Source organism: Nonomuraea sp. SYSU D8015 (assembly GCF_008065375.1).
Taxonomy (GTDB): domain Bacteria; phylum Actinomycetota; class Actinomycetes; order Streptosporangiales; family Streptosporangiaceae; genus Nonomuraea.
In genome coordinates, this window is the sequence record NZ_VJYI01000038.1 from 1 (window position 1) to 51,138 (window position 51,138).

Annotated in this window: 75 protein-coding genes (1 of these 75 only partly in view); 15 read left to right on the forward strand and 60 right to left on the reverse strand. The window is 67.8% G+C overall.

Annotation, left to right across the window (positions count from 1 at the left end; translation table 11 throughout):
- Positions 1–719 precede the first annotated feature (719 nt).
- The 5 genes from ID574_RS55625 to ID574_RS55645 all read right to left on the reverse strand — a co-directional run bounded on the left by ID574_RS55625 (position 720) and on the right by ID574_RS55645 (position 4,277).
- Positions 720–2,162 carry a chymotrypsin family serine protease gene (locus ID574_RS55625; protein WP_188197201.1) on the reverse strand — a complete coding sequence of 481 codons (1,443 nt, stop codon included), beginning with the start codon at positions 2,160–2,162 and terminating at the stop codon, positions 720–722.
- Positions 2,163–2,496: 334 nt separating this feature from the next.
- Positions 2,497–2,883: a hypothetical protein gene (locus ID574_RS55630; protein WP_188197202.1), complete on the reverse strand. Its 387-nt coding sequence runs from the start codon at positions 2,881–2,883 to the stop codon at positions 2,497–2,499.
- A gap of 80 nt (positions 2,884–2,963) precedes the next feature.
- On the reverse strand, positions 2,964–3,710 hold the full coding sequence (locus ID574_RS55635; RefSeq protein ID WP_188197203.1) for a CHAP domain-containing protein: 747 nt from the start codon (positions 3,708–3,710) through the stop codon (positions 2,964–2,966).
- Positions 3,711–3,724: 14 nt separating this feature from the next.
- Complete coding sequence (locus ID574_RS55640) at positions 3,725–3,997, reverse strand: hypothetical protein (protein WP_188197204.1); 273 nt, start codon at positions 3,995–3,997, stop codon at positions 3,725–3,727.
- Positions 3,981–4,277 (reverse strand): hypothetical protein, encoded by a 297-nt coding sequence (locus ID574_RS55645; protein WP_188197205.1) that lies wholly within the window; start codon positions 4,275–4,277, stop codon positions 3,981–3,983. Before ID574_RS55645 ends, ID574_RS55640 begins: the two co-directional genes overlap by 17 nt.
- A 47-nt stretch (positions 4,278–4,324) precedes the next feature.
- Here ID574_RS55645 and ID574_RS55650 point away from each other — a divergent pair, with 47 nt between their 5' ends.
- A complete protein-coding gene (locus ID574_RS55650; protein ID WP_188197206.1) occupies positions 4,325–4,525 on the forward strand; it encodes a hypothetical protein in 201 nt (66 codons plus the stop codon).
- Position 4,526: 1 nt separating this feature from the next.
- On the opposite strand, the gene ID574_RS55655 is transcribed toward ID574_RS55650, so the two are convergent.
- The 29 genes from ID574_RS55655 to ID574_RS55795 all read right to left on the reverse strand — a co-directional run bounded on the left by ID574_RS55655 (position 4,527) and on the right by ID574_RS55795 (position 28,004).
- A complete protein-coding gene (locus ID574_RS55655; RefSeq protein WP_188197207.1) occupies positions 4,527–4,835 on the reverse strand; it encodes a hypothetical protein in 309 nt (102 codons plus the stop codon).
- Positions 4,832–5,509, reverse strand: coding sequence for a hypothetical protein (locus tag ID574_RS55660; protein ID WP_188197208.1), 678 nt, complete (start codon positions 5,507–5,509; stop codon positions 4,832–4,834). The genes ID574_RS55655 and ID574_RS55660 overlap by 4 nt, the downstream gene beginning before the upstream one ends.
- A 21-nt stretch (positions 5,510–5,530) precedes the next feature.
- Positions 5,531–8,260 (reverse strand): fibronectin type III domain-containing protein, encoded by a 2,730-nt coding sequence (locus ID574_RS55665; protein ID WP_188197209.1) that lies wholly within the window; start codon positions 8,258–8,260, stop codon positions 5,531–5,533.
- Between the two features lie 110 nt (positions 8,261–8,370).
- Positions 8,371–9,048, reverse strand: a complete 678-nt coding sequence (locus ID574_RS55670) for a hypothetical protein (RefSeq protein WP_188197210.1) — start codon at positions 9,046–9,048, stop codon at positions 8,371–8,373.
- Between the two features lie 49 nt (positions 9,049–9,097).
- Positions 9,098–10,255 carry a hypothetical protein gene (locus ID574_RS55675; protein WP_188197211.1) on the reverse strand — a complete coding sequence of 386 codons (1,158 nt, stop codon included), beginning with the start codon at positions 10,253–10,255 and terminating at the stop codon, positions 9,098–9,100.
- A 35-nt stretch (positions 10,256–10,290) separates the two neighbouring features.
- The gene (locus ID574_RS55680) at positions 10,291–10,845 is read right to left on the reverse strand and encodes a hypothetical protein (protein ID WP_188197212.1); all 555 of its coding nucleotides are present in this window, start codon (positions 10,843–10,845) and stop codon (positions 10,291–10,293) included.
- Positions 10,846–10,983: 138 nt separating this feature from the next.
- On the reverse strand, positions 10,984–11,865 hold the full coding sequence (locus ID574_RS55685; RefSeq protein ID WP_188197213.1) for a hypothetical protein: 882 nt from the start codon (positions 11,863–11,865) through the stop codon (positions 10,984–10,986).
- 2 nt (positions 11,866–11,867) lie between these two features.
- A complete protein-coding gene (locus ID574_RS55690; protein WP_188197214.1) occupies positions 11,868–13,961 on the reverse strand; it encodes a phage tail protein in 2,094 nt (697 codons plus the stop codon).
- A gap of 206 nt (positions 13,962–14,167) precedes the next feature.
- Entirely contained in the window at positions 14,168–14,374 is a 207-nt protein-coding gene (locus tag ID574_RS55695) for a hypothetical protein (protein WP_188197215.1), read from the reverse strand.
- A gap of 14 nt (positions 14,375–14,388) precedes the next feature.
- Positions 14,389–14,871 (reverse strand): DUF7426 family protein, encoded by a 483-nt coding sequence (locus tag ID574_RS55700; protein WP_188197216.1) that lies wholly within the window; start codon positions 14,869–14,871, stop codon positions 14,389–14,391.
- Positions 14,868–15,347, reverse strand: coding sequence for a phage tail tube protein (locus ID574_RS55705; protein ID WP_188197217.1), 480 nt, complete (start codon positions 15,345–15,347; stop codon positions 14,868–14,870). Before ID574_RS55705 ends, ID574_RS55700 begins: the two co-directional genes overlap by 4 nt.
- 71 nt (positions 15,348–15,418) lie before the next feature.
- Positions 15,419–15,880, reverse strand: coding sequence for a minor capsid protein (locus ID574_RS55710; protein ID WP_188197218.1), 462 nt, complete (start codon positions 15,878–15,880; stop codon positions 15,419–15,421).
- On the reverse strand, positions 15,877–16,251 hold the full coding sequence (locus ID574_RS55715) for a hypothetical protein (protein WP_188197219.1): 375 nt from the start codon (positions 16,249–16,251) through the stop codon (positions 15,877–15,879). Before ID574_RS55715 ends, ID574_RS55710 begins: the two co-directional genes overlap by 4 nt.
- Positions 16,248–16,571 (reverse strand): hypothetical protein, encoded by a 324-nt coding sequence (locus ID574_RS55720; RefSeq protein ID WP_188197220.1) that lies wholly within the window; start codon positions 16,569–16,571, stop codon positions 16,248–16,250. The genes ID574_RS55715 and ID574_RS55720 overlap by 4 nt, the downstream gene beginning before the upstream one ends.
- 7 nt (positions 16,572–16,578) lie before the next feature.
- Complete coding sequence (locus ID574_RS55725) at positions 16,579–16,974, reverse strand: hypothetical protein (RefSeq protein WP_188197221.1); 396 nt, start codon at positions 16,972–16,974, stop codon at positions 16,579–16,581.
- A gap of 9 nt (positions 16,975–16,983) precedes the next feature.
- Complete coding sequence (locus ID574_RS55730) at positions 16,984–17,325, reverse strand: hypothetical protein (protein ID WP_188197222.1); 342 nt, start codon at positions 17,323–17,325, stop codon at positions 16,984–16,986.
- A complete protein-coding gene (locus ID574_RS55735; RefSeq protein WP_188197223.1) occupies positions 17,312–17,662 on the reverse strand; it encodes a hypothetical protein in 351 nt (116 codons plus the stop codon). The genes ID574_RS55730 and ID574_RS55735 overlap by 14 nt, the downstream gene beginning before the upstream one ends.
- Entirely contained in the window at positions 17,662–18,615 is a 954-nt protein-coding gene (locus tag ID574_RS55740) for a major capsid protein (protein WP_188197224.1), read from the reverse strand. Before ID574_RS55740 ends, ID574_RS55735 begins: the two co-directional genes overlap by 1 nt.
- 48 nt (positions 18,616–18,663) lie before the next feature.
- Positions 18,664–19,536 carry a hypothetical protein gene (locus tag ID574_RS55745; RefSeq protein ID WP_188197225.1) on the reverse strand — a complete coding sequence of 291 codons (873 nt, stop codon included), beginning with the start codon at positions 19,534–19,536 and terminating at the stop codon, positions 18,664–18,666.
- Between the two features lie 83 nt (positions 19,537–19,619).
- The gene (locus ID574_RS55750) at positions 19,620–19,787 is read right to left on the reverse strand and encodes a hypothetical protein (RefSeq protein ID WP_188197226.1); all 168 of its coding nucleotides are present in this window, start codon (positions 19,785–19,787) and stop codon (positions 19,620–19,622) included.
- A complete protein-coding gene (locus ID574_RS55755) occupies positions 19,784–21,670 on the reverse strand; it encodes a phage minor capsid protein (RefSeq protein WP_188197227.1) in 1,887 nt (628 codons plus the stop codon). The genes ID574_RS55750 and ID574_RS55755 overlap by 4 nt, the downstream gene beginning before the upstream one ends.
- Before the next feature lie 9 nt (positions 21,671–21,679).
- Positions 21,680–23,254, reverse strand: coding sequence for a phage portal protein (locus ID574_RS55760; protein ID WP_188197228.1), 1,575 nt, complete (start codon positions 23,252–23,254; stop codon positions 21,680–21,682).
- Positions 23,255–23,308: 54 nt separating this feature from the next.
- Positions 23,309–23,608: a hypothetical protein gene (locus ID574_RS55765; RefSeq protein WP_188197229.1), complete on the reverse strand. Its 300-nt coding sequence runs from the start codon at positions 23,606–23,608 to the stop codon at positions 23,309–23,311.
- A gap of 7 nt (positions 23,609–23,615) precedes the next feature.
- A complete protein-coding gene (locus ID574_RS55770) occupies positions 23,616–24,899 on the reverse strand; it encodes a hypothetical protein (protein WP_188197230.1) in 1,284 nt (427 codons plus the stop codon).
- Positions 24,900–24,906: 7 nt separating this feature from the next.
- Positions 24,907–25,389, reverse strand: coding sequence for a hypothetical protein (locus tag ID574_RS55775; RefSeq protein ID WP_188197231.1), 483 nt, complete (start codon positions 25,387–25,389; stop codon positions 24,907–24,909).
- Between the two features lie 183 nt (positions 25,390–25,572).
- Entirely contained in the window at positions 25,573–26,868 is a 1,296-nt protein-coding gene (locus tag ID574_RS55780; protein ID WP_188197232.1) for a PBSX family phage terminase large subunit, read from the reverse strand.
- Positions 26,865–27,359 (reverse strand): hypothetical protein, encoded by a 495-nt coding sequence (locus ID574_RS55785; RefSeq protein ID WP_188197233.1) that lies wholly within the window; start codon positions 27,357–27,359, stop codon positions 26,865–26,867. The genes ID574_RS55780 and ID574_RS55785 overlap by 4 nt, the downstream gene beginning before the upstream one ends.
- A gap of 45 nt (positions 27,360–27,404) precedes the next feature.
- Entirely contained in the window at positions 27,405–27,680 is a 276-nt protein-coding gene (locus ID574_RS55790; protein WP_188197234.1) for a hypothetical protein, read from the reverse strand.
- Entirely contained in the window at positions 27,681–28,004 is a 324-nt protein-coding gene (locus tag ID574_RS55795) for a hypothetical protein (RefSeq protein ID WP_188197235.1), read from the reverse strand.
- A gap of 303 nt (positions 28,005–28,307) precedes the next feature.
- Here ID574_RS55795 and ID574_RS55800 point away from each other — a divergent pair, with 303 nt between their 5' ends.
- On the forward strand, positions 28,308–29,204 hold the full coding sequence (locus ID574_RS55800; protein ID WP_188197236.1) for a hypothetical protein: 897 nt from the start codon (positions 28,308–28,310) through the stop codon (positions 29,202–29,204).
- A 309-nt stretch (positions 29,205–29,513) separates the two neighbouring features.
- On the opposite strand, the gene ID574_RS55805 is transcribed toward ID574_RS55800, so the two are convergent.
- Positions 29,514–30,614: a GNAT family N-acetyltransferase gene (locus ID574_RS55805; protein ID WP_188197237.1), complete on the reverse strand. Its 1,101-nt coding sequence runs from the start codon at positions 30,612–30,614 to the stop codon at positions 29,514–29,516.
- A gap of 127 nt (positions 30,615–30,741) precedes the next feature.
- Here ID574_RS55805 and ID574_RS55810 point away from each other — a divergent pair, with 127 nt between their 5' ends.
- Positions 30,742–31,905: a pentapeptide repeat-containing protein gene (locus ID574_RS55810; RefSeq protein ID WP_188197238.1), complete on the forward strand. Its 1,164-nt coding sequence runs from the start codon at positions 30,742–30,744 to the stop codon at positions 31,903–31,905.
- 34 nt (positions 31,906–31,939) lie between these two features.
- Here ID574_RS55810 and ID574_RS55815 read toward each other — a convergent pair whose 3' ends face one another.
- Positions 31,940–32,563, reverse strand: coding sequence for a ParB N-terminal domain-containing protein (locus ID574_RS55815; RefSeq protein ID WP_188197239.1), 624 nt, complete (start codon positions 32,561–32,563; stop codon positions 31,940–31,942).
- A gap of 255 nt (positions 32,564–32,818) precedes the next feature.
- On the opposite strand from ID574_RS55815, the gene ID574_RS55820 reads away from it, so the two are divergent.
- Complete coding sequence (locus tag ID574_RS55820) at positions 32,819–33,274, forward strand: hypothetical protein (RefSeq protein WP_188197240.1); 456 nt, start codon at positions 32,819–32,821, stop codon at positions 33,272–33,274.
- A 282-nt stretch (positions 33,275–33,556) separates the two neighbouring features.
- Here ID574_RS55820 and ID574_RS55825 read toward each other — a convergent pair whose 3' ends face one another.
- From ID574_RS55825 to ID574_RS55860, 9 genes are all read right to left on the reverse strand, one after another.
- Complete coding sequence (locus ID574_RS55825; RefSeq protein WP_188197241.1) at positions 33,557–33,847, reverse strand: helix-turn-helix transcriptional regulator; 291 nt, start codon at positions 33,845–33,847, stop codon at positions 33,557–33,559.
- On the reverse strand, positions 33,844–34,092 hold the full coding sequence (locus tag ID574_RS55830) for a hypothetical protein (protein WP_188197242.1): 249 nt from the start codon (positions 34,090–34,092) through the stop codon (positions 33,844–33,846). The genes ID574_RS55825 and ID574_RS55830 overlap by 4 nt, the downstream gene beginning before the upstream one ends.
- 70 nt (positions 34,093–34,162) lie before the next feature.
- Positions 34,163–34,294 carry a hypothetical protein gene (locus ID574_RS62175; RefSeq protein ID WP_262496181.1) on the reverse strand — a complete coding sequence of 44 codons (132 nt, stop codon included), beginning with the start codon at positions 34,292–34,294 and terminating at the stop codon, positions 34,163–34,165.
- Complete coding sequence (locus ID574_RS55835) at positions 34,294–34,629, reverse strand: hypothetical protein (protein WP_188197243.1); 336 nt, start codon at positions 34,627–34,629, stop codon at positions 34,294–34,296. Before ID574_RS55835 ends, ID574_RS62175 begins: the two co-directional genes overlap by 1 nt.
- Positions 34,626–35,000, reverse strand: coding sequence for a hypothetical protein (locus ID574_RS55840; RefSeq protein ID WP_188197244.1), 375 nt, complete (start codon positions 34,998–35,000; stop codon positions 34,626–34,628). The genes ID574_RS55835 and ID574_RS55840 overlap by 4 nt, the downstream gene beginning before the upstream one ends.
- Positions 34,997–35,392 (reverse strand): hypothetical protein, encoded by a 396-nt coding sequence (locus tag ID574_RS55845; RefSeq protein ID WP_188197245.1) that lies wholly within the window; start codon positions 35,390–35,392, stop codon positions 34,997–34,999. Before ID574_RS55845 ends, ID574_RS55840 begins: the two co-directional genes overlap by 4 nt.
- Positions 35,389–35,697, reverse strand: a complete 309-nt coding sequence (locus tag ID574_RS55850) for a hypothetical protein (RefSeq protein WP_188197246.1) — start codon at positions 35,695–35,697, stop codon at positions 35,389–35,391. Before ID574_RS55850 ends, ID574_RS55845 begins: the two co-directional genes overlap by 4 nt.
- Positions 35,694–35,972 (reverse strand): hypothetical protein, encoded by a 279-nt coding sequence (locus tag ID574_RS55855; protein WP_188197247.1) that lies wholly within the window; start codon positions 35,970–35,972, stop codon positions 35,694–35,696. Before ID574_RS55855 ends, ID574_RS55850 begins: the two co-directional genes overlap by 4 nt.
- Positions 35,969–36,226 carry a hypothetical protein gene (locus ID574_RS55860; protein WP_188197248.1) on the reverse strand — a complete coding sequence of 86 codons (258 nt, stop codon included), beginning with the start codon at positions 36,224–36,226 and terminating at the stop codon, positions 35,969–35,971. The genes ID574_RS55855 and ID574_RS55860 overlap by 4 nt, the downstream gene beginning before the upstream one ends.
- Positions 36,227–36,515: 289 nt before the next feature.
- Here ID574_RS55860 and ID574_RS55865 point away from each other — a divergent pair, with 289 nt between their 5' ends.
- The 9 genes from ID574_RS55865 to ID574_RS55905 all read left to right on the forward strand — a co-directional run bounded on the left by ID574_RS55865 (position 36,516) and on the right by ID574_RS55905 (position 40,573).
- Positions 36,516–37,370: a tyrosine-type recombinase/integrase gene (locus tag ID574_RS55865; protein WP_188197249.1), complete on the forward strand. Its 855-nt coding sequence runs from the start codon at positions 36,516–36,518 to the stop codon at positions 37,368–37,370.
- A 149-nt stretch (positions 37,371–37,519) separates the two neighbouring features.
- Positions 37,520–37,882 carry a hypothetical protein gene (locus ID574_RS55870; protein ID WP_188197250.1) on the forward strand — a complete coding sequence of 121 codons (363 nt, stop codon included), beginning with the start codon at positions 37,520–37,522 and terminating at the stop codon, positions 37,880–37,882.
- A gap of 147 nt (positions 37,883–38,029) precedes the next feature.
- Positions 38,030–38,398 (forward strand): hypothetical protein, encoded by a 369-nt coding sequence (locus tag ID574_RS55875; RefSeq protein ID WP_188197251.1) that lies wholly within the window; start codon positions 38,030–38,032, stop codon positions 38,396–38,398.
- Positions 38,391–38,738 (forward strand): hypothetical protein, encoded by a 348-nt coding sequence (locus ID574_RS55880; protein ID WP_188197252.1) that lies wholly within the window; start codon positions 38,391–38,393, stop codon positions 38,736–38,738. Before ID574_RS55875 ends, ID574_RS55880 begins: the two co-directional genes overlap by 8 nt.
- Complete coding sequence (locus ID574_RS55885) at positions 38,731–39,138, forward strand: hypothetical protein (RefSeq protein WP_188197253.1); 408 nt, start codon at positions 38,731–38,733, stop codon at positions 39,136–39,138. The genes ID574_RS55880 and ID574_RS55885 overlap by 8 nt, the downstream gene beginning before the upstream one ends.
- Positions 39,135–39,425: a hypothetical protein gene (locus ID574_RS55890; RefSeq protein ID WP_188197254.1), complete on the forward strand. Its 291-nt coding sequence runs from the start codon at positions 39,135–39,137 to the stop codon at positions 39,423–39,425. Before ID574_RS55885 ends, ID574_RS55890 begins: the two co-directional genes overlap by 4 nt.
- Complete coding sequence (locus ID574_RS55895) at positions 39,422–39,670, forward strand: hypothetical protein (RefSeq protein WP_188197255.1); 249 nt, start codon at positions 39,422–39,424, stop codon at positions 39,668–39,670. Before ID574_RS55890 ends, ID574_RS55895 begins: the two co-directional genes overlap by 4 nt.
- A gap of 27 nt (positions 39,671–39,697) precedes the next feature.
- Positions 39,698–39,934: a hypothetical protein gene (locus ID574_RS55900; protein ID WP_188197256.1), complete on the forward strand. Its 237-nt coding sequence runs from the start codon at positions 39,698–39,700 to the stop codon at positions 39,932–39,934.
- A 165-nt stretch (positions 39,935–40,099) separates the two neighbouring features.
- The gene (locus ID574_RS55905) at positions 40,100–40,573 is read left to right on the forward strand and encodes a hypothetical protein (protein WP_188197257.1); all 474 of its coding nucleotides are present in this window, start codon (positions 40,100–40,102) and stop codon (positions 40,571–40,573) included.
- On the opposite strand, the gene ID574_RS55910 is transcribed toward ID574_RS55905, so the two are convergent.
- A complete protein-coding gene (locus ID574_RS55910) occupies positions 40,558–40,713 on the reverse strand; it encodes a hypothetical protein (protein WP_188197258.1) in 156 nt (51 codons plus the stop codon). The two genes, ID574_RS55905 and ID574_RS55910, sit on opposite strands and share 16 nt — an antisense overlap.
- Positions 40,714–40,747: 34 nt before the next feature.
- A complete protein-coding gene (locus tag ID574_RS55915) occupies positions 40,748–40,975 on the reverse strand; it encodes a helix-turn-helix domain-containing protein (protein WP_188197259.1) in 228 nt (75 codons plus the stop codon).
- Between the two features lie 88 nt (positions 40,976–41,063).
- Here ID574_RS55915 and ID574_RS55920 point away from each other — a divergent pair, with 88 nt between their 5' ends.
- Positions 41,064–41,429 carry a hypothetical protein gene (locus tag ID574_RS55920; RefSeq protein WP_188197260.1) on the forward strand — a complete coding sequence of 122 codons (366 nt, stop codon included), beginning with the start codon at positions 41,064–41,066 and terminating at the stop codon, positions 41,427–41,429.
- Between the two features lie 124 nt (positions 41,430–41,553).
- Positions 41,554–42,327, forward strand: coding sequence for a pentapeptide repeat-containing protein (locus ID574_RS55925; protein ID WP_223168111.1), 774 nt, complete (start codon positions 41,554–41,556; stop codon positions 42,325–42,327).
- An 8-nt stretch (positions 42,328–42,335) separates the two neighbouring features.
- On the opposite strand, the gene ID574_RS55930 is transcribed toward ID574_RS55925, so the two are convergent.
- The 13 genes from ID574_RS55930 to ID574_RS55990 all read right to left on the reverse strand — a co-directional run.
- Entirely contained in the window at positions 42,336–42,650 is a 315-nt protein-coding gene (locus ID574_RS55930) for a hypothetical protein (RefSeq protein ID WP_188197262.1), read from the reverse strand.
- Positions 42,651–42,856: 206 nt separating this feature from the next.
- A complete protein-coding gene (locus tag ID574_RS55935; RefSeq protein WP_188197263.1) occupies positions 42,857–43,207 on the reverse strand; it encodes a hypothetical protein in 351 nt (116 codons plus the stop codon).
- 1,024 nt (positions 43,208–44,231) lie between these two features.
- A complete protein-coding gene (locus tag ID574_RS55940; protein WP_188197264.1) occupies positions 44,232–44,513 on the reverse strand; it encodes a helix-turn-helix domain-containing protein in 282 nt (93 codons plus the stop codon).
- 46 nt (positions 44,514–44,559) lie between these two features.
- Entirely contained in the window at positions 44,560–45,321 is a 762-nt protein-coding gene (locus tag ID574_RS55945; RefSeq protein WP_188197265.1) for a hypothetical protein, read from the reverse strand.
- A gap of 117 nt (positions 45,322–45,438) precedes the next feature.
- Positions 45,439–45,792 (reverse strand): hypothetical protein, encoded by a 354-nt coding sequence (locus tag ID574_RS55950; protein WP_188197266.1) that lies wholly within the window; start codon positions 45,790–45,792, stop codon positions 45,439–45,441.
- A 228-nt stretch (positions 45,793–46,020) separates the two neighbouring features.
- Positions 46,021–46,716: a hypothetical protein gene (locus ID574_RS55955; protein ID WP_188197267.1), complete on the reverse strand. Its 696-nt coding sequence runs from the start codon at positions 46,714–46,716 to the stop codon at positions 46,021–46,023.
- A 77-nt stretch (positions 46,717–46,793) separates the two neighbouring features.
- The gene (locus tag ID574_RS55960) at positions 46,794–47,471 is read right to left on the reverse strand and encodes a hypothetical protein (RefSeq protein ID WP_188197268.1); all 678 of its coding nucleotides are present in this window, start codon (positions 47,469–47,471) and stop codon (positions 46,794–46,796) included.
- Between the two features lie 25 nt (positions 47,472–47,496).
- Positions 47,497–48,234: a hypothetical protein gene (locus tag ID574_RS55965; protein WP_188197269.1), complete on the reverse strand. Its 738-nt coding sequence runs from the start codon at positions 48,232–48,234 to the stop codon at positions 47,497–47,499.
- Positions 48,235–48,732: 498 nt separating this feature from the next.
- Positions 48,733–49,515 carry a hypothetical protein gene (locus ID574_RS55970; RefSeq protein WP_188197270.1) on the reverse strand — a complete coding sequence of 261 codons (783 nt, stop codon included), beginning with the start codon at positions 49,513–49,515 and terminating at the stop codon, positions 48,733–48,735.
- A 91-nt stretch (positions 49,516–49,606) separates the two neighbouring features.
- A complete protein-coding gene (locus ID574_RS55975) occupies positions 49,607–50,092 on the reverse strand; it encodes a hypothetical protein (RefSeq protein WP_188197271.1) in 486 nt (161 codons plus the stop codon).
- The gene (locus ID574_RS55980) at positions 50,085–50,597 is read right to left on the reverse strand and encodes an NADAR family protein (RefSeq protein ID WP_188197272.1); all 513 of its coding nucleotides are present in this window, start codon (positions 50,595–50,597) and stop codon (positions 50,085–50,087) included. Before ID574_RS55980 ends, ID574_RS55975 begins: the two co-directional genes overlap by 8 nt.
- A complete protein-coding gene (locus ID574_RS55985; protein ID WP_188197273.1) occupies positions 50,590–50,805 on the reverse strand; it encodes a hypothetical protein in 216 nt (71 codons plus the stop codon). Before ID574_RS55985 ends, ID574_RS55980 begins: the two co-directional genes overlap by 8 nt.
- A protein-coding gene (locus tag ID574_RS55990; protein WP_188197274.1) for a hypothetical protein crosses the window boundary here: on the reverse strand, positions 50,798–51,138 show its 3' portion. It continues 379 nt past the right edge of the window; the window shows 341 of its 720 coding nt (coding positions 380–720); its start codon lies beyond the right edge, outside the window; it ends in the stop codon at positions 50,798–50,800. Before ID574_RS55990 ends, ID574_RS55985 begins: the two co-directional genes overlap by 8 nt.

Sequence of the window (51,138 nt, forward strand, 5' to 3'; positions counted from 1 at the left end):
GATGCTCTCCCGGAACGCACGCCGCTCGGCTGTCAGTCCACCGCCTTGCGGATACCTCATTGGCCAGGCATACCGCTAGGACCGTCACCTGTCAGCCCTGGACGACATCACGCCTTCAAGCTCGTTAACCAACCGGGTCCACAGGACTTACCTCGAAGATGTCGGCCTTGGCAGGGTCGGCCACACAGGGATTGGGAAACGTGATCCCGGCAGGCGGGTGCGCCTCCCAATTCACGAACCCTCCCCCGATCTTCACAACGGTTCCACTCAAAAGGGTGGCGCCCTCGTCAGACAGGCGCACGCCGCGCTTACCTCCTTCGCTAATGGGATCGGTCCCTGGCGGCCAAAGAAGAACCACTGGAGGTTCTGCCGACTCTGCCCGCTCGACAGTGAGGCATTTGGTTGAGGCGCTGTAGATTAGCTGACCGGTGAGAAGTGCTTGCATCGCAGGACCGGACCCGTCATGCAACAAGATTCGAGGGTCTTGCCCTACAACCGTTATGCGATCCTGGCCCTCAGTGGTTGTCCGGTCCGACCGCGGCCCTTCAGACGTGTCAGTGGTGCAACCGGCCCCAACAGCAGCAAGGCTGGCCAGAGTCACCCGTAACAAGATCGTGTGGATCCGCTCCCTCACATGGCCTCCTCAGGCGGAGCGCGTGTCCAGAACCTTCTGGACACGCGTTCACATGGATCGCCGGGGTACAGACGATGGCGCTATCTTAGGTCCCCGGTGGAGCCGTCCACACCTTCCACGAGGCACCGAGGGCCGAAGGGATCAGGTAGGCGGGAGTGAAGGCCGAGTTGCCGTTGATGGTGCCCGTATGTATTCCCCAGGCAGTATTTCCCTTGTACCACGGGCCGCCGCTATCACCCTTCAGGTTAATGTTCCGGTCCATGACGATGAGCCCCTTCGTCCCGGCACCTCCATCCACATTAATTTGAGCTATGTTCGCACACTTCGCTTCGTTTGTGGCCCAGCCAAAGTTGCATATGTTCTGATTCCTGGCGGGACTGGTCCCGATATAGTACGCGTAACGTGCATGGTTAAGGTCGTAGTAGAACGTTCTGGTCACAGTGAAGTCGCCGCGAGTCCATGCCGCAATGTCATAGGTCGAGGAACCGCTCGCGTAGTCAGTTAGCGGCGTAAAGCCTGCCTGCGTGGGATGGTTGGCATAGTTGGCGGGGCCCCTACCGCAGTGCTCGGCGGTCGTAGTTCTGCGCTGATCAGGGTCGCTGGGGTAATTTTGGTTGATGATGTTGAACCCGGTTGTGCAGCCGCCGAGTACACCGCCACCTCTCATGTATTTGTCGTGAGGGACCATAAGGTCGTCCTCGGTAAAGCGCAGGCTGACACTGATTTTCTTGTTGGCTGGTTGCGCTGGCTGCAACTGTGCTGAAACGGCTTTCTGCGCGGCAACGCCCCTAGGCATGGCGTGAGGCTTGATGGTGATCGTGACGACGCCGGTGTCAGTGTCGTAGCTGCCGGTGAGGGTCTCCACCAGGTCGCGTCGCGCGTTGACCTGGGCATAAGCTGCATCCCGGGCTTCCTCCAGGTCCTCTTCCGAGAATCCCTTGTTGCCCACCAGTTCGACGGATACCGGCAGCGTTTTGGCGAGCTCTATCGCGTCGGCAGGAATCTCGCCCTTGAACCCGATTTGCGCTTTGCGGCCATCCTCAAGCACGGCCAGGCCGGAGAGTTCTGTGGGGTAACGCTCTTTGAGCTTGGCGCCGACTTCGTTCAGGCGCGGCTGCCAGGCTATCGTTTCGATAGCCTCTTCGAGGGTAATGTTGTTGCCTTTGGCGGCAACCTTCATGTCGGTCAACTCGCTGACCCACAGGTCGTCGATCTTCATTTCGGGCTCGACGACCGCTGGATCCAGCCCGTCTGCTCTCGCTCGTGCGGTGACGCTCGGATTCGTTGCCACTGCGTGAGCCACATGGGCGTCAATTGCGTCGGCCAGGCTGATGTTCTGCTGTTTTGCGGTGCGTTTGATCGCTTCCAGGGTGGGGCGCTTCGGGATGGCTTGAGATTCCCGGGGAAGGGCGATAATCGTTCGATCGCTGTTCGTGGTGGACGCTTGGGATGGAGCGACGAGCGCGGATGTCAGCAGCGATGCTAGTGCGACAGTGATCAGAATCTTACCCTTGGCCGGTAACTGCATCGAACCTCCGTGCGATCTTGACAAAGTGTCTTGATCATAATCAAAGGCTGCCGCGCCCAGCACAAGAGATCAACAAGCGGTCGTGATCAATTTGATATCTGGTAACCCGACACCTCATATCATCGAGCCGCAGTTGGCAGGAGGTATTTATCCCTCAGAAGCCGGTGAGACCCCCCGAAGGGGGCGACCAGACCTGAAGTTTCCCTCATCTTCCACTTGTTACAGATGGGCGAGTCCGTCGCATTAGCGATGCCGTGCAGAAACGCGAAGAAGGCCCTCTGCTCGCCCGGAATGGGCGAGCAGAGGGCCTTGTCGGCCTGTCCTTCGGGGGATGCTACGGCAGCTTCTCCTCGACCACGACGACGTGCGCGACCGGGCCGGACCTCGGGCTGACCTGGCCGCGCAGCACCAGGCCGAGCACCGCCGACACCAGCAGGATGAACGCCGCCGTCTGCGCCGGGGTGAGCACCAGCCAGAAGTGCGAGACCCCGGTGAGGATCGTGGAGACCGCGCCGGTGAGCGCCGAGACGACCCACGGCCGGGTCTGGACGGCGACGATGAGTGCCAGCACACCGGATCCGATCGTGGAGATGTAGCCTGCGGCGGTCTCGGTGAGGCCGAGGGCGGGGATGGTGACGAGGAACGCGAGCAGCGCGTTCAGGATGTAGAGCAGGGCGGCCGGTTCCTGCCCCCACACGGTGGGGGTCTTGCTGGTGGACATGATGCCTCCGAGCATGCGAAAGGCCCGCCGTTCGGCAGGCCGCGAGAGATAGAGCTGGGCGAGGGAGTGCAGGCCGTCCATCAGCCGACGCGCAGCAGCGCGGCCCACGTCTTCGGCCCGCACACCCCGTCGTCCTGCACGCCGGCGGCCCGCTGGGCGTGGCGTAGCGCGTCGTGCAGCGGCTCGCCGAACACGGTGTCGTCCACGCCGCCGTTGACGCCGTACCCTCGCGCGTGCAGCAGATAGAACAGCGTCTTGACGTGCCAGCGGAGCGGGTCGTTCTTGTTCTTGCCCGCGCCGAGACGCAGCGTCGGCAGCTTCTTCACGATCTCCTCCGTCCAGTACCGCTCGGGCTTCGGCTTCGCGGCGGCGGTGGTGCCGAGGTAGGCGGGGTAGCCGAACCCGGCCACGTTCTCGAGACTCCGCCAGCGGCGCATGACGCGGTTCTGTGTGTTGCCCTCGATCGTGACGATGGTCCGGCCGCCGTCGCGCACGGCCTCGACGAGGCCGACGTGGTCGATGCGCTTGATGTCGCGGGTGCCGCCCCAGTCGAAGAACACGATCGCGCCCTTGCGCGGGGTGTGCCCCCACTGGCCGCGGTTCTTGAACCACTCGGCGTGGCCGACCGTCCACGCGTGATCTCCGACCACCGGCAGCAGCCCGGCCTTGTTCGCGCACCAGGCGATGAACATGTCGCACCACGGCGCGAGCGCCCACGACGACGGTTTGCCGTGCCGTTTGGCCCACCAGGACCCGAACACCGTCCACCCCGAGGGGCTCTCGGTGTAGCCGAGCTGCGCGCGGGCCTCCGCCAGGAGACGGTCCACGGGTGTCCTGGCCATCACACGCGCTCCGGCCAATGCCAGGTGCCGGGCTCGTCGCCAGGCGGCACGTTGAACTCGTGGAAGAAGCCCTGCGCGCCGGGAGTGAACACCAGCAGATGCACGTGCTGGTCGCTGTCCAGCGCGGGCACCGCGCCGACGCGGACGCCCTCGGGGTCGAGAGTGTCGATGTCGGCCGTCACGATGGCCGCGCGGACGGCGTGCAGACCGTGCTTGCCCCGGTAGCGGACGATCCGCCCGGTCGTCGGGCGGGGCTCAGCCTTCTTGCTCATCGGTGGCCACCTCCTCGTCTTCGATGGCGCTGCCGGGCTCCTGCGGCAGCTCCTCCTGGTCGGGGTCGAGCGCCGATACGCCGGCGTCGGCGAACGGCGCCACCGGGAGCGGGTCCTGGCCGTCCAGGATCGGGACTTCCTCGTCTGAGGCGTTGGACATGCTGACCTCCTTGAGGGCGAGCCAGTCAGCGACGGAAATCTTGAGCTCGTCGTCGCTGATGCGGATGGGAAGAACGGCGGGCACAACGAGCACGCCGTCGCGAACGGGCAGCACCAGCAAGGCAACCCGTACCTTTCTGGTAGCGGCCGGGCCGGGATACTCAGGCCATGGCGAAGAACAGCAACGGCAAGGGCGGCGCCAGCAAAGGCAGCACAGGCGGCAAAAGCGGCAAGCGCAACGGCCCGTCAGCGAAGGACAAGGCCAGCGCGATGCGGTCCGCGTCGCGCCACCCAGACGACCCCCTGAACACGTCAGGCGCAGCGAAGCGGATCCAGGCAGCACACGACAGGAACCAGCCCAAGAAGTAGTTCAGCTGCGGGTCAGCGAGATCAACGAGATGACCGTGCCCGCCACCAGGAGCAGCACGGTCACGATGGCGATGATCAGTCGGGTGCGAGCGCCAAGGTCATTGCGGGTGACGGCAGTGCGCTCCAGCTCGGCCAGCCGTGTGTCCTGCTCGTCCACGCGCGTGGCCAGCTCGGCGTGCCGGTTGTCCACCTGGTCGAGGCGTTGCAGGATCAGGGCCGTCTGCCCGGAGGTGCGCTCGAACCCGACCTCGACGAGGCGGCGCAGCGTCTCCAGTGACACGGCCAGGCTGGGCATGTCGTCGGTGCTCACACGGCACCTCCCGGCGGGGGCTGCATGCCGACGAATGTCCCGCCGGGCTTGAGCTGGAACGTGGGCTGCGGGAGCTTGTCGGCGCGGGAGGCGCGCAGCCATTCGACGGCCATGCGCCGCGCTTCGACCCGTACGGGGTCGAGGCGGATCAGCGACGTGATCGGCTCCAACGGGTCCGGAGGTGCGGCCCGCGTGCTGCCGACGTACGCGAGCGCTTCCGCGCGCAATGCCTGCGGGGCGGCCTCCATTCGGACCCGGTGCTGTTTCACCGCGGCAATCCGGGCGAGGTAGGCGGCGCGCCGCTCCTCGTCCGGCACGCCGGGCGTCCAGCAGGTGGGCAGGCCGTGCGTCGCCTGAAGCACCGCCACGGCGGACGGGTCGGCGGTGCGGGTGAGTACGTCGTCCGGTGCCGGGATGTACGGCTCATGCAGCGCCACGTCCAGCAGTGTCGTGATGTCGTCCGGGTCGATCCCGTACAGGGCGCACCGCCACTCCAGCAGCGTGTGCGGCAGCGCGTGATGGATCTCCACCCCGGTCGCCGGCGCGAACTGGTAGACGCACCACAGCGGTTCGGCCCCGTCCACGTGGGGCGCGACCGGCGTGGACGTCTCGGCCAGGGGCGTGTGGGTGTAGGACAGTTCGGCGTCCCACACCTGCACCACCTCAGCAGGCATGATCAATCCCCTTCATGGGTGTTAATGGCGGTGCGACCACCAGTAGACGGCGAACCCGTCCGGGAACGACGAGCTGATGCGGAACCCGGTCGTCAGCGACTCGGTCACGTACCACGAGCCCGACGGCGTGTGCGACGTCGGGCTGGCCAGGCCGCGCCGCAGCACGGAGACCGGCCCCATGTTCCCGTCCATCTCCGTGCCGTAGCTCACAAACCGGATGTTCGCGCCGGACCCGGCCGGGCTGAACCTGATCGACCCGGCCAGGATGCCCGCCGTCGCGCCCAGCACGGTGAAGTCCCACCACTTGCCGACGTGCCGGGTGCGGCCGGTGTTGTCGAACCAGAAGTATTGTTCGCGGGCGGCGTCCTTGAAGTACCCGTACCGGGCGTAGGACTCGGCGAGCTCCATGAGGCCGCCGTTCGGGTCCGTGAGGGTGGCGTCACGGACCTGCATCTGCATGAACCCAGCGGCGATCGTCGTCTGGCTGGCTGCGGTGACCGCCGAGTTGGTGCCCGAGGTGACCTCGAACGTGGCCTCGCCCGTGAACCGGTCGTCGCGGGTGCGCAACCTGGTGTAGTTGGTGCCGGACGCGGCGGGGATGAAGCGGATTTCCGGGTAAGTCGCGCCGGGCGGAGCGAACTCCAGCCGCCGGCCCGAGGCCGCGGTGCGGATGAACGCCCCGGTGATGGTCTTGCCGTCGATCGCCGTGGCGGTCAGCGCCGCCGCGTCCACCGATCCGGCCGCGAGCTGGTCCACCGTCACGCAGTTGGCACGCAGGTGCGGGGTGTCGATCGCCAGGGCTTGGATCAGCGCGCCCGTGATCGTGTTGGCGATCAGGGCGTCGGCGGCGTTGACCGTCCCGTCGATGATGTTCGCGCCGTCCAGCACCTTGCCAATCACGTCGGCGTTCACCAGCGGCTGCGTGGCGATTGACGCGGAGGTGGAGGGAGCGGATTCGTTGCCGCGCCGGTCCACCGCCGTGAGCCGGAACCATCTCGGACTGTTGTACGGCTGGTCGGTGACGAGCGCCGCCCCAGCCGCCCGCAGGTGGTCCACCACCTGGTAGGGGCCGTCTGCCGCGCTGGCCATGTGGACGCGGACGTGCTCGAAGTCGGCGGGCATCGGCTCCCCCACGCTGCCGAGCCCGTCCCACGCGGCCTCGATCACCCCGAGCCGCGTGGACAGGACCGGCGCGGACGGCACGGGCGGCGGGGTGACGTCGTCCGGGACCAGGACCACGAACTCCGAGCTGAACACGCCCTTGGTGCCCTGTGCGGTGGCTCGGACCTTGAACGCGTACGTGGTGTCCACGACCAGCGGGCTGTAGGTGGCCGTGGTGTCGTCGGAGGTGGCGATCAACCGCCACACCTGGCCCACGGAGTTGACGCGGGCGTACACCTCGTAGCCGTCCACGTCGAGCGCCACACCGTTCACATCGGCGACGACTGGCGACCAGGTCGCGGTGATCTGCCCGCGGGCGAACCCGTGCTCGTCCACGTACGCCGCGGTGGCCACGATGAGCCCGGTCGGGGCTGCGGCGACCCGCCCGGACGGTTCCGGCGCCGGAGCGCCGCCCGTCCCGCCGGAGGAGACGCCGCCGGCCAGGATCCCCGCGGCCTGGCGGGCGAGCCTGATCTCGCGTTCGATGAACCGGTCGTGGAGGACGAGGTTGCCGCCGAGCCCGCCATCCTGGTCTACCGACAGCGTGATCTGGCGGACCCTCACCGGCTCCATCACGCCCTCGTCGGCGGGCGCGAGCACCACGTCACCCGGCCGGTAGTGCACCAGCGGCAGGAAGCGTGCCGCGCCGAACCGGATGCCGCGCGTGAGCTGGGTGCGTTCCCGGCCGACGCGTTCGAGCGCGTTCGTGCCGAGGAGGATCGCGGTGCCTTCGTCCGTGACGCCGCCCTGCGACTGCGACGTCTCCCACCTCCCCCACGGCTGCGGCGCGGACGGGTTGGTCACCTCGACCGCGAGGCCCTTCTCTCCGCGCACGAGGATCGCGGTCACCAGATCCTCGAGAGTCGCCGTCGCCGGGGCGTCGTCGATGTCCCTCCCCAACCGCAGATCCACCGGGCCGGGACCGGTGGCCAGGTCCTCGCCCAGGATGGTGCCCTCGTTGTAGACGCGGAGGGTGCGGCCGGACATCGTCCAGTCGAGCACCCCCTGCTCCGACAGGTTGATCAGGAGAGTGAGCAGGTCCGTGCCGGGCTCGATCTGGAGGGTGAGCGTCTTGTCCCACGGCTGACCAGCGCTGTCGTGGGTGGTGGTGAACGCCACCGACAGGCCGGGCAGCGCACCGCGGGCCTGGCCTTCGTCCACGAAGGTGCGCAGGATCGCCCCCGCCGACACGGCCGAGAACGGCCGCTTGTCGTCAGCCATGACCGGGCCGGCGTACAAGACGAGCTTGCGCAGCATCCACGCATAACCGGGGCACTCGTACGTGCGGGCGCCGGTGGCGTCGGTGGCGTTGCTGCCGCGTTTGATCCGCAGGAAGCGTGCGTCGTTCGGTTCCAGCCAGGGGCCGCCGCCGATCGACACCTCGACGGCGATCTCCACAGGTTGCGTAAGCCAGTCCGCGCCCGCGCCGGCCGCCGGGTACGTCGCCTTGAGCGACGGCACGTCGTTGAGTGGGAGTCCGGCCTCGAACCCGAGGTGGTGCGGCAGCACGCCGAGTCGGCCGCTGTTGGGGGCGTAGGCGATCAGGCGCAGATCGTACGGCTCAGCCGTCCCAGGGGTGATGACCTGCACGTCGCTCCTCTCAGGCGTGCGGCACTGATGGGATGGGCCGCCACGGGATGGGCCGTTGGCCCTTTCTAAACTCGACGCTTGAGCGTTCGCCCCTGGGCTGGGTCCGCCAGCTATCGGTGCCCTGCTGGCTTCTCGCTGTTGCTTCGCTCTTCCAAGGGGACCGGACGAGTGGTGCCGGATCTCGGGTTGGATGACCCAGTGAAGCGACGCGTTGGAAATTCCGGACTTGCCTCTCGCCAGAAAACGAAGATCGCGACAGTGAGCAGGAAGATCGTCAAGGCTAGGCCGTAGAGGACGAAGAGCCAAGCTCCCGGGACTGCGACAGCGACGCTCACGGCGATGGCCAAAGCCGAGGTTACCGGGAAGACTGACCGTATCGCCCAATAGGCGAGCCATCGCCGGGGCATCGGGTGTTCTTGAACGAAATGTTCCCAGCCGAGGCATTCCTGGCCTACACGAGCTTCGACGACTGTCCGGAGGTATGTTGCGATCCGGGTGATCGAGTGGGCCTTGTACAGCCACACGAGGCCAAGTACGAGCGATAAGAGCGGGTAGATCAGGATGATCGCAGCGTTCTTGGCCTGTAACCCCACAGGGAGGATAGCGCCGAAGGCCACAACAGCCAGGGTGATCATCTGAGCCTGAAGCTGACAAAGTTGAACTATTTCCGCTCGCAGGCTGGCGTACTGGGTGATGGCTATTTGGGTGAGGTCCCAGTTAGGAGACGTAACCTCTTCTGTGCCGGGGCGAGCGACTTGGGCACGACCGATGCGGGAGAAAAGATGCATGCTTCCATACCAACTCATGGACGCCGATGGCGCGGCGTAGCTCTCCCTCTCAGGGACGGTGGGCGAGGTGGGCGATACGCCGCCGTAGCCGGATCTCGTTGTCGGCGAGCCGGTCATCGAGGACAAGGTTCCCGCCGGCCACCCCGCGGTCGGTGCGCGTGAGCGTGATCTGGCGGACGCGCAACGCGACCCGCTGCCCCGCTTCGCCGGGGGCGTAGATGCGGTCGCCGGGCAGATAGTCCCGCAGAGGCAGCCACCGGGTGTTGTGCGCGAACAGCAGCTCGCGGGTGCGTTGGACGCGCTCGACCGCTCCGCGCACGAGCAGGGAGCTGCCGACGAGGTTCGCGGCGTTCGTCTCGGAGACGCCGACCTGGCGGACGCTGGTCTCCCACCGGCCCCACGGCAGCGGGGTGCCGACGTTCGTCACCTCCTGGCGGAAGGAGGCGTCGCCGACGACGTACGCCGCGCTTGCCATGTCCTCCAGGGTGCCGACGTCGGGCGCGGCGCGGATGTCCCGGCCGCCTGCCAGTTCCACCGGGTTCCCGCCGGTGGTGAGGTCGCGGAAGATGGCGGTGCCGGGCCGCCACGCCGACAGGGTGCGGGGGCCGGTCATGCGGATGTCGATCAGGCCCGCGTCCACGAGCATCAGCAGGACCGCGAGGACGTCGGTGCCGAGCGGGATGCCGAGGCCGAACGTCTGGTTCCATGTCAGGCCCGCGGTGTCGAGGGTGCCGGTGAACGTCCACCCGAACCCGGATAGGGCGCCGCGCGCTTGGGCTTCGGTCAGCAGCGAGTTGATGATGAACCCGGCGGTCGCGTTCGGGGTCGGTGAGCCGTAGACGCGCTGCCCGTTCACGGGCGTGATGGAGGCGTGCGCGTACGTGACGGCTTTCTTCAGCATCCACAGGTAGCTGGGGCAGTCAAAATGCCACACGCCGGATGGGTCAAGGCTGTCGCCCCTGCGGAGCATCCGCAGAAACCGGCCGTCGCCGTTCTCGGTCCACACGTTGCCGTCCGCTGACCACTGGACGCCGATCTCGCACGGCGCTGCGATCAGGTCTGCGCCCACGGCATGGGCGGAGTAGGCGAACTTCAGGCCAGGGACATCGTTGAGCGGCCAGGCGGCCTGGATGTACAGCGGGTGGGGGAGGATGCCGAGTCGCGCTCCGTTGGGGGCGTAAGCGACGAGCCTGAGGTCGAATGGCACCAGCCCCCCTTAACGGAATGACCCACCTTATCCGGCTAAGGGTTTACCGTCCCCTCTGCCTCAGGGTTTGCAGAGTGCGGAAGCAACTGCGCATCGGCTCGCCATGAGGGCGTCCTAGTGGTTACACAGTAGCGTTCTCCACCGTATAAAGATTCGTACTGTATCTCAAACTCGATGCGCTGTTCAATCAGTTTCCGAAAAGCGCCATGCTTTGTCCGATTCCAGGCGTCCATGCTCAAAAGAAACATGCTCTCACCAGATGGGATGCCCATACCGTCGGAGAGCGAGGAGGCGCCCGGACGAGGCACTATGCCAGCACGCGCCTGTCTGGATGTCACTCTGTTCCAGGCTCCCAAGTCGTGCCCGTCGAGCCACGCCCGAGTGCCTGTTATGATGGCCGGACCGAGGCCGATGTTCTGCAATTCGATGCCAGACACTTCTCCTTCAACCGTGCGGAGATTCAACTGGAGAAGAGGGCGCACGGAATGGCGGTTGTGCAGCCGACTGGCTCTCAATTGGTAGATGGACACCGTCAGGGATGCGATTGCAATGATAGTGGCGCTGATGGCAATTACGGTTTGCGCATCCATCTGAACTCCCCTTACCCGCTTGACATTCTTGCTTCGAACGTAGAGTCCGCTTGGTGCAAGAGCAACAGGCTGTCGTGATGCACGAGACTGTCTATCGCCATCCAATGAAGATCGTTTTATGGGATCGAAGACGCCCTCTTACAGGTAGGCCCGCCGCGCTCGCACTTCGAGCTTCGAGGCGGCGGTGACGCCTGAGCCGGAGCACGAGATGAGCACGGCGCGGGAGAACGGGTCACCGACCGCGACGGCAGGGGTGAGGTGCAGCCAGCGGGACGCCGAACCTGGCCCGAACACGGAGATGACGCCGGTACGGTCCGTGCCCGCGGCGAGGTCCCAGATGTCAGTGGTGACGACGGCGGCGCGCATGGCGGCGGAGTCGATCAGCAGGCGTTCTGACGCGGTGATGCTGTTGCTGCCGGAGGTGAGCAGGCCGACCGCGCCCTGCGTGGCCGCGTCCCGGATGGTGATGTTCGTGGCCGGCCCGGTCACCCTGATCAGCGAGTCAGTGATGGGCGCGGTGCTCCCGGCCAGCGTGGTGATCGGCTGCCCGCTGGCATTCGCCGAGCCCTCCCAGGTGGTGACCGTCTCGTCGCGCCAGTACACCGAGGGCACCTCCACTACGGCGGTGAGGCGGGCGCGGGCGGCGCCGACCCACAGTTCCGGCTCGGAGGCGGCGACGATCGTCACGTCGGCGACGCGCACGATCGACCCGGCCTGGTAGCGGAGGGTCATGAGCCGGTGCCGGACGCCGAGCAGCGCGGACAGGGCTTCGAGGTTGGCTTCGAGCTGGGGGAAGCCGCCGTGCCCTCCGGACGGAGTGGCCCCGGTCACGGTGAACACCAAGCTGAAGCTGGTGAGCTCGTGGTCGAGGCCGACGATCGGCAGCTCCCCCGCGCGGCCGGGCACGGTGACGCGGACCGCCCGCGCCCCGGGAAGGGGGCGGCGCTGCGTGCCGCGCTTCAGCTTCCAGCAGCCTGCGGGGTGGTCGAGCGGCACGCCGTCCAGCGTGTACTGCGGCACGGTCAGATCACCCCCAGTGCGCCCGCGAGCTGGAGCCCGCGGTTGACGCTCGTGCTGGTCGGTTCGGCCTGCGGGTAGTAGTTCGTCTGGTGCACGACGACCCGCGACATGCCGCCGAGCCCCGCACCGTTCCCGCCGGGGAGCGCGAGGCCCGGCACGGCCATGTCGGGGATGCCCGCGCCGGCGACGATCCCCGCCATGCGCTGCACGGCGGTGCGGACCAGGCCGCCCGCTTGGGTGATGCCGAGGGCGAGTCCGGCGGGGACTTCGCGGCCCATCCGCATGAACAACTTGCTGGGCGAGGCGATGCCGAGGAAGTCCAGGATGGGTTGCGGGAGAATCGACTTGAGGAAGCCGACGATCTTGGATTTGATCTGGTTTCCGGCGGCGACGATGCCCCGCCAGAGGCCGTCCATGAGCGCCTTTCCGGCGTTCATGATCGTGTCGCCGAAGCCCTTGATCGCCTGCATGATCGATTGGAGGGCTCCCCGGAAGTCGCCCGAGATGAGCTTGACCACCGCCGTGATGATCTTGATCCAGAACGGCAGGAGCGCCGTCGCGATCTGCGTCAAGGGCGGGATCAGCGGCTGGACAGCCCCGAGGACCTGGGAGAACGCGGCCACGCAGCCCGTGATCACCGGGATCAGGGCCTTGGTCAGCTCCACCAAGGGCGGGAGCAGATCCTTCGCCAGTTGCAGCAGCGGCGGCAAGATCGTCTGGAGGGCTTGGGCCAGGAGCTGTCCGTACGCCGCCGCGAGCGGGGCCGTGGCCGCCGCCAGCTCCATGATCGCAGCCGACAAAACCGGAAGAATGGGCTGCAAACCGGACGAAAGCGCCGAAATCACCGGAGCGAGCAGCGACGCCAGATTCGCGAGCGCCGCACCCAGCAGCTGACCCAGAACCCCGGCGAGCTGCCCGACGACCGGCAGCAGCGGGGCCGCCGCCGCGAGCACGGCCGAGATGCTCTGACCGAGCGCGAGCAGCCCGGCCTGAAGCTCGGGCGATGCGAACGCTTGTGCGAGCATCTGCGCGACCACGGTCAGCCCAGGACCGAGCGCGGCCAGGGCCGGCCCGAGCGCGGACACGGCGGCGGCCAGCCCAGGACCCAGCGCAACCGCGATGGCCGCCACGTGCGGCGCAACGAGGGCCAGCGATCCGGCCAGCGCTTGGAAGATCGGGAACAGGGCTCCGCCGACCTGGGCGAGACTCTGGAAGATCGTGACGAGGATCTGCTGACCCTGCGCCGAGTTGACGAACGCGTTCACTTGGGCCAAGAGTTGGCCGATCACGCCGAGCGCGCCGGACCCGCCGGTCTGCATCGCCGAGAAGACGCCCCGCACGATCCCGACCAGGTCACCGGCGATCGCGCCGAGCTGGCGCAGCACATCGACGGCGCCCTGCATCCAGGCGAGCGCCTGACCGGAGGCGGCGGCCTGCGACAGGAACTCGCCGAACCGGGCCGCCGCGGCGGCGATCCCCGGCGCGAGCCCGGCCGAGAACCCGGCGCCGACGACCGACAGGTCACGGAACCCGGCCAGCAGCGGTTGAATGGCAGGCAGCAGCGCCGCCACGGCGGACCGCAGCGAAGCAAAGATCGAAGAGACGGCGGAGACGGTCTGGCCCGAGGCGGCGAACCGCGCCACCTCCGCCGCGCCGAGCCCCATCTGCGAGGCGACCCCGGACATGCCGCTCTGGAGCGGCCCCGACAGCACGGCGGCGAGCGCGGTGATGTGGCCGGCGAGCGGGGCGAAGAACGCATCCTGCACCGACGACTTCAGGCCATCGATGGCAGGCTTCGCGGCCCGCAGCTCCAACGCCGCCGCCCGCGCGGCCGGTGACAGCCCTTCCAGCGCCTGAGCGAACTTCTCCGGATCATCCGCGAGCGCGGCGGAGAACGCCTCCTTGACCCCGGCCAACGCAACCTGCAACGTGATCAGCGCGGCGCGGCTGAGCGCAATGGCGCCCGGCAGCGCGGCCACAATCCCCGCCGCTGGAGCGAGCGCCGCCACCAGGCCGATGGCGCCCTGCGCGGCCGACGCCAGACCGGCCGCGGCGGCTGCCCCCGACACCGACAGCGCGGCGAGCCTGCCGCCCATCTGCGCCGACCCGGACGCGATGGACCCGGCGTGGGAGGCGAACTCCTTCGCCTTGTCGCGGAAGAAGTCGAGGGCGCGGCCGAGCGGCCCGGTGAGGTCGTTGCGGAGCCGCAGCCTGGCGAACAGTTCGCCGACGTTCATCCCGACCGCCCCTCAACTCAAGATCGAAAATGTGTTGGCGGGTAAGTTGGCGGAACCGCCAACGATTACCGGCGACGGGAAGCCCGGTCGTCGCCCGGGTCGAGCGCGCGAGCGATCCGCGAGTCACACACGAGCAGCCCCGCGATCCTCGTGCGCAGCCACCGCCACGACCGGCCCCGCAGCGCCGACGACTGGTCGAGGTCGATCCCGAACACCTGGTGCAGGTCGGCCTCGACCAGCTCCCACCGGCTCAGCAGGTCGAGCCAGGACACGGACGCCCCGCCGGTCAGGCTGAGCCCGTCGTCCGGGTCGTACCAGTCGCGGAGCCCCGTGACCGGGTCGATCTCGCCGCCGCTGCCCTCGCCCGGCGAGCCTTCCGATTCGGGGCCTCCGCTTCCCCCGCGCCGGCCTCCCAGTGGCGGCGGGCGGCGTCGATCCCGGCCGCGACCCACAGCAGCACCGTTTCGCCGACGTGCTGGATGACGGGCCAGTCCAGGCGGTCGGCGAACAGCTCGTCCCAGACGGGGCCGAGCAGCCTCTGGTAGAGGTCGCTGTCCTTGCTCTCGTTGGTGAGCACGGTCTCGGCCAGCTCGTTCAGGTTCGTGGTGTCCACGTCCTGCCCGGCCTCGACGGCGATCCCGGCGTGCATGAGCCGCTGCACCAGCAGGCCCACCTCCGCGTCCGGAGGTGGGATCACGTACGTCTTGCCCTTGATGGGCAGCCGCAGGTTGGGGTCGAAGAACTCGTCCAGGTCGCGGAATCCGGTCACGGCGCCACCAGCGGGTTGTCGATCTCGACGTCCTCACCGGAGCCGAGCAATGTGAAAGAGAACGGTTCGAGGTCGGTCTTCTCACCGCCGACCGTGAACTCGTTGACCTGGCACGTGCCCTGGTACGCCTCGTCCGAGCCGTCACGCCGGTACCAGCGCACCTCGATGAACGCCTCGTCCCCGACCTTGCGGGCGGCCTGGCGGATGTACTCCTGGCCGGCGTCGGGCACGAACGTCGCGCCGGTGTTCTTCTTCCGCTTGCCCTCGGCCTCGATCTTCCACTTCCGCTCAGTGATCATGTCGCGGCCGTAGCCCGACTCGTCATCGAAGTCGCCATCATCTTCCACGTTGTCGTCGGTGGTCTTCTCCCACTTGGACAGGCCCCGGACACGCGTCCACGCGGACGTGGGTGCGCCGATCCCGGCCGTGTTGACGTCCATGCACCAGTGCTTGGCGAGCATGCTCACCAGAGCCATGATCGTTCTCCTTGTCGTGCGCACGGGAACCCCGGCCGCGCGGGGGCCGCGAAATGGAAAGAGGAGCGGGGCTACTCGTCGTCCCGCTGGGGGGTGGGCCAGTGCACCATCAGCTCGTAGGAGTCGGCCCGCTCCCACCGGCCGGAGGAGTCGCGGCCGGGCGGCGCCACCACCGTCCGCCGCGCCAGCAGCACCAGCACCCCGGACGGGAGCCGCGTCTCGGTCAGGCCGTGCAGCACGGCGAAGATGGCATCGGCGTAATCGCCGACGTCACGCGGGTCACCCTTCGCCCGCATGCGAAGCTGCACAAGCACGGTCGAGTCGCCGCTGTCGAGCTCGTCGCCGCCGGTCCCGTACACCGCCAGGCTGATGGCGGTGTCCGGTGTGGTGGGCAGGCCGCCGATCGACAACGCGAGCTGCGTCGGCGTGTACTTGCCGACCGGCGACCACACGCCGACCCCGCGCGAGGCGAGGAGCTGCGCCAGCCCGTCCAGCAGCGCTCGCGAGAACTGGCCCGGCATCGGCGTGGTCATCCGCCGAGCGCCTTCCGCACCGCCTTGGCCAGCATCGCCCGCACCACCGCGGCCTCCTCGTACAGGGTGGTCTCCAGATACTTCGGCTCGCCCTTGAGCGGGTGCTCCCAGTCGAGCTGTTCGTGCTGGGCGACCGCGTACGGCTGATCGAACGAGATGATGCCCTCCAGGTTCGACCGGTCCACCACGGCGCTGCCGGACCTTTCCAGGTCGCCGGTCTGCCACGGCACCTTGGGCTCGGTCATGGTCAGCACGTGTTCGGCGGCCTGCTGGAGCCCGGTCTCGATCGCCCGCCGCGCCCTGCCTTCCAGCTCGTCGGGGTTGACGTGCAGATCCACGCGCACGTCCACGTCGATCGCGCGGTCCGTCATCGGCACACCACCTCCGTGTGATCTGGTGTGGGCAGCCCGCCGCCGGAGCGGTTGTAGGACGCGATGACCGTCGTCGTGCGCCCGTCCGGCCCCGGCGGGACGGTCACCCGCGACCCTTCTGGGCAGTGCGTGCCGGGCGGGAAGAAGATCGTCGTATCGGAGACGACCTCCGACCCTTCGGCGTTGCGGACCAGCCTGCGTTCGTCGTCCACCAGGCACTTCTTGGTGACCGGGTCGCCGAAGATTGGCCCGTACGCGCCTTCTCCCTCGAACGGCTCGATGACCGCGGTGTGCGTGAACACCCACTCCGGGATCAGCATGACCGCCTCACCAGGCGCCCTGGTCGATCACGTAGCCGGGCAGGAGCCCGGCCGTGCGCAGGATCGACGCCGCGTCCGGCGCGTGCCGCGCCGGCCCCGACCCGCCGTCCCCGGCCCGCTTCAACGAGACGGAGCCGATCTTCACGTCGGAGAACGCCGCGGCGACGCCGTACGGGTCGCCGACCGCCAGCGACCACGCCGCCTGCGCGCATGTCGCCCGAGCGATCGCCTCCCGCTCCTTCGGGTCGGTCGGCAACTCCGTGACCGGGTCCACGTCATACACCGCGCCGACCAGCAGCTCGTCGATCCGCTCCGACGCGCGGGCCAGCACCGCGTCGATCCCGGCCGGGGCCGGCTGCCCGGTGTAGGCCGCGTAGTCGGCCCCGGTCGCGTACACCACCACCCCGGCCTCCTAGGGCAGTTCGTACACGGCCACGCTGACGCCGGCCGGGTCGTCGTAGTTGATCCACACCGTGCCGTCGCTCTGCCGGTACACGTCGCCTGGGGGCGGGATCAGCACATCCCCGGTGTTCGCCGGGATCATGTACGGCACGTCCGGCAGCGGCTGGCCCTCCAGCTCGCCGGGGATGACCAGAGTCACCGTGCGCGCCGCGTTCGCGGTGTTCTTGACGCGGATCTGCCGCTTCGACGAGTGCGGGAAGGCGTGCCCGTCCGCGTTCGCGGGCGTCAGCGCAGCCGCGAGGTTCACGCCGGTGCGCGGCATCGCGGTCACGGCGAGGTCAATCCTGGCCATCGCTGCCCTCCTCGTCCTCGTCGTTGTCGGCGTTCTCGCCGAACTCTTCGATCAGCGCGTCCTTGCGCAGGGCGCGGGCGTCGGACTCGTTCATGCCGCGGGCGACGGCGTAGGCGATCCACGCGTCCTTCTTGGCGCTCTCTGGCGGCCGGACCCCCGCCGTCGCCGCTGCCACGACATCGACCAGCGGCGGCGGCGGAACGGCGGGCGAAGCGGGAGCGTCGGCACGGTCCGGGCCAACCTCGGTGGCCGACCAGTTCGGCAGCATGTCCAGGCACGCGTCCCGCTCGGGGAAGTCCACGACGTGGCCGGTGTTGGCGTTCCGGTATCGCCACATCACGGCGCCTGCACCCCGTGGATCTTCACTGCGCGGTCCGGGTCGAGCGTCTTGACTCCGTACAAGGTGTCGATGCTGACCACATCCTGCTTTTTGGCCTGGTCGTAGCCCATGACCACCCTGAGCGCGAACCCCTTGTACGACTCGACGTGCGCGTTCGCGGCGCCCTGCGGCAGAACCAAGGGCCTGGTCACGAGGGCGAACGCCGTCCTGTGGAACGCGACGCCGATCTCCGTGTTGGGCTGGCCGGACGTCGGCGTGGTCGCCGGGCCCTTGATGTTCTGCGTCTGGTAACCGTCGTGCCCGAAGATCCTGCGACCCAGGTTCGCCTCACGCAGGCCCTCGGTGTCGCCCCTGTGGTCGCTCTGGTGGAACAGCGGGTCGCCGAGCCACTGCGCCTCGATCTCCGGCCCGACCACCACGTACCGATCCGTGGGCGGCACGTTCCTCTGGTTGAGCACCCTGCGCGCGTCGATGACGACGCGCGGGTTGTCCCAGTTCCACTCGTTGGTGCCGGTGACGGGGCCGCCGACGCCGGTCACCGTGGTCCCGGCCGTGCCCACGCGCTGGAGGACGTCGGCCCGCAGCGACAGGATGTCGCGGTCGATCCGCTGCGCGATGGCCTCCACCGCCGGAGCGAGGAGCTGGGCGTTGAAGTCAACGATGTCCAACGTCAGCTCCTCGCTGGTCACAGCGAAGGAGACGTCCACGAACTTGTCGAGGCTGATCGGAATGCTGCCCTCGGTCGCGTTCTGGATGACGATGCCCGTGGTCCGGTTGAACTGGGTCGCCTCGAAGACGGCGGGCTTGCGGATCGTGATGGTGTCGCCGATGCGGTTGACGAACTCCTCCTCATAGTCCCTGTGAACCAGTTGGCTCATGACCGTGGTCTCGTAGAGGTTCGCCAGCGCCTGACGAGCGATGATGCTGGGGGTCAGAAACGTGTTCGGCATCGGGCCTTACTCCTGACGTGGGCCCGTTGGCGACCGCCAACGAGAGTGCTAGGACGACTTCTCCTTCGCCGCCGCGCGGCGCTTGCGGAAGTCATCGACGTTGGGCTCGGAGCCGGTAGGACGCGCGCCAGGCCCGCCGGCGAACTCCCCTCCGCTCCGCGTGGGCGGCCCGGACATCGACGCCGCCTTGTACTTTGGGTTTTCATCGATCGCGAGCTGGATGACCTCGCCGAGCTTCGTCCCGAAGTCGTCGCTGTCGGGGTCCAGGTCGCGGATCTTCTTCACGAACGACCGCGAGTCGAGGAGCGCGTCGGGGTCGGCGCCCATCTTGAGCCCCTGCCGGTGCACGGCCAGCTCGACGAGCGCGCGGCGGTGCCGCTCCCGCTCCTGGTCGCGCTCCTTCGCGGTCTGGTCCTTCTCAGAGGTCAGCTTCTCGATCACCTGCTCGGGGGTGAGCTTCTCGGCCTGCTCGTCGGCCACCAGCCCCAGAGCTTTGCCGATCTGCTGGGCGAACTCCTCCCGCACCTGCGCAGTGACTTCCTCCGGAGACGGCCCCTTCTTGGCCGCGGCCTCCTCCGCTTCCTTCTGCGCCTGCTTGAGCATGGCGCGGTAGTCGCCCGCCTCCTTCCGCGCATCACGGACGATCTTCTGCGCCCAGTCGGGCAACTGATCGACCTTGATGGCGTCGGGGTTGACCTTCTGCTCGGCCTGCCGAGCTGCGGCGAGCGGGTCAGGCTGGCCAGGCTGCTGGCCGGGCGGCGTCACCCCGGCCTCCGGACCGTCGCCCTGCGGCGTGTCCTGCGGCTGGCCTTCGCCTCCCCCGTCACCTTCAGCGCCTCCGGCGATGAGCCGGATCGGCTGGCCGTTCCTGCGGTGGCCGATGATCGCGCCAGGCGTCGTCGGCAGCATGTGATCGAACACTGGCCCTCCCGGAGCCGGACATGAGAAAGGGCCCGCGCCAGGCGGACCCGACAACACAGCGAGCAGGTGATCCCGGCCCTGCGTCAGGCCGGCCGGTACCTGCGGTAGATGCGCACCCACAGCACGGCGAGCGCCTGGTTGCGGGCGTCGCCTGCGGGGTCGTACGGGCATTCCGTGATCGGGCGGGACCGCTGCGCGGCCCATCGCGCCGTCGTGATCGCCGCCCGCCGGTCGAGATCCGTGAGGCTCACCGCCGCTGCTCCCTCGCTCTCTGGGCGGCTTTCAGGTCGGAGGCGCGGCCGAGCATCTGCGCCCGGAACTCTACGAGCGTCATGCGCGGGTGCTTCTCCCACCACGCGCGCCGCTCGTCGGAGGCGTACTTGTCGGCTCGCGCTTGCGGCCCGGACAGCAGAGTCCGGCCGTCGATCCCCGCCGCACGGCCCGCGGCGTTGGTGAGGATGCCGCGCGTGTACCGCTCGGCGGCGAGGAACTGGAGCTCCAGCCACTCGTCGTACAGGCGGCGCACCACCTGGTCCAGGGCCTCCCCCGGCCGCCGCATCTGCTCGGCGACCTGCCGGGACTCCTCCCGCCGCATCACCTCCGGGTCGAGGCCGTACACGAGCGCGTACGCCTCCAGCGGGTCCGTGCCGTCGTCGATGAGGTCGGTGACGGCGCGGTCCTCGGCGGTGTCGTCGGCCTCCCACGACCACGTCGGGTTCTGCTCGCGGGAGTCGAGCTCGGCGAGCAGCCGTTCGAGCGCGACGTTGTCACCCGCTTCGCTGAACCGCCGCACCAACTCCATGACCTGGTCGTCGGAGGCGTTGGCGAACTCGGGCGGCAGCTCGGCAACCGCTTCCCGGACCCGCTGCTCGCGCTCACGTTCCCGGTCGTTGTCCCGCCGCTCCAGCTCCTGGGTGATGCGCTTGACGGCGGCCCCGTCGTTCGCCCACCGCCCCAGCAGCGCGGCCAGCTCGTCGTCGGTGCGCTTTTCGAGGTCGCGCGGGATGGTGTCCTGGCGTTGCCGGTCGGTGCGGGCGGGGATGCCGGACTGCTTGGCGTGGTCGCGGATCTGCTTGGTGAGCCGGTCCGCCCGCGCGGCAGCTTTGCGCCGCTGCTCCGGTTCGAGCGCGACGGCGGCCTGCCGTTTCGCCGACCGGAGTTCGGATTCGAGGCGGCGCATCTTCTGCGACGCCTTGTAGCCGTCCGGCCCGGCGGGATGCTTGGCCGGCCGCGGCGGGCGGGTCGCGCCCGGCAGGTAGGCGCCGAGCGTGTGACCGCAGCCCGGATGCAGGAGCCCGGCGGCGCGGGCCTGCGTCACGGTGCCTTCGACGAGGACGTTCACCATGTCGTCGGAGACGGCGGACTCTTCTTGCCGCCACCCGATCGGCCCCTCCTGTGAAAGGATCTTGCCTTCCCAGCGGGCGCACCGCTCGCATGTGAACGGCAGGCGGGACACGATGACAAGGTCGATCCCGTTCTCGGCGAGGGTGGCCAGGTGGCCGTCCGTCGCGGCCTGCGCCATCGCCGTACGCGTCGCCATCTCCGCGTATGCGGTCACCGACCACACCCGGCCGGAGGAGTCCGTGAAACCGGTGATGCCACGCCGGGCCACCTGGTCCAAGAGCCGGGCCTGCGCCTGACGGCGAGAGATCGCCCCCGTCAACGCCTGCGCGGACACCTGGTTGACGATCTGCTGGAAGATGAACTCCGGCGCCGACCGCATACCGGGCTGGGTGGAGGCGACCAGCCGGACAGCGCGGCGAGCGATCTCGATGACGCCCTGCCCCTGCGTGATCCCCTTGTGGGAGCCGAGGTGTTCCAGGTCGGCGGTCGCCCGCTGGACGCCGCGCCGCCACGCGCTGTTGACGCCCGTCGTCACCAGCCGTTCGGACAGGCGCTCCAGGCGGGCCACGACCCGGTCCGCTTCCTTGCGGAGCTGGCGGAGCTCGGCGAAGCGCGGCCCCGCATACTCCGGCTCCCCCTCCCGCTTCACCAGAGCCTCGGATACGACCTTGAGGAGTTCGCGTTCGGCGTCCCAGTAGATCGCGGCCACGGCGCGGGCGTGGTCGAGCGCGGCCTCGATCTGCACGGCCTCCTGCGGCGCGGCCGGGAGCGCCAGCGTCGGCACACTCATGCCCGGTGGCTATTCGTCGTCGCCGGTGCCGGGCACGAGCACCTGGCCCAGCGTGTCGGGGTCCGGGACGTTGAGGCCGAGTTCATCGCGCAGACGGTTCTTCTCCTCGGTCACCTGGTGGTCGTCCCACTCCGGATGCACCATGCGGATCTTGGTCTCCAGGGAGACGGCCATCGCCCGGTTCAACAGCTCGACGGTCCGGCCCAGCGCTTCAGGATCGGGTTGCACGCCGTCCGGCCAGTGCACCTCCCCCTTCTCCGCGCTGACCTTCTTGCCGAAGATGGCGTGGTCGAGCGATAGCAGCACGTCCGGCGCCCACTGCAACGTGGGGTTCCAGTAGCCGGTCTTCCGGCCGCGCGAGGAGAACGACTTCTTCTCGCGTGAGTGGACCTCGGTCGCGGTGACGGCCTGCCCGGACCCGTCCACCTCACCGAAAGACTGGGCGCTGTAGCCCGCCCCGCGAAGGATCTGAGCGACGAACGCCTTCCCGGCGTCCACGTGCTCCTTCACCCGGATGGCGAACTGCATGACCGTCAACATCGAGTTGGCGGCCGACCCAGGCGCCGGCAACATGCCGAGCCCCGAGTAGATCTCCCGGTCCGGGTCCCAGCTCGCGCCTTGGCCGCGGCCGAGGTTGTCGAGGAAGATGTCGGGCGCGATGACGCGGCCCTTGCCGATCCGGATGTCGCGCATCAGGCTGGTCCACACCTCATCCAGGGCGTCCATCAGGTGCTCGACGCCCTGGTAGTCCGAGCGGCCCAGTGAAGTGCCCCTGATCAGCCGGTGCGGTCGCATGTTCGGGATGTAGGAGACGAGCAAGCCGCGCGGGTACCGCGAGTCGAACCCGCCGTCCTCGTCCACCTGCGAGGCGTAGATCTCCGTCTCCGGGTGGTCCTCCAGCGGCACCTGCTTGCCGAGCCGATCCTGCGTGCCGAGGAACAGCCCGTGGTAGACGCGGCCTTTCTCGTGCCGCTCCAGGTGCCGCCACACCTGCCGGGACCTGTCGTCCTCCGCCAGCACCCGCCAGAACGTCACCGCGGCGAGCTTGCCGTACCGGAACTCCGGCACCGCCGCGTCCGGCGGCAGCACCGACATGACCGGGTGGTCGTACATCTCCGTATCCCAGCCCGCGCGCAGGTATGCCCCGCCGTACGCGGAGCCGATCTCGGCAGCCTCCAGCAGCGCCCCGTAGATCCCGGCCTCGTGCATGATCTTGTCAAGGCGCTTCTGCGACGTCTTGCCCGGCACGCGCAGCGTCGGAGGCTCCGAAAACAGAAGATCAGCGGACGTGGCGGCGATGTCTCCGGCGATCGGGATGTGCAACTTGGTGGACCGCACCTGCCCGAGCGGGACCGGCGTGCCCCAGAACCATCGGGCGGCCCGCTGAATCCAGCCGGAGAATCCCTTGCTCGGCCGGTCCCAGCCCTTCGGGTCCAGGCCGATGGCGTGCACCTGGCCGGAGCCGTACACCTGCGCGAGCTGGTCAGGGTCGCCCGCGTACCAGGCTCCCCACTCCTCATACAGCCGCATCTCGCGCTTCATGTGCGGCGGCGGCCACTCCTGGTCCCTCTCCGGAAGCGGCATGGTTCAGGCCCTCACTCTGTCTCGAAGGGACGCAAGATGGTCAGGCGGCGCGGGTCAGATGACGTCGATCAGCCCAGCCGGGAGCACCGGAAGCTGAGGCGGCGCGGTCACACGCACCCACGCCTGATAGGTGCCGTCCGGCTTGGCGACCGTCCCGCCGGGGCCGAACAGGATGCGCGCGGTCGCGCCCCGCGCGCCGGCCGGCCCCGGCGCCCACTCGGCCGCATACCAGTCGGCCTCGACCGGCTCGACACCGGGCGCGGTGAACGCCACCTCGACGGTTTCTGTCCCGGCCGCGCCGCGCACGAAGAACGGCAGGAACTCGCACGACAACGACGAGATCGTCTCCACCATGGGCTCCTTACGTGCGCGATGCGGACCAGGTACGGCGAGGCGGCTCGGCGCCCCACCGGCGGGCCAGGGTGGCGCTCCACGTCCGGCGTGGCCCGTCCACGCCCGTGACGTCGCGGCCGAGCAGCCTGAGCGGCCGGGCCTGGTCACCTTCGGTGGCCAGGGCGACGACGCGGATCTTGCGGCGGCCGACCGCCGCAACCGCGTCGGTCTCGGTGGCCGCGCCGATCGTGCGGGCGCGGCCCGGCCGGACCGCAGCGGCCATGCTCGCGTCGAGCGCCGGCCCGAGGAGCCGTACCTTGACCGGGGTGACCGGCAGCGCCTGGTCCGTCTCGGCGGCGGTGCCGACGAACGTGCCGTTGGAGATGACGAACGCCTGGTCCGTCTCACCCGCCTGCCCGACGACGATGCGGTGCGCGGGCCTCACCGGGGCGGCGCTGCCGCTCTCGTGCGCGGCCCCGATCGTGCGGACCTTCCGCGCCAGCATCGGCAGCACGGTATCGGCCTCGACCGCCTGGCCGAGCACGCGCCGCTTCACCGGCCGGATCGGCGCCGTGGTCTCCAGCGACGCGGGCTGGCCGAGCGTGCGCCGCTTCCGCCGCGTGATCGGCTGTGCCTGCTCGGCGGTGCTCGCGGGCTGCACGATGACGGCCGGGTAGGCGGGGCCGAGCTTGCCCTGGTCGGTGGCGGCGACGTCATCCATCAGGATCACGACGCCGGGCATGTAGACGAACCCGGCCTCGTTCGGCAGCGTGGTGTTGGCGTTGACGCCGGTGACGCTGGCTTGCAGGGGTGTTGTGGAGGCTTCCACGGACTGGTACACCCACAGATCGGCGGCACCGTTGGAGGTGGTGGTGCCGATCAGGACCCGCAGTTCGATCCGCACCCATTGCCCGGCTGTGACGGCCGAGGGGATGGAGCACAGGACGGCGCTCGTGGTCCTCCGGTAGGAGATCGTCCCGGTCGGGCCCACCATCAACCGGCCCACGGCGGTAGGTGAACCGCTGGTGGGCTGGAAGTTCAGCTCGAAGAACCAGTCGTCGGCGGACGGCAGCGACCCGAACTGGACGTAGAGGCGGACCCAGATTTCGCGTCCGGCCAGGGTGATGTTCCGCCACGCGAGCGAATCGTTCGAGCCGATCTCCGCAGCGAGCGGCGCCCGTGTACCGGCCGCCGCCACGTAGGTGGGCGTGCCGGTGATGTTGGTGAACGCGTCACCTGAGCTGCCTCCGGAGTTCCCGGTGGTGATCGCGGTCCCGTCCGTGCCTCCGTTGAAGGAGTTCCGCAGCAGCATGGCTGGCTTAGACCGGGGTGGCGCGGAAGAACCCGGCGGCGGAGATCTGCGCGACGATGTCGGTCCCGTCCGGCACGATCACGAAATCGTGCGCGGTCATGGGCACGATCTGGGCGTCGGTGGAGGACCCGGCGGGCTTGTAGCAGATGACGAGCTTGGACCAGCCACCCGAGGCGGGGAGCACGCTCGTCCAGGTCTGGTCGGGGATGTCGAGGTCGGTCCGGTCGTTGGCGTCGTCCGGGACCACCGGGTTCAGGTCGGCCGCGACGATGCTCTTGCGGGCGTAGCCGTTGCCGACCGGCACCTCGTTCGTGGTCCCGGACACGAGGTCGGCCAGAGTGTCCTTGTCGCGCAGCACCGCGTCGGACTCCAGCCCCGACGTGGCCAGCGCGACGACGACCAAACTGCAGCCGGCCGGGTCGCCGGTCTTCACCCGGTTGACGAGCTCGACGCTCCTGCCGAGCGCGATGTTGAACGTGAAGTCGGCCACGATCGTTCTCCCTCAAGGTCAGGGGCTGGGGTCCAGCGGCGCGGGCCGGCCTTCGTGCTGCCCCTCAACAGCGGAAGGTCCGGGCCCGCGCCGCGTGCTCGACGCGCGTACGGGGAAGCCGCGCGGAGCAGACGCGCCCCCGGAGGTGCCGACCGCCACAACCGGGCTCCGGGGACGCGCGTTCTAGTAGGCGGGGACGGGTTCGAGCAACCGCATCCACACCGCCTGCGTGGTGTGCAGGCCGTAGCGGAGGGCGTCCACGCTGTGGTCATGCTCCTTGACCGGCGCGTCCTCGCCTCGCTCCGCCTTCTTCTCGTCCCAGGCGTAGCCGACAATCTCGTCCAGCAGGGCGCGGCAGGAGGCATGCACGCGCAGATGGTCGGCGGCGATCAGGTTGGAGACGGTGCGGATACCGTCGAGCACCGAGTTGTCTCCCTGCTGGGGCCGGAACCCGTCGTGGTGCAGCTGCATGATGAACGAGGCGGCGGACGGGTCAACGATCAGCCAGTCCGGCCGCACGCCGTGCGTCCCCGGCCCGTACGTGTCGGGGATGTCGTCCAGCCACTCGGCCAGCCGCATCGAGTATTCGGCGTCGGTGAGCTGGCGGCGCTGGACGCGGGAGTCCCACCGCCATTCGTTGGCGACGTAGATGCGACGCTGCCCCTCCAGGTCGGGAACCGACACGCCGATGAGGACGGCGTCGAAAGGGTTCGCCGTGCCATAGTCCACGCCCACGGCGAGCCACTTCTCCATCAGCGGCAACTCGTCCACGACGTGGCGGTCTTCGTCGAACATGTCGAAGATGGCGCCCTCGGCCATCACCCACTGGCCCAGGACGAACCGTTTGTACCAGAGGCCGGTGTACTCCTTCTTCAGCGCGGCCACGTACGCCGGGTCCAGGGCGTGGTTGTCGTCCAGGCGGAAGTGCCAGCTCCGGAGGTCGAGTTCGCCGGCCCGGTCGAGGAAGTCGCGTTTCAGCCAATGGGAGGGGCTGTCGGGGTTGGTGGAGCCGAACAGCTTTGCCCCCGGCACGCTCAACCGGCTGAGCAGCATGTCCCAGAACGGCCGCTCCAGCAGCGTGATCTCGTCCACGTACACGCCTGCGCACGTCATGCCGCGCAGCCGGGTTTCGGCACGGGCATCAGCGCACGAGATGATCTCAACCTTGCGGCCCAGGATCGTCGCGGTCGGCGCACCGCGGGTGTAGGAGATGCGTGCGGCCAGCGGCCCGGTGGTGGCGGGGTCCATCAGCGGATCGAACACATTCCGCGAGATTGTGTCCGCCGTCTTGCCCACGATGACGAGGGAGCCGCCACGGGGCGCGTTGGCGACGAACGCCAGCCACCTGATCAAGGAGGCGATCGTCTTCCCACTGCGGATGGCCCCCTGCCAGATGTTCAGGCGCGCGCTCGACTCGGCGATCGAGCGTTCCTGCTTGGGTGACAACCGGACCGCCAGGCCCAGTCCGCCGCCGGTCATGCTTCGCCTCCGGCGTCGTCGTAGATGACCTCGCCCGTGACGACGTCGACCTCCGTGATGGCGTCCATGTCGGGGTCCGGCACCTGGTAGCGCTGCTGAAGCTGAGCCAGCATGGTGCCGAGCAGCGACGCCATGTCGTGGTCGGGGTGGCCGTTGCGGTTGATCTGGTCCAGGCCGAGCAGCGACGCCCGCTTGTTGACGATCTTCAAGCAGGTTTCCGCCGCCTGCACCTCACCCTTCAGCACCTTCGGCCACAGCGCGGCCATCATCCGGTCCAGGCGGCCGATCTCCAGATGCAGCAGATGCTCGGCCGCCATACCCTCCGCCTTGGCGGCCCGCTTCAACGCCGCGGTGATGTCCGCGCTCGCGGCCTGCGGGCTGTTGTAGCCCAGCCGCTCGGCGATCAGCGTCGGGGACACTCCGGCGATCCGCATCTGGAGCGCCTGAGTGCGCCGCTGGGCAAGCTCCAGCTGCCGCTGCTTGTCGGCCATCGCCCCGGACTCATCCCCTCTGCTGTTGTCGGTTCCGCCAACGAGCTACAGCGCGCCTGCCGCCGGGTCGCCGACCGGCACGTGATCCACCACATCCGGCAGTTGCGGCTCCACGATCTCCACCGTGGCCGGGGTCACCCACACGCCGCGGGCGCCGATCTGCTCGGCGAACACCGCCAGCGACGGCAGCGACCAGCCGCCGTCGTCGCCGTCACCCTCGTCTCCTTCGGGTGGCCCGGCCTGGTCCACGATGAGCGCGAACGGCTCCTCGCTGATGTCGCCGATCTCGTACAGCGGCAGGCGCAGCACCTGGATCCGCACCTACTCCCCCTCGCCGGGCGTCTCGGCCGCGCCGCCGGCGACGGGCGTGAAGCTGCGGTGGAACACCGTCCGGGAGAGCTTCCAGAACGAGCCCGCGCCGTCGTGCACGATGAAGTCGCCCAGGCCCGCGCGCACCATCCCCTCCGGCGTCTGGAGGTCGATGTACTCGGCCGACCGGCCGCGCAGCGCGGGCCGTCCGACGATGCCGCCCAGCTTCGACTGCTCGTTGATCCAGGCGACGATGTCTTCGAGGTCGAGCCCGTTCACCTCGACCGCCTCGACGACGGTGTCGATGGGCTCGTATTGCCGGATGTCCACGACCATGATCTGTTTCTCCGTTTCTGTCGCCGCCCGGTAGCCGTACCGGCGCGGTCCTGGACGATCTGGTCGGCGATGGCCGCGCACGCGGGGACCATCCCAATCGCCGCTGGTGACCGGGTTTGCCCGGCCGGGCCTGGTCGGGATACCGCCGCTGACGGCTGTCCACTCGACCGTCCACGAGTAGCGGGCGCACCGCTCCAGGCGTGGTCACTCTGCCGCAGAAACCCTTCGTGACCGACTGTCTTGACAGCACGATCCCTTGCCTATCCCTTGCCAAAGATACGCCTGAATGCTTCAGTTGTTTGTATGCCTGGCCAGTTTCGAGAGTTCACAGTAAGACGTGGTCGAATCCAAGGATTTCGACCCACAGCAGAGCAAATTCAGGACGTCTGGCAGCTCGCCCAAAAGGGGTTCGACTCAACAGCTACAGACACCAAAATTTCATATGACCCCGGCAACAGTAAAAGTATTGAAGATGACGACCTGGCAAATTTCGTGCGTGAAGTTAAAAAGGATCGAGATCTTCTAACAAATTTGCATCTCAAATCCAGTCAAGCAAACCCTAGAAGAATTGTAGAGATCTCCATAGGCCCAGATTCATGGACGACTTACGAAGTTCAGGCCGAAGACTCGACTTGGGCGTTAGGGCGCTTCGAGGAACTTACGGCCGCACTACTGGAAGCCAGACCTTTTTTGGCGGCCATCCGAGCGAAGGCACCAGAATGGCAACCCTACTCCTACCTTCAACAAGAAAAAAATAGGCCAAGAACGGGAAAACGGCTCTCCGTTCGCTGGAGAGAGGGGCCAAGTTGGCAACCGCGGACTTGGCTACCATTTCAATCAGCCGCCAAACATCGTCTTGAATTCACACTAACGCTCCTCATCACGTATGCGCGGATGGTGCTATTCGCCCTTCCTCTGGTATTGGCCATCCTGGGCTCCGAAATACTCATTTTCAATATTTGGGGCATAGCCTATCTGACCGAGAGGAAGCAGCCCATCTGGAATCCTGAAACCCTTGCAAGGTACGCGTGGCTTGGTGTCGCCTGTGGCATCCTCAATTGGGCGATAGGACGCTGGCTCCACCTCCAACTCCAAGCGAGGGTGTTTCTAACAAAGAGAAAAATTGAAGTTAATCTGCCCTTGATTGTTGGTATTATATCGGCAATTGCCGCCATTGTGCAAATCTTTGTGTCATTATAACGTGCAGCCTCAATGCAATGCGGGCATGTTGCCGATCCCATTAATCTCGACGTGCCCACTTCCAGCACCGTCACTCGGTAAGGATTGGTCCTCGGAGGACACGTGTCTCCTCGTGGGCAGGCGTCCCGGGTCCTCAAACTGGAGGGGCGGCACGCGATATCACCCTGTATACCCTCCGTGTGCGTGACTCACGATGTACCCGAGTTGGTCTCGATTCGCACTACGGACACCTCGGAGGGCACGATCGAGGTCGCTGGGCTGGTGCGCGGCGCGCTACACGGCGAGATCCCAGACCCGTTCGGCGTGCGCTCAGCGCCGGGTCCCTGCCCCGGCCGCAGCGGGGATGTACTCGAAGCTGACCAGCCCTAGCCGGCGCGGGTCGAGCGTGTCCTTGTGCTGGTTCCGCCGCTTCGAGCTGGTGTGGAGCTTGGTGGCGCGGGCCTGCCGCTGCCACCGCGGCGACCGGTCCCGGTAGGAGATCAGCGCCGGATGCGACGACACGGACCGGTAGCGGAAACCCTGATCGGCGAGATGCTGCGCCACCCACTCCGACATGCGAGCGCCGATCGACAGGCCCTGAAAGTCCGGCAGCACCACCAGCCGGTGCTCCATCTTCATGTTCCGCACGATCGGGTGCTGGAAATGCCGGTACGCAAGGAACGCCACCGGCTGGCCGTCGATGCACCCAGCGAAGCAATGCGCCGTGTTGCTGATCTCGGCGCTCAGATAGTGATGGTGGCGAAATACCGTCCAGAGCGACCGGTCAGCAGCGTGGATGTCGAGCCGGAGCGTGGGCCGGGGTTGAACCTGCCTCCACGCGAACGAGCCCGCGGCGACGTCGTATACCCAGTCGGGCTGGAGCCAGTCGAGCACGTCGTAGTGGCACGTGACGGCGACGAGCTGCCGCCCGGAGCGGCGTACGGCTTTCGCCACCGCGTGAGAGGCGACCTTGGCGACCTGGCGATCCACGACGGACGTGAACTCGTCCACCACCACGAGCCCGTCATGCTCGGCCAGGGCGCGGGCCATCGACGCGCGGAACGCCTCCCCGTTCGACAGCGTCTTATACGGCCGGAGCCACGCGGGCGGGCTCGAGAGTCCCACCGCGGTCAGCAGGCCGACGATGTCCTTGATGGACATGCCCTTGGGGAAGTCATCCACGAGCGCCCGATCCCCCCACGAGTGTGCCTCGACGAGCCGGCCCGGCCACAACGCGCGGGCGAGGGTGGTCTTCCCGGCGCCGGACGGGCCGACGAGCAGACCGACGTTCCACTTCCGGTCCTCGATGGGTAGGTGCGCCGACCAGGAGTTGGTCAGTTTCTCTTCCAGCGGCACGTCGAACATGCCCTGGAGCTGCAACACCCTGGCGGTGCGGCGTACGGGGGTGGCGAGGGTGATGTCCGCGCGCAAGAGTGCCTCCTACATCGGGGTCACGATCGCGTCACTCGGTCTCCACAGGGCAGGGGTCCGGCAGCATCATCAGGGCCATGGCCGAGAAGAACTCCGAGCGGTAGCCGGGATCGTGAAGCCTTCGTCGATGGTCGTGGCCGTGCTGGTGCTCGTGGCGGTCCCGACGCTGGTGTGGATGCTGGGTCCGGGCGCCACGTGGGTGCTGGAGCACATCGACCACGCCACAGTGTTCAAAGAGGACAAGGATCGGGCCGCCGCACTGGCAGCGATTCGCGGCAACGTCCTGGCCGTGGCCACCGGCCTAGCCGCGCTGCTGGCAGTGTTCTACACCGCGCGCAACGCCGACACCGCCCGGCGCACCTTCCAACTCGGCGAGCGAGGCCACGACACCGACCGCTTCAGCAAGGCGGTCGAACAGCTCGGCAGCGCCCAGGCCCCCGTCCGGCTCGGCGGCCTGTACGCGCTTGAACAGCTCGCGCAGAACAACCCCAGGCTGAGGCAGACGATCGTGGACGTTATCTGCGCCTATCTGCGCATGCCGTGGACGCCCCCGCGCGAAGAGGACCGGCACGAGAAGATCCGCGCCGCCCAGCGCGCCGCACGCACTGGGACGTCGGGCCGGACCGAGGCGCGGGCTGGCCGTGACCCGGACGAAGAACGGCAGGTCAGATTCACCGCCCAACGCCTCCTCATCGACCACCTACGCTGGCAAAAACGCCGCTGGTGGCAGCTCCCCACCGCTGCCAATGCCCTCTTCTGGCCCGGCATCCGCCTCGACCTGACCGGTGTCACCTTGGTCGACTTCGACTTCGAACGCTGCCGTGTCGATCGAGCCGTTTTCAGGGGAGCAACCTTCATCGGTGACAGCTGGTTCAACGAGGTGACCTTCACCGGCAACGCCCTATTTGAAGGGGCAACCTTCGCTGGCAACGCCCCATTCGGCGGCGCGACCTTCATCGGCGAGGCCCTATTTGAAGGGGCAACCTTCGCTGGCAACGCCCTGTTCGGCAACGTGACCTTTTTCGGCAACGCTGGATTCGGCGGGGCAACCTTTACCCGCGGCGTCTGGTTTCGCCGAACGTCCTTCATCGCCGGCGCCGCATTCGGCGGCGCGACCTTCCTCGGCAACGCCGTGTTCAAGGGCACGCGAGGCACCCGGATCGACCTAGCGGGAGCGCGAGTGATGCACCCGGATAACGGGCACGTGTGGCCGCCGGGTTGGCATGTAAGCACCGGCCCCACCGGTGCGGTGCTGAAGCCAGATAAGCGGACCGACGACGGCGGGGAGTGAGCCGCCTCGGCACAGCGGAGCGTTAACGATCGGCCTACATGAGAGCTCGGACGGAGTAGCCTTCCTCGGTCAGCCGCTCCAGTAGCTCGACCTGCTCCGCTTCGGACTCGCAGGTGACGACGACGCCCCACACGGTCGGCGGCTCAACCCGCTCGGCCGGCCCCGACCCCGTGACCGGGTTCGGCGGCGCTTGCTCGGGGTCGCGGGGCACCAGCTCGTCGAGGTCCGCTAGGTCGTCGCTCGTGTACCCGGCCGCGGCCAGCAGCGCTTCGTCGGCGTCGCCGATGTCGGTCAGCATGTCGGCGAGCATGCCGTGATCCCAGCCGCCCCGCTCGGTGAGCCGGTTCGCCGCCACCAGGTACGCCTCCGCGTCCGCATCCGACCGGGAGGTCCAGCCGCGCAGGATGGGCACCAGCCACACGCCGTCGTCGCCGACCTTGACGCCTTCGGGCGGCGACTTCCCCTCTGTGGCCATCTCGTCAAGGACGTGGAGGCGCCCATGCCCGGCGACGAGGCGGCCAGTGCGCTCATCGAGCTCGCCGGCCAGGGTGCACCCGAACGCCTCGATCGACTTCCTGATGGCCGGGAGGTCGTGCTCTTTGGGGTTCCGCACGGCTCGGGAGATCTCGGGGAGGGGCATGTGTTCGATACGGCGCATCAGGTCCTCGTTAGGGTGACGATTCGTGAGCACGAGGCAGCCAGGCCCCGTATGACGAAGAGTTTCCGGTGCCGGTGCCACCGCTGGTGACGTACGCGCCACTAGCCCGGAATTTCTACTAGCCAATCGCAGTAGCGCGATTCAACCGCTCGGGCAGGATTTCGTACCTCACTTGACAGATCCTCAACAGATCCTCAACATGCCCCAGCTTACCTTTCTGCTCGCAAGGCAATCGATGGCGGAAAGGACCATCCCATGGCTTCAGTCACCAAGCGGATCATCACATCCATCGGCATCACCGGTGCCGCATCTATGCTGATCATCGCCCCCAGCTCACCGGCGCACACGGCATCCTCCACGGTGACCGCGCTCGCCCCCGCTGCCCAAGCATCGCACGCGCATGCGGGCAACGACACAGCGAAGGCCGCCCACAGAAAGGTCGTTTGGAAGCGCCGCAGCGGCTGCACCTGGGTGTTTGAAAGCAGCCATACTGGCGCCTTTACCAAAAAGGTACAGGGGGGATGCACAGGCCATTCATGGCTTTATGTGCAAACTACGACCGGCTGGAAGAGCGGCTGGATACACGACAGAAATCATGCCGGATTTAGTATCCATTCGTATAGCAAAGAGCAGCGCAAGCGCATGGGCCAGGTCAAGTTCACCTGGCACAAGACCAAGCGTAACGAGACCGCTCAGCTCATCAGCCACTAGGGCCAGACCGCGCGTGCCGCCCCGCTGCTCGCCGACTGCTTCCCCTCGTACACCATCATCCCGGAGCCGAAGCCCTGCGCGGCCGGTATTAGCAGCTGCCACGCTTCAAATGATCATGAAATAGGTGAGGCGCTGAGAGCGATTCTCAGCGCCTCACCTCGCGAGCGACACTGGCCATCAGGCCAGGCCAGTTAGGCCGCGAGCGGCCACCATAATGAGCATTCCGCGCGGGCTGGCCGTTGGCGGAACCGCCAAGCACGCGAAGATCACTCCGGTTGCTGATCAGAGGTCGTCGTACCGCCCCAGCAGCGCCAGCGCGTTGGCCCACCCGATCGGCGTCAACCGGTAGAACCGGCGGCGAGCCTGCCCATCGGGCACGCCCTCCTCCCACTCCCCGGCAACCCAGCTACGATCCTCCAGATCGTCGATCAGCGACGTCACGCGCACCGCCGTCAGCCCGGCCGCCTCGGCAAGCGGCCAGATCGCCATCCCAGGCTGGTCCTTCAGCAGCACCTCCAGCACGCTGCCGAGCGCAGCCGTGTACTGGAGCCCGTCCACCTCGCGGCGGCTCACGTCCCACCTGCCCGCCGCTCCAGCTCGGCCCGGCCCGCGTCGGTGACCACCGTCGTGCGAGCCGTACCGCGATGACCTTCCGCAGGCCCGACACTGATCAACCCCAGCGTGACCAGCGCGTCCACGTCGGCCTGATTGAGACCGTACTCGGGGATGTCCTCGTACGAGCCGTACAGGACGACACTGCCCTGCTCGGCGAGGACGCCCAGGAAGTGCAGCCGGCGCGGGGTGAGACGCGGAGTCACTCCCCACCACCACCCGGCAGGCCCTGCGGCACCCGGCCTCCGCGCTTGGTCAGCTCGGCCACGATCTCGTTCATGGCGTCGCCACCATGTCCGCGTCGTCACCGTAGTGGTGGTCGAGACCTTCCCAGCCGTCCGCGAGGGTGTTCTCCAGGCACAGGGCCGCGCGGAAGCACGCCTCGCGCTTCGCCGTCCGCCGATGCATCAGGCATCGCCGCCCTCGGGAAGCGGACGCCCGGCATCAATCCAAGCATTCACGAGCCGACCGATCGCTGCGGCTCGCGACGAGTATTTGCGTCGCGTCCGCAAGGGATCCATGGGAAAAGCCGGCTTGAAGCGCCATCCCTCCTGGAGCCACGGGCCTGCCCCGTAGCGGGTCATGTTCTCCTCGGCTAGACCGATCTCGACGTCATCGACGTACACCAGCCACTGGCGGCCCCCAGTGTGTTCTACGGTCTGCGCCGGCCCGAGCTCGACGGACAGGTTCTCGTCCCAGCGAGGAACCTTGCCCGGTCGGACGGGGGTGCGGTTGGTGTTCATCGGGCCTCACCCGATTCGAGCATCTCCGTCGTCAGAGCGAGCATCCGCTCCACGTCACCCACCGACGCCGCCCGCGTGAACTCCTCCAGGCCGGCCCGCGGCAGGAACCGTGAACCCATACCCGAGGGGAAGAGTTCCTCATCGACCACGAACCCATCGTCGTCCCACCAGCCGGTGCCGTCGATGTACGAGCTGCCGGTCTGGTCAGCTAGGTCGAGCTTGGCGGCCACAGCGCCCAGGGATTCGCCATCTGCGCGAAGCCTTATGGAGGTTGTTTCCCGATCTCCGATGAATACCGGCGAATCGACGCTCGTCCGCCACAGCACGTAGCAGTCGCGGCCAGGCGCGCTTTTGAACACGACGAGGCTCATCGGCCCTCACCACCCGCCTCGTCGTCCTCGGCCGACAGGTAGACCCGGCCGGCGGACTCCACCTGCACCCGGCCCGCCAGCATCGCCAGCAGCTTGTCCTGGTCCATGTTGAGATCCGTGGCGGCGCGACAGAGATTGTCGGCCTGGTCCTGAGTGAGCGACACGTCGAGGGTCAGGGCGCTCTCGCTCGACGGCTCGTCGTCGGGCTCCCTGGCGGAGCACTCCGAGTAGTGCCCGTAGACCACCTCGCGCACCGAACCGATGTTGTTGGACTCCACGATCAAGTCGTAAGCGTTCCCCGTCCGGAACCCGCACGGCTTGTGAATCAGGTGGGAGAGGTGACCCCAGTAGCCGGTGCCCGGCTCGGTCTCCCAGTCGGCAGGCAGCCTCACCGGACCTCACCGCCCGTCAGAGCGACGACCGTCACCGACTCGACCGGGGTCAGGTGCGTGACGAACTCGCCGTCCGCATCGATCGTGACGAGGTACATGCCCGATGCCTGGTCCAGGTCCTGGATCGCGTCCTCCCACAGGAGGTCGATGCTGTGGACGTTCGGGTCGGCCTGGAAGCCGACGACCTGGGTCGGGTTCCCCTTCCAGACGTCCTGGCGGCCGATCGCGCCGGACTCGTCGGCGAAGTAGGGGTAGGGCAGTGTGTGGTCGGCGGACGGTTCCTTCTGAATCTTGAAGGTCGTCATCGGACTTCCCACCCCCCAGCGTGCAGCTCCGTCCGAAGCTCCGCGATGACCTCGGGGGCGGCGTGCTCGACGTAGACGCCCTCGTCGCACCTGGAGATGTGGACGGTGGTGGGAGCGTAGACGAAGACGCCCCGGAGGATGTCCTCCGCTTCGCGGAGATTGACGCGCAGGATCGTCAGGCCGGCGGGCAGCGGCTTGGCGGGCAACCCGGCACGCCGCCGGGCGGCGGCCAGCGCTTCGACCTCCGCCACGGTGGTGATGATGGGGCGGCTCATCGGACCTCACCCGGCCTGGCGGTGTTGTAGAGGTCGTCGAACGACATTTTCCAGGCAGCCACGTACTCGGGGAACCCGGCGGCGAGCTTGGCCTGGTTCTCCAGGTCGGCGTGGCTGATGGCCTCCATCAGCAGTTCGAGGAAGTGGCCCGGTCCGGCCGTGCGGCGCGTGGCGGGGTACTTGGACCACAGAACGTTCTCGGCGACCTCGGGCGTGACGAGGCCGGTGTCAGGGGTGGTGTGAGCTTCGCTCATGATCATCTCTTTCGCGAGGAGACTGATTCACTCGCGATCGTAGCCTTCGTTGGCGCTACCGCCAACGAAATGCCAAACTTCAGATACTTGTGAATATCTGAACTGCACTCCTGGTGGCAGTTCTGATATTTCGTCCCTGCCAGGTCAACAAGAGGCGTGAATGACTTCCGATATTAGAAGCCAAGATCACAACGAGTTGGAGCGTCCAAAACGACGACGCCCCGGAGCCGCACCCACCCCCGTACCGGAGCGGTACGCCACGGCGTTCGCCGACTACGAGCAAGCAGTCATGAACCCGCTCTTGGATATGGACGACGACACCCGCCGCGCCTACCTCTCCCGCATCCGCCAATACCTCGCCTGGCTCGAAGACGCCGACCTCAACGGCGACCCCCTCACCGACCCCGCCGTACGCGACTGGGCCGCCCGCGACTACCGCGCCCACCTCCTGACCGTCCTCAAACGCAAACCCACCACCGTCAACGCGCACCTGACCGCCATCGACGACTTCAACCGCCGCATCGGCCTCGGCCCCGCCACCGCCAAACGCATCATCCTGCCCAACCTCGCACCGCGAGCACTCGACCAACGCACCCAGACTCGATTCCTCCGCGCCATCGAACAGTCCGCCCCCCGCGACCGCGCCATGGGCTACACCGCGTTCTACGCCGGAACCCGCATCCACGAACTCGTCGCCCTCGACATCGACGACCTGCACATCAGCGCCCGCAAAGGCGTCCTCATCATCCGCATGGGCAAGAACGAGAAGTACCGCGAGGTGCTCATGCACACCACGCTCCGCACGGAACTCGACACCTACCTTCGCCACCGCGCGAACCTGCCCGGCGCCGACAAGAGCAAAGCCCTGTTCCTCAACGTGCGTGGCGGCCGGCTGTCCGCCCGAGCCGCCACCGACGTGCTCAACGGCATCGCCGACCGGGCCGGGATCGACGTCGGCCGCGACGAGGAGTTCACCACCCACGTCCTGCGCCACACGCTTGGCACGAAGCTGGCTCGTGAAGGAGAAGACGTGGTCAAGATCGCCCAGATTCTGGGCCACAACCTCGAGACCGCCCGCCGTTACACCCTGCCCACCGAGGCCGACATGCAAGCCGCCATCGACAAGCTCACCGTGGACGAATGAGACAAGGAGCCCTCAGGATGACCCGCCCTCGCGCAAGACATCAGTCGGAGACAGCACCCCAGGCCACCGAGGATGGCACCGCACCAGCAAGCGTCTACAGATGCGCGGAATGCGGTGACGGCACCCGCCTGACCGCTTGGACGCATGTCGTGGCGCACGGCCCCGTCAGCCCTACAGGAGTCATCGAACGCTACGACTGGACCGACGACGATGACGACGTCATCGAGGAGTCGATCCAGTGCGAGGTCCACGGTGAGGGCTCCGTCGAGAAACTGATCGACGGCCTGTACTGCTCTGCGATGATCGACGGCCGGTACGTTTCACCCACGGTCGAACTGGCCACCGCCCTGCTGAACGAGAGCGACGTCAAGTGGGACGTACAGCATCGGGAGCTGTACAACCTGGCGTTGAGGATCAGCGGCCGAGGCTGGAAGCCGGTGACCCCGGAGAGCATCGCGAGGTTCGAGGAGTTGGTGAAGGCCAGGGCGCGGCGGGCGGTCGCCGATGACTGAGCGCAGCGCCATCCACATGCTCACCGTGGCCGAATAGTCGTTGGCGGTTCCGCCATTGAGCCCGGCGAATCTGAGCGGATGCCCGACAAGCTGTAGGTGCCGGTCGTACGGTGGCGTCCACATTCCTCGCGAAAGGGAAACGCCACCATGACCATGTTCATCGACACAGCCGTCTACGTCGGGCCGGACGGCACCTACTTCGACGTGATCGACGCACTCCCCGACGCCCCTCCCGGTAGCGTCATCGTCAACGCCTCCGGCATCCTCTTCGGGCTGGAGGCCAACGACCTGCGCCTGCTGCTCAGCATGCTCGGCCCGGACGCCACGCACGGCCAGGTCTCGCTCCTGCTCAACGACCCGGACGGCCACCTGTCGCTCGTCGCCACATCTGGGCCGGAGGGCCTGGAGCTCGCGGTCAACTTCCCGGCGTGCGCGACCAACGCCACGGTCACCATCCCGCACGACCGGTCCGCCGCGGTGCGGGCGGCCATCGAGGAGGCGGCCGGCGATGAGTGACGTCTTCCCCAGCAGAGCCGACTACAACGAGCCCGGCTCGATCGAGATGGAAGTGCACGAGCTGGTGATGCGGTTCTCCTCCGGCGGCCGGTTCCGGCTCGTCGCCATGCTCTACATGCTGCCGTCCGAGCCGCCGAAGGTGGGCGGCCAGTGGCCACGCATCCTATTCGCCGAGTACGCCAACGATGGGCACGAGGTGCCGATCCTGTTCGGGACCGAAGCCCTGCCGGGTGAGGCGTACGAGGCGTTCCCTGATGATCAGGTCGTTGTCATCCCGATACCGCCGCAGGAGGCGGCGCGGGAGCTCGAACTGGCGGCGAGGGAGCGGATCGATGGCTAGCTTCGCTCACCTTGCGTACGTCCTGGAGCGGGCGGCCGACATCATGCTCGGCGACCACACCCTCGACCCGGAGGAAGCACTGGCTCGCGCGGTCTGGGGCGGCGAGCCGTGCACCAAGGAGTACGGCCCGGACTTGGACGCGTTCTACATCGCCTCCAGGATCATCGAACTCCAGGACCGGTTCACCTCCTGGGAGACCACAGGCATCGACCCGGACGCCACGCACGTCCGCGACATCCCCCACGCGCAGGCCCGGAGCGCGGCCCGGCACATGGCCGAGCTGTTCCACCGCATCGACTACGCCGGCTACCGCCCTCGCGTCGAGGATGACGACCTGGACGTGGTGGCGCGGCTGATGTGGGAGCAGGCGCACGGCGTCGAGTTGGCGAGGTGCCCATGAGCGCGAACTTCACCCTTTCCGCCCAGGTCGTGGACGCCGCCGCCGATCTGCTGGAGTCTGACGCCACGCTGAACCCGCGCAAAGCGCTGGAACAGGCGGTGAGCTCGGCCGGGATCGCCCCCGAGGAGGCCGACCCGCTCACGAACGACGCGGACTTCCTCATCACTGCCCGGCACGCCGGCGGGCACGGCTATGCCGACCTGTTCGACCTGGCCGACGTGGCCCGTGACGAGGCGATCCTCGCGATGCGGGCGGCTGCCGCCGAGTATCGGAGGTACAGCGCATGAGCGACTCCACGGCACGCAGCATGCGTCATCTGGACACCGAGGACGACGTGCGCGCTTTCGCCGTCGAGCACGGGTTCGACGTCGGAGCGCAGTTCGGCAGCCTGTACGTGTACCTGCCAAGCCGGTCCGCCACGATCGGGGACACGATCATCGACAACGGTCCCGGCGCGGAGTACCGGTACGAGGTCTACAACACGGCGACGTCGGGGGCTCGGAACTGGAACCTCGACGATGAGCCCGAATAGGGTCCGCCTCGACCAGGAAGGAGCACCATGAACGCCGTCACGGAAGAGATCATCACGCACGCGGCGGCTGAGGCCGGGATCGCCCTGAACGGCCAGGCCGCGCGGGTGGCCGAACTGGTGGAGTCGCGCCTGCCCGACACCGACGACGGCTACACCCGCGACGACATCTCCTACGAGCTGGACGCCGCGCTGCCCGAGGTGGGCATCGAGTTCACCACGGATGAGGTGTGGGAGATGGCCGCCGTGGTGTGCAACTGGATCTGACGTCGCACGCAAGGGAGCCCGCCGCCTGTCGGCGGGCTCCTGTATGTTCAAGGGCAGGTCGGTGCTCGTTCGGCCGGATCGCCCCTCCTTGACAGCCTTGGGCTGAGGATTTCATCACGGCCGTGCACGCCAGGCCAGCCCTACAAGATCGCAGGAGCACTTGACGTGTCGGATGAGCCGAAACAGCCCGAGCGGGCGCAGCAGACCGATAACCAGTTCCGAATCGCACTGCTCACCGCCAGTGCCGCTCTGGGAGGGGCTGTCGTTGGCGCTTTAGCCACATTCGCCGGGGTCGTCTATCAGGCCGATTCCACACGTGAACAAGCCCTTCGCCAGGAGCGCCAGGTCGCCTACACACAGCTGAATGTCGCCTTTGACCGCTTCAATACCGCACAAAAGGATGACCGGTGTGCGCGATATGACGAACTTCTACCGGCATACGCAACAGTGCGGCTCCTTGCACCCTCCATTGTCGCCGCCCACGCGGGCTTGGCTGTAGAAGCCGCTCGGCGCCAATGCCTCGCCATCAGCAGCACAGGACAGGGCTTCAGCGAGGATCAGAACAAACTTATCCGTGACATCGTGCGACCATTCACCGAGGCAGCGCGTAAAGACCTAGGCGTTCACCCCGAGGACTGATCCCGCTCCGGGAAGATGTCCGGCCAGTCCACCGGCGTCCAGGCCAGCGCCGCGTACAGCCTCGTCCAGGCGTCCGCGATGGCCACGCAATTGGTGACGTGCCCCGTGTCCTGGATGTGCTCGGCTGCCTGGTCCAGCAACTCCCCCGCCTTGCCGCGGCCAGCTCGGCGGGCGTCACGCCGACACCTCCGGCTTGTCCTTGGCGCGGGGGCGGTGGTCGCCGCCGCGGTGCCGCAGTTCGACGCCCGCCTCCTCCAGCAGCGTGTGGATGAACCCGTACGAGCGGCTGATCGACTCGGCGAGCTCGCGGATGGATTCGCCCGCCTGGTAGCGGCCGGCGACGAGCTGGGCGAGCAGGTGGCGTTCGGCGCCCAGGATGCGGACGCGAGGCTTGAGCTGCATGAGGGGTCCTTCTGCTCCTGAGAATGGGGCACTGCCGAATACGTCAGATCGGTAGTCACGGAGGCACACCCAGCGCTAACTTTGAGTGATGCAGGCCCAAGCACTCGGGGTGTTAGAGGCCGCGCTCTGGGGCTTGGCCGGCGGCGGCGCCGCCGCACTGGTGTCACTGATCGCGGCTATCAAGGCCGCGGGCTACCGTTGGCCCTGGCGCGGCAAAGACCGCACCGACCAGGAGATACGTGAGCACTTCTGGGCCCGGTTCGCCGTGCTCGGCGGATCCCTGCTGCTCGGCTCGATCGTCGCGGCAGCCGCGCACGGGCAGATGAGCGGCCCCTGGCCAGCCTTCCTGCTCGGCGTGGGAGCCGAAGCCAGTGTGCGTGGCTTGTTGGCGGGGGTAGAGGTGGCCGTGCGTAAGGAGGCGGGCGGAGGTGAGCAGCATGCGAACCCGTCCTGATGCCCTGCTCGCTCGCCTGGCACGGGCAGTTCGCCCCTCCCGCCCCTGGCTGAGAGTGACCGTATCGCCTTGGTGGGCCCGCGTGCTCATCGCCGCAGGAGCACGTCCAGCACCCGCAGACAGCATGGCCGTCAGCTTCCCTCCCGTAGGGGCTGCGCATGGCGTAGGACCGGGCGCGGACCTAAGGGGCGCGGACCTAAGGGGCGCGGACCTAAGGGGCGCGGACCTAAGGGGCGCGGACCTAAGGGGCGCGGACCTAAGGGGCGCGGACCTAAGGGGCGCGGACCTAAGGGGCGCGGACCTGACCGGCGCGAACCTGAACGACACGACCCTTATCGGCGTGCACCTGAACTTCGCGCTGTTGCCCAACGCGAACCTGAGCGGCGCGCTCCTGGAGGGCGCGGACCTGACCAGTGCGAACCTCACCCACGCGATTCTGTCCGTCGCGGACCTCACCCACGCGGACCTGAGCCGCGCGAACCTGAACAGCGCGGACCTGGTCTACGCGAGCCTATACCGCGCACATCTGCGCAGCGCGCACCTGCACCACGCGCACATGGACGAGGCGGACCTGAGCCGCGCGGACCTGAGCGACGCGGACCTGACCGGCGCGAACCTGAGGCACGCGGACCTGACCGGCGCGAACCTCACCCACGCGAACCTGACCAGTGCGAACCTCACCCACGCGAACCTGACCAGTGCGAACCTCACCCACGCGAACCTGACCGGGACGCGCCTCGACGGCGCGAACCTGCGTGGCGTGGTGTGGAGTGAGCAGACTCAGTGGCCCACGGACAAGTGGAAAGAGCACATGCGGAAAGCGTCTGATCAGTTGCCCGACGGGCGACTACGGGTCCGTGCCGAAGGCACTTCGGACTCTGCACCGATCCTCGTGTGATCACCTGGTCACGCCGCTCGGCGGGCAGCGCGTAGCTCGTCGCGGTCCTCCGCCGTGGTCGGTACGGGACGGCCGGCCCAGATGCACCACTCGATGAGGGCGAGGTCGGCGTAGTCGTACACGGTTTCCCGCCCGGCGCGGCCGAGGATGCGCGCCTTGTAGCGGGACGCCCATTTCCGGATGGTGCACGGCTCCCGTTCGAGCCGGCGGGCGGCTTCGCGGGCGGTCACGGGGGATGGCGGGGTCACGTTCACCCCGCTTTCGCTGTTCTGTCCCGGATTGATCGAGGCGCTGAGATGGCCGTAGACGCGCGAACAGGCCACGGCCGATAGGAGAGGGTGGGGGCGGCACACGCACCGGCAGAAACGCGTCCAGTCCCGCGTCTCGCGTACGCCCAGCTCACAAGGGGGGAAGGTGGGCATAGGGGTGCCGCCCGCACGAAGTGTGACACACATGATCGCGTGGGCGCAACCGTTGGCGGCACCGCCAACGATCAGCGCCCCAATGCCGTTTCGGGGCATGCACCGACTCAGTCAAAGGCGGTGACACGAAAGACGGGAACGAAGACAACCGCAACGATCAACACCAACAGGCAGAGCCCGATCACAAGGAACGTCCAGACGTTGAACCAGCGGAACCCGATCGTAAGAAGTGCCAGCACCTCGCCAGCAATGAAGATGAGCCCAAGCACGAAGGCGGTCCAATACGCCCTGTTCACGTCCTCATTCGCCATCTTGATCTGCCCCGAGGCCCCGCTCTTATCCGCCTCGTTGAGTTCGCGTTGCAGGGATCGAAGGATGAAGCTGAACTCGACCGCTAAGGCGATCATAAGAGTCGGCAGGACCTGCGCAGCCGTAGTGTAGAACGCTTCTGAACCCATACCAGTTATTCGCGGTCAGATCGCCGAATGTTCCAGGATTGCGTCCTGTCCGCGTGAAATACGGCCGGGGATGGGGTCGGTTACACAGGGGGCACGCGATCCACGAGGACCTTCGCCTCTTCACCGCGGCGTCCCTGGCATAGGCAGGGGATGCGCTCGGAGGCAGGCATGCGGTAAGCCGTACCGCTCACGATAGCCGACACGTCATGATCACGCGCGTGCTCGGACGCAACCACCACTCGTACCGTGACATATGCGGTCAATGTCCGCTTACTGGCCTGGTCCGGAGACTTCTGCTCAATTATGATCAACTAAAAGATTATTCAACCTGAGGGCGGGCCGAGCCCTATCGTCGAAAGGATCAACGATGTTCCGACTCCGGCAGATAGCCACCGTCCTAGCAGCGCCTCTGCTTCTCATGAGCATGGTCGCGGGCGCGGGAACCGCATCAGCGAGTTCACGGAACGAAAGTTCCGGCACAGCGGTGCTCTCCGGCACGCCCGGACCATTCAAGATCGCCAATCATCAAGCCTTGGGGTTGTGCCTTGACACCACCGGCACCCTCAGTCACGGCGTTTACCTGGGCCGTTGCAACAGCGGCGACCCCGGCCAGAGGTGGGGCTGGTGGAACGGTGGGTGGCTCATCCACCTCCAAAGCGGCTACTGCCTAGCCGCTGTAACCGTAGCCGGTGTCAATGTGGCCCAGTTACAGCACTGCATTGACCATCGCACCCAGTATTGGACGCACCAGAACTTCGCCATTCTCAACACGAGCACGGGCACCAACCGTTGCCTGGATCCCGCTGCCGCTGTGGAGGGGGCAGACGTGGAGCCCATAACCTGCTTCACCACTCCCGCGCAGGGGTGGTCGGTGACCTACTGGTAGTGACGCCCGGCTCGCACATCGCGGAATACTTCGCACGTCACCGCCGTCGCCGGGTGCACCTGCGGCGGCGGCATGCAATGGCACGAGACCACCTGCGCCCTGTGGGGCTGCCCGCCGGCCAGGGCCCCTCATCAACGATCACGCGCCTGCCTCTTCGATCACGAGCCGCACCTTCACCGGCGTCAACAACACCGCAGGCTCCACCCCAAGCAGGCCCGCCAGGATCACCAGCTCGTCCACGTCCACCCGACGTCGGCCCCGCTCGATCGCCGACAGTGCGAACCGGTCCAGACGATGCCCGCGCGCCGCCGACACCTCCTCTACGCGGTCGGCCGAGACGCGGCGGGCCTTCCGTAGGACGCGCACGTTCTCCGCGACCACCATCCCCACCTGGCCGACGTGCGGCGCCGACCTGCTCACGCGCTCACCTCCCTAGTCGTTTGTGTGCGGAACCGCGAACGAGCTGTCATGCTCCTGCCTCCTCCGTCACCCGGTCCATCGCCTCCGCCTCCGACACGTGGTGGCCGCAGTTCTCGCACACGTAGTAGCCGGCCCGCGGCTGCCACTCCAGGCGCCGCAGCTCGCAGCCGGGGCAGCGCGCGACCGTCCGGCCGGGCTCGTCATCCACCAGGCGCCGCAGCCGCGACTCCCACGCGAGCGCCCACTCGACCACGCCGAGCTCCACGGTCTGCTCCGGGTCGTTCACCGCCGACACGACGGTCAGCCCCTCCAGCGCCAGCACCGCGTCCAGCTTGTCCACCAGCCACGACACCGACCGCGACCTCACTACACCCGACCGGCCGGCGGGCACCAGGTCCGCCAGCTCCAGCCGCTCCCCCACGTCCCTGCGCAGTCGGAGCAGTTCGCCCGTCAGCGTGTGCACGACGTCGCCTTCCCCCGACAAGCTGCCGTGCGGCCGAGTCCCGCGCACCCGAGACCACCGCGTTTGCGCCTTCACCACGCCGGGCCGCGCCGCCCACGCCGCCGCCAGTTCGTCCACCACCAGCAGCGCACGACGGCACGTCTCCCGGCATCGTCCGCAGTGCAGCGGCTCCCCCGGCCGCCACTCCACGGTCGGCATGACGGGCTCCGGCGGCGGCTCCCCCTCGCCGCCCTCTGCCAGCCACTTATCGACCGCGTCCGCGTGCGCCTCCCGCTCACGCAAGAACGCCGCCCACGCCTCACGAGCCAGCCGGTTGCACGGCCCCACGCACACCCGATCCGACACCAGGACCTCCTCGGCCGCCGCACCCCATGGAACCAGCACACCCTACAAACACCGGGCAAGATCGAAACCATTCAGACACAGCGCGACCGAGGCCAGCGTTGCGCCACGGCCCCGCATCTACTCCAACGGACTCGTGTGCCGGAAGAGGGGAACTAAGACGACCGCGAGGATCATGAGTAGCAAGCAGATGCCGATCCCCGTGAAACTCCACACGTTGAACCACCGGAAACCGATCGCGAGGAACGCCCACACCTCGCCGACAAGGAATACGACGCCCACCCCCGTCGCGGTCCTGACCCAGAAGGTGAATTGGAGCCTTCCCTCCTCAGCCTGAGCTTCGTCCCCCTTCTTCTCCCACTTGCGGGCAGATCGTTGTGCCGCCTGCATCATGAACCCGGCCTCTACCGCCAGAGCGATCAGCAGCGTCGGCAGAACCTGCGCGGCCGTGGTGTAGAACGCTTCTGAACCCATACCAGGTGATCGCCTCCAAACCGCAGGCCGTTCCACGCCCGCGAATCACACCCTCTCCTCGCTGACGATCAACGCCCTTCGACCACGACCCCGCATCGTCACGGCAAGATCAAAACCATTCGCGAAAAACAAGCGCGAGGTACCTCCGGCCGGCCGCCGGGTGGGGGGTACGGGGGCATGCGTGAGCCCCCGCGCGGTGGTCGCGCGGGGGCTCGCTCGCGGTCCGGTTCAGGCGCGGGTGCGCGCTTCGCGGATCACGTTCTGCACCTTGCGGAGCGCGTCCGTGATGGGCGCGATGTCTCCGGCGTTGCCGTTGCGTGCGGCGGCGGCCAGCGCGGGGAGGAGGCGGAGCGCGGCTTGCGCGTAGGAGGCGTTCTCGTCGTCCCTGCTCTCCGAGACGGACACCTCGTGTTCCCACGTGGCGCGCGGGTAGGCCACGCAGCATGCGCCTAGGCCGTTGACGTCCACAATGACCGGAAGCGTGACCCGGCACGCGGCCAGCACAGCGGCCATCTCGCGGGCGGCTTCCCGCGCGGCGGCCAGCGCTTCCCCGGCTCCGGGGTGGAGCACGGGCGCGCTTGTGATCTCCGCGATGCTGATGTGCTCGATCGTCGCGCCGTGCGGGCGTACGAGCCGATACGCGGTGTGGTCGCAGTCGTGGCACGTGTCGGCGACCCACCATGAGCCGTGCTGGTTGCGGCGGTCTCCGGCGTAGGTGACCACCGATCCGCGCGGCAGAAACACCAGCAGGTTGGAGCGGGCGCGCTGCACGCGGGAAGCGTGGTCGGCCGTCAGCGCGGCGGCGTAGGGGCACTCGACGTCGGGGCGGCACAGGCTGCACGCTTCGCGGTGCTGGATGCGGTCGGCTTGGATCATGCGGACGGCGGCGGCGCTGTTGACGGCGAGTGTGGCGAAGCTGGTCATGATCTGCCCTTTCGGGTCGTGGCTGGTTGGTGGTGAGGGCTCCCGCCCCCGGTGGCGCGGGGGCGGGAGCGGTGGTGCTACTTCTTGGGCGCGGGCTTGCCGGGCTTGGCGGGCTCCTCCGGCTGCTCCGGCGGGACGGGCAGTCCGGCGTTGGTGAACGCCTGCGCCAGCTCGGCGCGGGCGATGCCCTCATCGATCCCGGCGAAGAACGCGAGCGCGGGGTCCTGCTTGAACTTGGCCAGCGCGGCGGCTGCGGTCACGACCTGCTTGATCCGCTTCGCCTTCTCCGCCGCGATGCGCTCGGCTTCCTTCTTCGCCGCTTCGGCGTGGATCTCGGCGAGCTTGGCCAGCGGGTCAGCGCTGCCGACCATGGCCTTGACCTCCGCCTGAGACAGGGCGTGCGTCGCGATCATGTGGTCGGCGGGGATGCCGTACGCCTCGCACGTGGCGGCGATGCGTGCGGCGGCTCCGGCGCGGTCGGGCATGCGGTACCACGCGGCGCGGTCCGCTTCGCTGACCTTGTCCATCGCGGCGTACTCGGTCGGGGTGGGGCCGTCGTAGAGGGTGCCTCCGGCCTGCCGGATGGCGATGATCTCGGCCAGCGTGGCGCGGGCGGCGGGCAGACGGTAGGCGTTGATCATCGGGTTGTTGCCGGTGTGCCCCTCAAGGGCCTTGTTGAGGTCGGTGAGGGCGTCACGGACGGCGGCGCGGATCTCGTCGGTGATGGTGAACGGGGCGGTGTTGTTGCTGGTCATTGCGCTTTCCTCTCGGGTTGGGTGGTTACTCGGTGGGGGTTTCGTTGTCGGAACCGCCAACGCGATCGACCAGGGTCTCTTCGGCCGCCTGGTCGGACTTGTGGCGGCGGTAGATCACGATGCACGCGACCGTGATCGTGATCAGCATGGCTGCCAGGATGCCGCCGAGCCACGCGGGGATGTCGTCGCTGACGTGTGTTGCCGTGACGGGCGGCAGGCTGGGGCCGCTCGCGAGGCTGGCCGTGGGAATGGGCGACATGGCCCGCGTGGGCGTGGGCGTCCGTGACGCGATGCGCGGCGTCGGGAACGCCATCGTGTCCGCCGTGCGTGCCGGGGGTGGCACAGTCCCCGTGAGCGGCGCGGGCGCGGTCGTGGTGACTGTGGTTGCCGGACCGGTCGCCGTGGCGGTTGCCGTGGTGGTGCGCGTCGTGGTGGCGCGCACGGTGGCGGTCTCCGTCTCCGTCGCGGTCACGGTGCGCGTGCTCCGCACCGTGGCGGTCTCCGTCGTGGTGGCGGTGGTGGTCACGGTCGGCGGGGTGGTGGTGACCGTGGCCGTGGCCGTGGTGGTCGCCGTGGTGGTCACGGAGACCGTGACGGGGATGCAGATCACGGGCGGGTCCTGGATCGGACAGCCCGTGATCGTCGGGTCGGCCACGACGGCACGGGGCGCGGCGTGGCCTGCTGGTGTGGCGATCACGGCAGCGGCGAGTGCGGCGGCTGCTGCCGCCGTTCCCGCTGCCGTGATCGCTCGTGTGATCTGCATGGCTCGGAGCTTGTTCTCTGTAGGACATGTGTGTCCAGGTTTTGGACAAAATCGAGATCAATCGGTTACCGAGCTGGAGCTCCAAGTTGGCAACCCGTGTTGTCGTGCATGCGCTTGGCCAGCAGGAACGCCGAAACGGGACGACAGTTTCGGGCAGAACAAAACCTCTAGAAGTCAACCAAAGTTGACGAGCACAGATTCGCGCCCACCGACCCCGAGGGCATGTCTGTGGGTGCTCGTCCCTACTCGCTCTTGTGGATCTTGTGTGTACGCGATTCTCCGGCCTTGCGATCGTGGCCTGGTCTCTCTGTGCCAGACCATGCCTGTTCGGCGCTCTCGCTCCACCATGATGAGCATTTCGGCGGTGTCTGGCGGTGGCGGCGCATCGCTCTCGCGTCGGTCGCGTCGCCTGCTGGTCGCCGTGACGGGACAAGCAGCAGCGACGAGGAGGTGAGTGCCCGGCTCGGCCTGGTCGGCTGGGTGCGGCTGATCGGTGGCTCAGGGTTTGGCGATGCGGTCGGCGGCGCAGGCTCGGCACGGTTCGGCCATGAACGGGTGGATGCCGCACATGCGGCCGACGCCGCGGTAGCCGGCGGGCTCGTCCGGCAGGTAGGCGTGTGGGTCTCGGCGTAGGGCGCGTTGGACGTACCGGCCGGGGTTTTTCACGAGGGTGCGGGCTCTGCTGAGGATGAGGCGCCGTACGTGGGCGGCGTGCTCGGGGGTGATGTCTGTGGTGGTGAGTGGGGCGAGTTCGCGGCGGATCATCTCGTCCAGTTCGGAAAAATCTTGTCCGTCAATCCGTCCTTGATCGCCTGCATACGGTCCGTCAGATGAGTGATGAGAGAGCGTCAGTTGGGATGGGATGGGAGTGGGATGGGTTGGGGGGGCGTCTCCAGACGCGTCTCGCGACGCATCTTGAGACGCGTCTCGCTGTGCCTCGCGCGCTTCCTTCTGAGACGCCAGCCACCGCTCCTGACGTGCCTTTTTGGCCTCGCGACCCTCACGAACCTTGATCGCTGACGGCTGGTATTCGAGGTAGTCGTGAATCTGCCAACCGTCATTGGTTTTAGACCACAGACCAGCGTTCACCAGCTCATCGGCGTACCGTCGCGGCGACGAAACGTCACTCACGTACATCAGCTCACGCGTCCCGATCACGCCATCGGTGAGGTTCGCGTTGCACCAGCACAACGCGCTCACGTACAGGCGGAACGCCCGATCCGACAGCGGCCGGACCTTCCGGTTGACCGGGAACTGGTCATCGACACGTACCCACGGCATGCAAGCCGCCCTTCCCTTATGCGCGAAGTGGGGGCTCGTCCACCGAGGGAAGTGGTCGAGCCCCCACCGTAAGCGGAACCGCCAACGAACGTCACGAGCCCCCGAGGACCGCCATGGCGAGGCGGCGGACCGCGGCCGGGGTGGTGTCGTGCGCGTAGTCCGGCGGGTACACCTTGACGTTCGCCTCGCCGCCGCGCACCCGGCCAGCGCCGACGAGGGTGCCGTCCGCCAGGCCGCAGTACAGGAGCCGGGCGTCCTTGCCGAAGCTCCGGGTGTCCAGGACCTTCGCCTCGTAGGCGACCGCGACCGCCACGAGCGTCAACACCGGAGGGATGAGCGAGCGCAGCATGGCCGTGTCGGCACCTTCGAGCGCGTCGGCGGTGAGCTGCCCGTCGCTGATCCAGTCGGGCGGGAACACCGGCGTGATGCCGAACGTCCCCAGCGTGTTCGGGTCCTGGCCGGCGGGCACGCTGATCAGCATGAGGGTGGGTTGCACTCCCCAGTCTCCGGCGTCCTCGAAGTTCTGTTCCAGGCCGCGCACGTACTGCTCAGCGATGTCGGCGGTGAGTTCAGGCATGGCGTTGGCCGTCTTTCTGTGAGTGGTGGTGAAGGGTAGCGACGAGTTCGGCGCGGCGGTCCATCAGCATCCGGCCCAGCCAGTTCGCGCCCGGCTCCTGACACGAGTTCCGGCCGCACCGGCAGTCACCCCAGTGCTGGTCGTGCCAGGTGTTGCCCTCGATCAGGAGCGCGTTCCCGGTGCCGAGGAGCACCCGGCCTGCCGGGGTGTCGGGGGCGAACTTGACGGTGAGGATCGTCCGCATCGCCGTGTAGCGGATGGAGGTGTCCCAGCCGGGCCGGAGGGTGACGCGGCGGCCGAGCCGTTTCGCCTCCCCCGGCGTGGCCGCCGCCATGATGTCGGCCCGCTCGGCGGGGTCGAGCGTCTTGGCGGCGTTGAACGCGTGCTCGGCGGTCGGGTAGGTGATCTGTCTCTGTTCCAGGTGGGAGTGGAGGGTCACGGGGATGCGTGCGAAGTTCGACAGCGCCTCGTACGGGCCTGCGAACCGGTCGATCACCTCAGCCATGGCGGACACCTCCGCATGTGCACGGCCCACCGGCGAGAGCACGCCGGTTCACCTCGGCGATGACCGCGAGGACGATGGGCGCGACCAGGTCGTCGGCTTCCATGCCGACCCGCCAGTTCGCGGCGGCGAGCCCGCGCCGGCCTGCCTCCATGAAGGGGGCGAGTGTCTGTGCGAGTTCGGGGGTGAGCTGCCTCTGTGCGTCACCCATGGTCGTCGCCTCCTTGCACGAGTCGCAGGCCGGGAGCGCCGCCCGGCCAGCCGCTCGCCTCGCCGTCGCCGTCGAGCACGGCCAGTTCAGGCGCAGCCTGGCGGCCGAGGACCTTCGCCATGACGGGCCAGTCGTCTGCGCACAGGCCCACCGAGGGCGGTTCCCAGCTCGCGCCGGCCGCCCATCGGTACACGTTGGCCCACTTCCACCGCAGGTAAGAGGGGCCGAGGCCGCCACGGTTCGGCAGCGGCTCCGGCACCTTCCCGGACGCGAGCAGCGCCCGCTCGTGCTCCTGTACCTGGTTGGCGACGTCGCGGTGTCGGGAGCAGTACC

Coding starts and splice junctions, on each gene's coding strand:
- ID574_RS55625 (WP_188197201.1), bottom strand. CDS start 2,162: ATGCAGTTACCGGCCAAGGGTAAGATTCTGATCACTGTCGCACTAGCA.
- ID574_RS55630 (WP_188197202.1), bottom strand. CDS start 2,883: ATGTCCACCAGCAAGACCCCCACCGTGTGGGGGCAGGAACCGGCCGCC.
- ID574_RS55640 (WP_188197204.1), bottom strand. CDS start 3,997: ATGAGCAAGAAGGCTGAGCCCCGCCCGACGACCGGGCGGATCGTCCGC.
- ID574_RS55650 (WP_188197206.1), top strand. CDS start 4,325: ATGGCGAAGAACAGCAACGGCAAGGGCGGCGCCAGCAAAGGCAGCACA.
- ID574_RS55660 (WP_188197208.1), bottom strand. CDS start 5,509: ATGCCTGCTGAGGTGGTGCAGGTGTGGGACGCCGAACTGTCCTACACC.
- ID574_RS55670 (WP_188197210.1), bottom strand. CDS start 9,048: ATGCATCTTTTCTCCCGCATCGGTCGTGCCCAAGTCGCTCGCCCCGGC.
- ID574_RS55680 (WP_188197212.1), bottom strand. CDS start 10,845: ATGGATGCGCAAACCGTAATTGCCATCAGCGCCACTATCATTGCAATC.
- ID574_RS55690 (WP_188197214.1), bottom strand. CDS start 13,961: ATGGGCGGCAGGCTCGCCGCGCTGTCGGTGTCGGGGGCAGCCGCCGCG.
- ID574_RS55705 (WP_188197217.1), bottom strand. CDS start 15,347: ATGGCTCTGGTGAGCATGCTCGCCAAGCACTGGTGCATGGACGTCAAC.
- ID574_RS55710 (WP_188197218.1), bottom strand. CDS start 15,880: ATGACCACGCCGATGCCGGGCCAGTTCTCGCGAGCGCTGCTGGACGGG.
- ID574_RS55715 (WP_188197219.1), bottom strand. CDS start 16,251: ATGACGGACCGCGCGATCGACGTGGACGTGCGCGTGGATCTGCACGTC.
- ID574_RS55720 (WP_188197220.1), bottom strand. CDS start 16,571: ATGCTGATCCCGGAGTGGGTGTTCACGCACACCGCGGTCATCGAGCCG.
- ID574_RS55730 (WP_188197222.1), bottom strand. CDS start 17,325: ATGGCCAGGATTGACCTCGCCGTGACCGCGATGCCGCGCACCGGCGTG.
- ID574_RS55735 (WP_188197223.1), bottom strand. CDS start 17,662: ATGTGGCGATACCGGAACGCCAACACCGGCCACGTCGTGGACTTCCCC.
- ID574_RS55740 (WP_188197224.1), bottom strand. CDS start 18,615: ATGCCGAACACGTTTCTGACCCCCAGCATCATCGCTCGTCAGGCGCTG.
- ID574_RS55755 (WP_188197227.1), bottom strand. CDS start 21,670: ATGAGTGTGCCGACGCTGGCGCTCCCGGCCGCGCCGCAGGAGGCCGTG.
- ID574_RS55760 (WP_188197228.1), bottom strand. CDS start 23,254: ATGCCGCTTCCGGAGAGGGACCAGGAGTGGCCGCCGCCGCACATGAAG.
- ID574_RS55765 (WP_188197229.1), bottom strand. CDS start 23,608: ATGGTGGAGACGATCTCGTCGTTGTCGTGCGAGTTCCTGCCGTTCTTC.
- ID574_RS55770 (WP_188197230.1), bottom strand. CDS start 24,899: ATGCTGCTGCGGAACTCCTTCAACGGAGGCACGGACGGGACCGCGATC.
- ID574_RS55780 (WP_188197232.1), bottom strand. CDS start 26,868: ATGACCGGCGGCGGACTGGGCCTGGCGGTCCGGTTGTCACCCAAGCAG.
- ID574_RS55785 (WP_188197233.1), bottom strand. CDS start 27,359: ATGGCCGACAAGCAGCGGCAGCTGGAGCTTGCCCAGCGGCGCACTCAG.
- ID574_RS55795 (WP_188197235.1), bottom strand. CDS start 28,004: ATGGTCGTGGACATCCGGCAATACGAGCCCATCGACACCGTCGTCGAG.
- ID574_RS55800 (WP_188197236.1), top strand. CDS start 28,308: ATGCCTGGCCAGTTTCGAGAGTTCACAGTAAGACGTGGTCGAATCCAA.
- ID574_RS55810 (WP_188197238.1), top strand. CDS start 30,742: ATGGTCGTGGCCGTGCTGGTGCTCGTGGCGGTCCCGACGCTGGTGTGG.
- ID574_RS55815 (WP_188197239.1), bottom strand. CDS start 32,563: ATGCGCCGTATCGAACACATGCCCCTCCCCGAGATCTCCCGAGCCGTG.
- ID574_RS55820 (WP_188197240.1), top strand. CDS start 32,819: ATGGCTTCAGTCACCAAGCGGATCATCACATCCATCGGCATCACCGGT.
- ID574_RS62175 (WP_262496181.1), bottom strand. CDS start 34,294: ATGCATCGGCGGACGGCGAAGCGCGAGGCGTGCTTCCGCGCGGCCCTG.
- ID574_RS55835 (WP_188197243.1), bottom strand. CDS start 34,629: ATGAACACCAACCGCACCCCCGTCCGACCGGGCAAGGTTCCTCGCTGG.
- ID574_RS55840 (WP_188197244.1), bottom strand. CDS start 35,000: ATGAGCCTCGTCGTGTTCAAAAGCGCGCCTGGCCGCGACTGCTACGTG.
- ID574_RS55850 (WP_188197246.1), bottom strand. CDS start 35,697: ATGACGACCTTCAAGATTCAGAAGGAACCGTCCGCCGACCACACACTG.
- ID574_RS55855 (WP_188197247.1), bottom strand. CDS start 35,972: ATGAGCCGCCCCATCATCACCACCGTGGCGGAGGTCGAAGCGCTGGCC.
- ID574_RS55860 (WP_188197248.1), bottom strand. CDS start 36,226: ATGAGCGAAGCTCACACCACCCCTGACACCGGCCTCGTCACGCCCGAG.
- ID574_RS55865 (WP_188197249.1), top strand. CDS start 36,516: ATGAACCCGCTCTTGGATATGGACGACGACACCCGCCGCGCCTACCTC.
- ID574_RS55875 (WP_188197251.1), top strand. CDS start 38,030: ATGACCATGTTCATCGACACAGCCGTCTACGTCGGGCCGGACGGCACC.
- ID574_RS55880 (WP_188197252.1), top strand. CDS start 38,391: ATGAGTGACGTCTTCCCCAGCAGAGCCGACTACAACGAGCCCGGCTCG.
- ID574_RS55885 (WP_188197253.1), top strand. CDS start 38,731: ATGGCTAGCTTCGCTCACCTTGCGTACGTCCTGGAGCGGGCGGCCGAC.
- ID574_RS55890 (WP_188197254.1), top strand. CDS start 39,135: ATGAGCGCGAACTTCACCCTTTCCGCCCAGGTCGTGGACGCCGCCGCC.
- ID574_RS55895 (WP_188197255.1), top strand. CDS start 39,422: ATGAGCGACTCCACGGCACGCAGCATGCGTCATCTGGACACCGAGGAC.
- ID574_RS55900 (WP_188197256.1), top strand. CDS start 39,698: ATGAACGCCGTCACGGAAGAGATCATCACGCACGCGGCGGCTGAGGCC.
- ID574_RS55915 (WP_188197259.1), bottom strand. CDS start 40,975: ATGCAGCTCAAGCCTCGCGTCCGCATCCTGGGCGCCGAACGCCACCTG.
- ID574_RS55920 (WP_188197260.1), top strand. CDS start 41,064: ATGCAGGCCCAAGCACTCGGGGTGTTAGAGGCCGCGCTCTGGGGCTTG.
- ID574_RS55925 (WP_223168111.1), top strand. CDS start 41,554: ATGGCCGTCAGCTTCCCTCCCGTAGGGGCTGCGCATGGCGTAGGACCG.
- ID574_RS55935 (WP_188197263.1), bottom strand. CDS start 43,207: ATGGGTTCAGAAGCGTTCTACACTACGGCTGCGCAGGTCCTGCCGACT.
- ID574_RS55950 (WP_188197266.1), bottom strand. CDS start 45,792: ATGGGTTCAGAAGCGTTCTACACCACGGCCGCGCAGGTTCTGCCGACG.
- ID574_RS55955 (WP_188197267.1), bottom strand. CDS start 46,716: ATGACCAGCTTCGCCACACTCGCCGTCAACAGCGCCGCCGCCGTCCGC.
- ID574_RS55960 (WP_188197268.1), bottom strand. CDS start 47,471: ATGACCAGCAACAACACCGCCCCGTTCACCATCACCGACGAGATCCGC.
- ID574_RS55965 (WP_188197269.1), bottom strand. CDS start 48,234: ATGCAGATCACACGAGCGATCACGGCAGCGGGAACGGCGGCAGCAGCC.
- ID574_RS55970 (WP_188197270.1), bottom strand. CDS start 49,515: ATGCCGTGGGTACGTGTCGATGACCAGTTCCCGGTCAACCGGAAGGTC.
- ID574_RS55975 (WP_188197271.1), bottom strand. CDS start 50,092: ATGCCTGAACTCACCGCCGACATCGCTGAGCAGTACGTGCGCGGCCTG.
- ID574_RS55980 (WP_188197272.1), bottom strand. CDS start 50,597: ATGGCTGAGGTGATCGACCGGTTCGCAGGCCCGTACGAGGCGCTGTCG.
- ID574_RS55985 (WP_188197273.1), bottom strand. CDS start 50,805: ATGGGTGACGCACAGAGGCAGCTCACCCCCGAACTCGCACAGACACTC.